Raw genomic sequence first — 55679 nt, forward strand, 5'->3', positions numbered from 1 at the left:
GTGCCGCGCACCCATCAGTTCCTCGTCACACTGACGGTGCACACGAACAAGATCAACCCCGCTACCACACCGACCGCCACCTCGGCAGCCTCAATGAAGAATGGCCAACCCGTGATCGTCATTCAGAGAGACGGTCAACAAGGGCTGTGACCCGGTCACCTGAATACTGGGGAGTGTGTTTAGAGGGCACAGCACCCTGGTACGGCGGGCCACTGCCCGCCGCCGTGGTTCGTTTGCCGGTGCCGTTGCCGCGTCGTTTGCGCTCGCCGCCTGTGGGGGTTCAGCCGTGACCTCCGGCGCTACGAGTTCGACGACCGGTGCTGCCGCCTCCGGCGCGTCCCAGCTAGTGGTAGCGATCGACGGGGATCGCCGTGTCTATCTGGAATGCCGCGGATCCGGTTCTCCAACAGTCGTGCTCGTTTCCGGGGCAGGAGGCGCCTCGGACGAGTGGACAGACGTCGTCGACCCCGCCGACTCTTCGGCCGGTCCCAAGCCAAGCGAGTCGGCGGTACTCCCCACGGTCGCCTCGTTCACGCGGGTGTGCGCTTACGATCGTCCCGGCACCACCCGCGACGATGGCAAGCTGAGCCCCTCCACCCTGGTGCCACAGCCCACCACGGCGCAGGCGGGCGTCAGGGACCTGCAAGCCGTGCTTTCCGCGGCAGGCGAACATGCCCCCTACGTGCTCGTCGGGGCGTCGTGGGGCGCCATGATCGTTGCTTTATTCGCGCGCACCGATTTTCCACAAGTGTCCGGCCTGGTTATGGTGGACGGCGCTTCGGAGTACCTCCGGGACACGCTAACACCGGACCAGTGGTTTGACTGGATGCGCAAGATCGATTCGATGGACCGGTCGAAGGGTCTGGAGGTGCCCGATTACGAGTCCAGCGTCGAGCAGATCCAAGCCGCCCCGGCGATGCCACACCCGCTACCCGCCGCCGTGCTTACCGCGGACAAGCCATGGGACCTCCAGGTGGGAAACAGCGGATCGACTTGGCCGGCGTGGCTGGCGGCCCAAGACCGCCTCGCTGGCGCACTCCACTCCCGGCACATCACCGGCACCGACAGCGGACACGGAATCAACGTCGAGCAGCCCCAACTGGTCGCGAATGCGATACGCGCGGTGGTCGACCAGGCACGGGGTTAGCGCGTGTCTGACAGATGCTCGGTCCAGGCAATGACGGCGTGTAGCACGACGGCCGCGCGGTAGACGATGGCGAGTTTGTCGTAGCGGGTGGCGAGTCCGCGCCATTGCTTTAGCATGTTGAAGCCGCGTTCAATGACGTTGCGGTGCCGGTAGTCCTCGACGTCGAATCGTGGTGGTCGTCGGCCGCGTGAGCCGCGGCGCCGCCGGTGGGCTGTCTGGTCTGCGGGTTCGGCGATGACCGCGCCGATTCCGCGGCGCCGCAGCTCGGTGCGAATGGCGCGCGAGGAGTAGGCCTTGTCGGCGCGCACGCGGTCCGGGCGGGTGCGCGGCGCGCCTGCGCCGAGGCGGCCGACCCACAGGTGGGCCATCAACTGCGCAAAGATCGGCGCGTCGTTGGCCTGCCCGGCGCTGAGCAGCGCCACCAGCGGCCGCCCGGCCCCATCAACGAGGTGATGGATCTTGGTGCTTAACCCGCCACGCGAGCGGCCCACACCGTGATCAGGCGGCTCGACCAGCAGATTCGTGTAATTCGACCCAGCCCCCCGTGTGGCGGGTGGCGTTCGTCGCGTGCTGATGGGCGCGGGCAATCGTGGAATCCACCGACACCACCCAATTGATCGCACCGGCCGCATCAGCGACGGCCAGCAACCGTGCCAGCACCCGATCCCAGGTGCCATCAGCACTCATCCGCCGATGCCAGGTCCAAATCGTCTGCCACGGCCCAAACACCGCGGGCACATCCCGCCAGGCGATCCCACACCGATACCGATACACGATGCCCTCGATCATCTGACGGGCATCACGAAACGGCCTGCCACGCTTACCCGTCCGGCACGGCAACAAATCCTCGATCAACGACCACTGACCATCAGACAACAACCGGTACCGCGACATACGCCCAGGCTCAACCATAAACCCCCGAACTCTTTGTCAGACACGCCCTAGTTGGCGTGGCCATACCGTGGGGAACCTGGTGGGGTAGGTGGTGATCATGTTAGCTGCCGCGGCACTTTGCTCGACCGGCGAGCCAACACGGGCCGGCGAGTAAAACTCGGCTCGGCCGTGCCCACATTTTGGCCACTCTTGCCCACGAAACAGTGTGCTTGAGTGTGAATCACTGTGATGTTTTTTGCATGTAGAGCCATTTTCAGGCCCACCGGATCTGCGGAAGCGTCTGCGTAGTTGAACCGCAGTTTTCATGTTTGCTCACGACCCCCGGAGGCTGCGCAGGATTGGCCACGCCGGCGACAACCGAGAGGGCCCGACATCGGGCGGCCAGGGACTTGGGCGACGTTACTTGCGGATGACAAAATATCCACCACGTACCAATGATGTGAACCCTGTTTGGCCGGGCGCACTCCGGGGAAATCAGACGTCGTCCTCGGAGGACGCGAGGTCTGGGAACTGTGTGAGGTGGTGTGTGGTCGAGATGAACGTGATGGGATCGAATCAAGCCCGGCGGGCGCGCCAGCTGCTGGATGCCGTGAGCGCACGCCGGATCGCTCGTTTGTTCGGTGCTGCGGTGGCGACGGCTTCGGCGCTGCTGATCGCACCCGTTGTCAGTCCTTCCGCGTCCGCTGCTCCTTGCCCCGACGTCGAGGTGGTGTTCGCACGCGGCACGTTCGAGCCACCCGGTGTCGGCGCGACAGGAGAGGCGTTCGCTGATTCGCTGCGCTCGAAGGTCGGCGGGAAATCGGTCGACGTGTATCCGGTGAATTACCCGGCCTCTCTGGATTTCCCAACCGCCGCCGACGGTGTCATCGACGCCAGCAATAAGGTCCGCGACATCGCCACGAGCTGTCCGAACACGAAGATGGTGCTTGGCGGATACTCCCAGGGGGCGGCCGTGATCGCTTACATCACCGCGGACGCGATCCCTGCCGGCTTCGTTCCGCCGGCGGGCATCACCGGCCCGATGTCGCCCGATGTGGCTAACCACGTCGCGGCGGTGGCCCTCTTCGGAAAGCCATCGAACGGGTTCTTGAACAGGATCGACACCAACGCGCCGCCGATCACCATCGGCCACCTGTACACGGCCAAGACCATCGACGAGTGCATTCCCCACGACCCGGTCTGCTCGCCGGACGGCAACGACAACAACGCGCACGTTCTCTATGCGGTGAACGGCATGACCGGCCAGGCCGCGGACTTCGCTGCGCACCGCCTCTCGTCGGGTGGCGTGACGGCCTAGGTTTTGAGGTGCCGGGGGAACAGACCGGCCCCCGGCACGTCAAGCGAGGGCGATTGCGGCGCAGATGGTCGCGATCCAGGCGACGCCCAGCAGTTGCGCAGTCATGAGGGAGAACCGCAAGCGTGCGGACGCGCTGGCGCACCGAAACGCGGAGATCGCGGCCCGGGCGGACCAGCAGCACAACTGGGTGATGCAGGGCGACGACCGTGGCGTCTACGGTCCCGAAGGGGCCCGACTCATGCACCACATCCGTTCGGGCGGTGGGCAAACCACCGCGCCCCCGGCCACCCGATGGCGTCTGGGCCCGTTTGGAACGCGCTTCGCGGGCTGACCGGCCCCGCGCGACACAGCCGGTTCACAGACTGCGCGATTCAGGGGATCGGTCGACGCGCCGATCGTTACCGTGAGGCGATGCAACGCGAGCCGGCGACCCGATGGTCGCGGCTGCGCAAGCAATGGGGCGAGCGACTCGATCCGACCGAGCAGTCCGCGGTGATGTCGTGGGCCGCATTCACCGCGACGTTCGGTGGGCTGCGGCTGCTCACGCACTGGATCCGGGGCGGCCATGGCCCGAAGGGCGGCGGCATCAGCTTTGGCGGCCGTCACTTCCACCATTACAACATCGGGATCGCCACGCTCTCGGCGATCGGAGCGGTCGGCCTTCGCGGCACCGAGAGGCATCGGCGCCATCCGGCCACCGCCCTGGCCTACGGGTCGGCGAATGCGCTTGTCGTCGACGAGCTGGCGCTGCTGCTCGATCTCAAGGATGTCTACTGGGCCTCGGACGGCCGCAAGAGTGTCGACGTCGCGATCACCGTGATCGCCGCCGGCGGAACGTTCTTCGCGGGGCTGCCGTTCTGGCCAGAGGCCCGCCGCGCGCTTCGGTCGGGCCGCTAGCCGCGTTGCGGCGGGGCGAAGAACTCCAGCACGATACCGTCCGGGTCGCGGAAACTCAGGCCCGAGCCGTAGCCCGCGTCCACGATGCCGCCGTGCGGGATGCCGAGCTCGTTTAGCCGGCTCACCCACTTCTGCAATTCGGCGCGGTCGGCACACCCGAGGCCGACGTGGTCGAGGCCGACCCGGAACTCACTGAATTTCTCGTCCGGTGCCGGCCGCTCGTGTTGGTGGATGCCCAGCAGGGTGCCGTTGTCCAGCAGCCACACGACGTGGTGATATCCGGCGGCGGTGTCTTCGTCGAGGACGGGGTCCGCCCCGATCAGTCGCTGATACCAGGGTTGGCTCACGGTGATGTCGCGCACGGTGAGAGCGACATGGGTGAGGCCGGGAAACGACTGCATGGGCGATTCCTCTGTCACAGCGGTGATTTCCTAGACGATCCGTCTGCCGCGGCGGGCGCGTGCACGCATGTCCCACAGGTACGCCCGGTACCCGAAGATCCACAACCGTTGCGGGATCACCCGGTCGGCCAGCCGCAGACCCGCCAACAACCACTCGAATCTGCGCTGTTGGCGCTGCGTCCACGGCAGGTTCATCAGAGCACGGAACTCGGCGGGCAAGAAGCCGGTCGTGGCGAACAGGTTCAGTGGACCGGCCAAGGCGCGCAACGGCCACGGCAAGAACGCCAGACTGGCTACCCCGTAGAGGTGTTCGCGCACCGGCGGGTCGATCCGCAGCTCGTCCAGGGAGCGTTTCCAGTATTCGTCGTATGCGAGTCGGTCGGGCGGCCACATGCTCGCGGGCACCTGCAACGTGGTGGCCAGCCGCTTGGCGTCCCGGTAGACCGCGTCCGCGGCCGCGTCATCGAGCGGGCCGTAGAGGAACTCGCGCTGGTCGACGTAGTAGCGGTACAGGCACGCGGCGACCCACAGCTGCAGCTTCGGGTCGAATGCGGTGTAGCGCAACGGGCTTTGCGCGGTTGACCGCACCTGCGCGTGGACGGTGTCGACCGCCGCGCGGATCAGTGCGCGGTCTTCGTCGGTGCCGACCGTGGCGGCCGCGAGGTAGGTGCCGGTGGTGCGGGCCCTCTTGAAAGGGTGCTTGTAGACGTTGCCGCTGTCGACGCGGCTTTCCAGCACGCCGTACCCGACGCCGGGTGAGGACAACTGCATGATCACGTTCGCCGCGGGCAGCAACGCGGCCGCCGGGTTGAGCAGGTCGGCGACTCGGTGCGGGCGGCGCGCCATGGCTGCAGTAGACCACGATGTGAGAAGCTGCCGACGTGTTTGCGCGCAGAACCCGCTCACCGGCGGCGGCCGTCGCGGCCGGCTACTGCGCCGACCTGGTGGTCGCCGACCCCCGCAGGGGGCACCCGGTCGCGGTGTTCGGGGCTGCCGCGGCGGCCCTGGAGCGGGTCACCTACCGCGATGCGCGGGGGGCCGGCGCGCTTCACACCGGTGTTCTGCTCGGGCTACTGGCCGTGGGGAGCGTCGCAACCATGGGCACGGCCGCACTGGCGGTGGCGACGTGGGCCGCGCTGGGCGGAACCTCGCTGATCCGCGCCGGCAACGCGATGGCGGGGTCGTTGAGCCGCGGCGACGTGGCCGGCGCCAGGCGATTGCTGCCGTCGCTGTGCGGGCGCGACCCCGACGTCCTCGACGCCGCCGGGCTGACCCGCGCCTCGCTGGAATCGATCGCGGAGAACACCTCCGACGCGCACGTCGCCCCGCTGCTGTGGGCGGCCCTGGGCGGGGTGCCCGCCGTGCTGGTGTACCGGGGGATCAACACACTGGACGCCATGATCGGGTACCGCTCGCCTCGGTACCGCAACTTCGGCTGGGCCGCGGCACGTTTGGACGACGCCGCGAACTTCGTGCCCGCGCGGGTCACCGCCGCGCTGGCCGCGCTGTGCGCTCCGGCCGTCGGCGGCTCACCCGCCGCGGCGATCCGCGTGTGGCTGCGCGACGCCGCACGACACCCCAGCCCGAACGCCGGCGTCGTCGAATCGGCGTTTGCCGGCGCACTCGGCGTCGGTCTGGGGGGCCCGACGCGGTACGCGCACGGCCTTCAGATGCGCCCGCTGCTGGGCGACGGGCCGCCGCCGGACGTCGGCGATCTGAGGCGGGCGGTGCGGCTGTCGCGCGCTGTCCAGGTCGCGGCGGCGGTGCTGGCGGTGGGCCTGGCGGCGCTCAGCGCCGCCGTCCGTAGCGGTCGGCCAGCTTCTCGGCGGTCGTGGCGGGCGCGGCGGCCGGCTCCGCGGCGGGTTTCTCGCGGCGGCGCTCGCGGATTTCCGCATAGATGAAGTAACCCAACAGGATCGGCGCGACGATGCCGAACGCGATCCACTGGATGCCGTACGACAGGTACGGCCCGGCGTCGAGGTGGGGCAGCGGGACGACCCCGAGCCCGCCGGGCTGGGTTTCCACCAGTTGCAGATACGGCTCGGCCAACTGTGTGCCGGTGAGCTGACCGACCTGCTGCGTGTTGATCGAGTACACCTGCTCCGAGCCGTCGAGGCGCACCGGGTCCTTGCCGACCGCGCGCGGTTCGGAGTTGCGGATTCGCGCGGTGATCGTGACGGGACCGCCCGGCGGTGGCGGGAAGGACGGCACCCGCGATCCCTCCCGCGGCCGAACGTAGCCGCGGTCGACGAGGATGGTCGGACCGCCGTCGACGGCGAACGGCGCGAGCACCTCGAACGCCGGCTGGCCGTCGACCACCCTCAGCCGCGCCAGCACCTGCTCGCCGGCCCGGTAGTGACCCCCGGCCGTCACCCGCTGCCACTCGTTGTCCGAGCCGCGCTGCGCCAGAACCGAAGTCAACGGCACCGGGTCGGCGGTCAGCGAATGGGCGATCTCGTCGTTCGCGCGCGATGTGCGGGTGTTCTTGCCCAGCTGCCATGGCGCGAGCACGGTGAAGCACAGGTAGGCGAACGCGACGACGACCAGCGCCAGCGCCAGCCAGCCCGGCCGCAGCAGGAAGGCCCAGCGTCGCATCAGCTGGCGAGGCCGCGGTCGGCGAGCTGCTCGTCGACCCAGTCGTGAAGGCCGGGCAGCGACGCCTCGATGACGTAGAACGTCTCCTCGAAGTCGGCGTGCGCACCGTAGTAGGGGTCCTCGACGTCGGGGGCGTGAGCCCCTGCGCGAGGGTCGAACGACCGCAACAGCCGGATCCGGTTGGCCGCCACGCCCATCTCGTTCAGCATGCGCGCGTGGTTGCGGCCCAGCGCGACCATCAGGTCGGCCGCCAGGTGGTCGTCGTCGAGCTGCGCCGCGCAGTGCGCGGTGGGGTAGCCGTGGGCCCGCAGCGCCCGGCCGGCACGCTCGTCGACCTCGCACCCGATGTGCCAGGGTCCGGTTCCGGCGCTGGTGACCCGGACGTGGCCGCCCAGCCCGCGTTCCCTGAGCTGATGGGCGAACATCTTCTCGGCCATCGGCGACCGGCAGATGTTGCCGGTGCACACGAAGGTGACGTGCAGCCGCTCAGACACCGAGCACCTCACGCAGTGCGGCGACGGTCGGGACGTGTTTGACCGCTTCGTCGTTCGCGGGGTCGTCGAAGTCGCGCCGGCCGTAACCCCAGTCGACGACGACGGTGTCGATGCCGTGGTGGGATGCCCCGTGTACGTCGTGCACGCGGTCGCCGACCATCAGCACATGCTCGGGCACGGGGTCGAGCTGGGCCAGGGCGTGGGCGACCACGTCGGCCTTGGTGGAGCGGACGCCGTCGGGGCTGGCGCCGGCGATCACCTCGAAGTGGCCGTCCAGCCCGAAGTGCGCGAGGATCCGCCGGGCGGTCGGCTCGGCCTTCGACGTCGCGACGGCCAGCCGCACACCGGCGGCGCGCAGATCCGCCAGCAGTTCGGGAATCTCGTCGAACACCTCGTTGAGCACCCACCCTCGGGTGGTGTAGTCGGCGCGGTAGGCGGCGATCGCGTCGTCGGCCGCCTCGCCGAGCCCCATCGCCCGCAGCGTCTGATGCATCGGCGGCCCGACCACCCGTGCGGCCAGGTCCGGATCGTCGGGTACCGGCGCGCCCACCTGGTTCAGCGCATGCCGGAAGGTGGACACGATGCCGCGGGCCGAGTCGGTCAGCGTTCCGTCCAGGTCGAAGATCACCAGCTGCGGGCGGGGAGTCACACGTCCATTGTCCCTCGCACTACTGTTTGCTTTGTGAGCTGGTCGAGTCGGCGTGCGGCGGCGCGCTATCACGGCGACCAGGCCGCTGCGCCGGGCATGCTCGACTTCGCCGTCAACGTCCGCCACGATGCGCCGCCGTCGTGGCTGGTGGAGCGGTTGTCCGGGCGGCTGTCCGAGCTGGCCCGTTACCCCGGCGAAAGCGACGACCGGGCGGCCAGGGCCGCCGTAGCGGCCAGGCACGGCCGGCGCCCCGACGAGGTGTTGCCCCTGGCCGGCGCGGCCGAAGGGTTCGCGCTGCTGCCTCATCTGCGTCCCCGGCTTGCGGCGGTGATCGCACCCGGCTTCACCGAACCGGAGGCGCTGCTGACGGTTGCCGGGATCCCGGTGCGTCACGTGGTGACCCCGCCGCCGTTCGGGATGAGAAACGTACACGTGCCCGGCGAGGCCGATCTCGTGGTCGTCGGGAACCCGACCAATCCGACGTCTGTCCTGCACGCGCGCGAGCACATCCTGCGACTGCGGCGTCCGGGCCGCATCGTGGTCGTCGACGAGGCGTTCGCGGACGCTGTCCCCGGTGAGCCGGAGTCGCTGGCGGGGGAGTCGCTGCCGGATGTGCTGGTGCTGCGGAGCCTGACCAAGACGTGGTCGCTCGCCGGGTTGCGGGTCGGGTACGCGCTTGGCGCGCCGGCGTTGTTGCGCCGGATCGCCGTGGCGCGGCCCCACTGGCCGGTGGGCACGTTGCAGCTCGAGGCGCTGACGGCGTGTTGCGCGCCGGAGGCCGTTGAGGAGGCGGCGGCCGGGGCGCGCCGGCTGGCCGCGATGCGCACCGAGATGGTGGCGGCGCTGGCCGGGCACGGCTTCCCGGTGGTCGACGGCCGGGGCCCCTTTGTGCTGTTCGCGGTCCCCGATGCGCAGCTGGCGCGAAAGCACCTCGACGCGCGCGGCATCGCGGTACGCCGGTGCGACACGTTCGTCGGGCTCGACGGGCAGTACCTGCGCGCAGCGGTGCGCCCGGAGTGGCCGATGCTCGTCGACGCGCTCAGCGAGGTGTCGGGGTGAGCGTGCGCCTGGGCGACGTCATCGACGTGCTCGACGCGGCCTATCCGCCGCGGCTTGCGCAGTCATGGGATGCGGTCGGTTTGGTGTGCGGTGATCCCGGCGACGCCGTGAGTGCGGTGACGGTGGCCGTCGACGCCACCGCGGCGGTGGCCGCCGAGGTGCCGGGGGGCGGGCTGCTTCTCGCGCATCATCCGTTGCTGCTGCGCGGCGTGACCGCGGTTGCGGCCAGCTCCCCGAAAGGGGCCCTGGTGCACGACCTTATCCGCTCCGGGCGTGCGCTGTTCACCGCGCACACCAATGCCGACTCGGCGTCGCCGGGGGTGTCGGATGCGTTGGCTGACGCGATCGGTGTTCAGGTGGACGCGGTGCTGGCGCCTGCGTCCGCGGCCGCGATGGACAAGTGGGTGGTGTTCGTGCCGCCCGTCAACGCGGACGCGGTGCGCGACGCGATGTTCGAGGCGGGCGCGGGACATGTCGGCGACTACTCCCACTGCAGCTGGAGCGTGACGGGCACCGGTCAGTTCCTTGCCCACGAGGGCGCCAACCCGGCGATCGGCGCCGTCGGCACGATGGAGCGCGTCACCGAGCACCGCGTGGAGGTCATCGCACCCGCGTCGTCGCGTGCGGCGGTTCTCGCGGCGTTGCGCGCCGCCCATCCCTACGAGGAGCCGGCTTTCGACGTGTTCGCGCTCGCAGCGCTTCCCGGCAATGTCGGGTTGGGGCGAACGGGCGCATTGGCGTCGCCGATTACGTTGCGCGCGTTCGTGTCCCGCGTCGCCCGGGCGCTCCCGGAAACGTCGTGGGGGGTGCGCGCGGCGGGTGATCCGAATGCGCCGGTGTCGCGTGTGGCGTTGTGCGGCGGTGCGGGGGACTCGCTGCTCGCCGAGGTGGCGGCCGCCGGCGTCGACGTCTATGTCACCGCGGATCTGCGCCACCACCCGGCCGACGAGCATCGCCGCGTCTCCGACGTCGCGCTCGTCGACGTCGCGCACTGGGCCAGTGAATTCCCGTGGTGCGCGCAGGCGGCCGGCGTGCTCACGCGGCATTTCGGGCCGTCGCTTCCGGTGCGGGTATCCACCATCCGCACCGACCCGTGGAACGTCGAGGACGTGGAGTAATGAAAGCTGCAGTCGATCAACAGCGTTCGCTTGCCGATCTGGTCGGGCTCGACGCCGAGCTGGGCCGCATCGCCCATCGCCGCTCGCACCTGGCCGAGCGGTCGCGCTACGAGCGGGTGCAGGCCGACCACCGCGCCGCGAACGACCGGCTGGCCGTGGTGCGGCTCGCGCTCGAGGACATCGAGGAGCAGGTTTCCCGGTTCGAGGCCGAGATCGACCCGGTGCGTCAGCGCGAGGACCGGGACCGGTCGCTGCTGAGCTCCGGTACCCCGAACGCCAAGCAGCTCTCCGAACTGCAGCATGAGCTCGAGACGCTGCAACGTCGCCAGGCGAGCCTTGAAGATTCGCTGCTGGAGGTGATGGAGCGGCGCGAGCAGCTGCAGGCGGACCAGTCCCGTGAGCTGGGCGCGATCGACGACCTCGAGAGCGATCTCGCCGCCGCCCAGCGCGGCCTCGACGAGGCGCTCGCCGACATCGACGAGGTTCAGCGCGAGCGCACCGAGCGGCGCGAGCAGCTCGTGTCCGGACTGGACGGCGACCTCGTCGCACTCTACGAGCGCCAGCGTGCCGCGGCCGGCATCGGCGCCGGGGTGCTTCAGGGGCGCCGCTGCGGCGCCTGCCGCATCGAACTCGACCGCGGGGAGCTGGCGCGCATCTCCGCGGCAGCCGAGGACGAAGTGCTGCGCTGCCCGGAGTGCAACACGATCCTGTTGCGCGTCAAGGGGTCTGACCGGTGAAGGTGATCGTCGAGGCCGACGGCGGGTCGCGCGGCAACCCGGGGCCGGCGGGATACGGGTCGGTGGTGTGGTTGGCGGACCACAGCCAGGTGCTGGCCGAGAGCAAGCAGGCGATCGGCCGGTCCACCAACAATGTCGCCGAATACCGCGGGCTGATCGCCGGTCTCGCCGAGGCGGCGAACCTCGGCGCCACCGAGGTCGACGTGGCGCTGGACTCCAAGCTGGTGGTCGAGCAGATGTCGGGCCGGTGGAGGGTCAAGCACCCCGAGATCGCCGAACTGCACCGCCAGGCGCAGTCGCTCGCCGCGACGTTCGACCGGGTGAGCTACCGCTGGATTCCGCGTAGCCAGAATGCGCACGCCGATCGGCTGGCCAACGAGGCGATGGACGCGGCCGCGGCAACCGAAGATCCGCCCGCGCCCTCGCACTCGTCGCCCGCGGGCTGGACCGGAGCCCGCGGAGCGCCGGCACGGCTTCTGCTGCTGCGGCACGGCCAGACCGAATTGTCGTTGGAGCGGCGCTATTCCGGGCGTGGCAACCCCGCGCTGACCGACCTCGGCAGGCGGCAGGCCGACGCCGCCGCCGAGTACCTCGGCCGTGGTGGTGGCATCGCGGCGGTCGTCACGTCACCGCTGCAGCGTGCCCACGACACCGCCGCCGCGGCGGCCAAGGCGCTGGGTGTGGACGTCGTGCTCGACGACGACCTGATCGAAACCGACTTCGGCGCCTGGGAGGGTCTGACCTTCGCCGAGGCCGCCGCCCGCGACCCCGACCTGCACCGGAAATGGCTGCGGGACACCAGCATCGCCCCTCCGGAGGGGGAGAGCTTCGACAGCGTGCAGAACCGGGTTCGACGCGCATGCAATCGGATCGTCGCGGAGCACGGCGGCGAGACGGTCCTGGTGGTGTCGCACGTGACCCCGATCAAGACGGTCCTGCGGCTGGCGCTCGACGCCGGACCGGGCATTTTGTATCGGCTTCACTTGGACCTGGCCTCGCTGAGCATCGCCGAGTTCTACCCGGACGGGGCGTCGTCGGTGCGGCTCGTCAACCAGACCGCCTATCTCTGATCCCGCGGTTCGAGCTGCACGGGCATGTGGCGGACGCCGGCGTGCTTGTTGCTGCGGACGTATTCGACCGGCCCCCTCAGCGTGGCGCCGGCGACGCGGTCGAGCAGCGCGTCGAACATCACGCTCATCTCCATCCGGGCCACCGCGGCGCCGAGGCAGAAGTGGCCGCCGCGTCCGAACGCCAGGTGCGGGTTCGGGTTTCGCGTGATGTTGAACGCGTATGGGTCGTTGAACACCGATTCGTCCCGGTTGGCGGACGCCCACCACAGCGTCACCTTGTCGCCGGCTTTGATCGCCTGGCCGCCGAAAACGACGTCGCGGGTCGCGGTGCGGCGGTTGTAGGGGGTCGACGACGCCCACCGCAGCATCTCCTCGACCGCGGTCGGCAGCCCCGAGCGGTCGGCGCCGAGCCGATCCCATCCGTCGGGGTGCTGCATCATCGCCAACATCCCGACCGCGATGGAATTGCGGGTCGTCTCGCTGCCGGCGGCGATGATGAGGCTGAAGAACATCCGCTGTTCGCCCTCGGTCAGCGGCTTGCCGTCGATGCGCGCATGGGTGACGACCGACAGCAGATCTTCGCCGGGATGGGTTCGCTTGTGCTGCAGCAAGTTCGAACCGTACTCGAACATCCTGGCCGACGCCTGGGCAAGGCGTTCGGTGGTTTCGCCGACCTCACGATCTTCGTAGTCGAGCGTGACGTTGGCCCAGTTCATCAACTCGTGCCTGTCCTGCTGGGGCACGCCGGCCAGTTGTGCGACCGCCTGCAGCGGCAGTTCGGCGGCCACGTCGACCAGGAAGTCGCAATCCCGCTTGGCGAGTGCGGCCTCGACGATGCCGCCCGCCCGCTGCCTGAGATCCTCTTCGATGCGTTGCAGCACTCGTGGCGCCACGCTCGGCGCCAGCAGGCGGCGGAACCGGGCGTGACGCGGGTCGTCCATCATGTTCAGCAGGACGCCGACCAGGGCGCCGGCGGGCATGTCCTCGAGGGTGGTGCCGCCACCTTCGCGCGCGCCGCCCGTTTCCGACGAGAACGTCTCCGCGTCGGCGGCCGCGTCGACGATGTCGGCGTACCTGCTGATCACCCAGAAACCTTCGCCCCCGGGCGAATGGACGGTAGGCGGGTGGAACCAGACCGGCGACTCGCGTCGCAGCGCGTCGAAGACGTGGTACGGGAAGCCCTCGGCGAAGCGGTCGAGATCGGTCAGGTCGACGTCGTGGTGCATGGTTTCTGCCTACTTGATGAAGTGAAGGACAGTCCAGCAGGGCGTCAGTCGGAGCGCAGAGTCACCACCGGCAGCAGACTGGCCAGACCGTCCTCACCGGGCCGCTCGAACGTCATCAATGTCGGAGTTCGTCATTACTATCGAAGGTATGTTCGATTTCGATGTGGCGTCGATCGACCCTCAGGCCGACGAGGCGGTGCTGATCGCCCGGATCGCGGACTTGGAGCGGCTGAAATCCGCGGCCGCCGCCGGGCAGGCCAGGGCGGCGGCCGCGCTCGACGCGCGACGCAGGACAGCCGAGGCCGAAGCCGGTGTGCCGGCCGGAAAGCGCGGCAGGAGCGTGGCCGGCGAGGTCGCGCTGGCCAGGCGCGACTCGCCGGCCCGCGGGAACCGCCACCTGGGGTTCGCCAAGGCGCTGGTGTACGAGATGCCCCACACGCTGGCCGCCTTGGCGGCGGGCCTGCTGTCGGAGTGGCGGGCGACGCTGATCGTGCGGGCGTGCCTCGGTGTCGGGGACCGGCGCGCCCTGGACGCCGAACTGTGCGGCGACCCGGCGTCGCTGGAGGGCGTGGGCGACGCCCGGCTGGCCGCCGCCGCCAAGGCCATCGCGTACCGTCTCGACCCGCAGGCGGTGGGTGGACCAGGCGGCCAACGCGGAGACCGAGCGCAGGGTGACGATCCGTCCGGCGCCCGACACCATGACGTGGTTGACCGCCCTATTGCCCGTCGTCCACGGCGTCTCGGTGTATGCGGCGCTGCGCCGCGCGGCGGACATCACCCTACGTCGTGATCGAACTGCTTGCCGTGGCCCGCAAGGCCGACCTGAAGGCGCTGACCAGCTGGTGCATCTTCGCCGGCCTGGTGCTCGGTTTCGCCACCGACGCGGTGGTCACCGCCGCGGGGGCGTAGTCGTCATCTCGATCGATGCACACGCCAGGTCAGAAAACGATGGTCTGGTTGCCGTATCGGATGACACGGTCTTCGCAGTGCCACAGCACGGCCCGTGACAACACCGCGCGCTCGACATCGGCGCCCAGGCGCGCGAGGTCGTCAACGCTGTGCCGGTGGTCGACCCGTACGACGTCCTGCTCGATGATCGGTCCGTCATCGAGATCTTCGGTCACGTAATGACCGGTTGCACCAACGAGTTTGACGCCACGCTCCTTGGCCCGACGATAGGGCGCCGCACCGACGAAGGCCGGCAGGAACGAGTGGTGGATGTTGATCAGCGGGCAGCCCACCTCGTCGAGGAAATGCGGCGTCAGGATCTGCATGTAGCGGGCCAGCACCACCAGGTCGACGTTTTCGCGCAGGAGGTCAAGCTGGCGTTGTTCGGCTTCGCCCCGGATGTCCTTGCGTGCCGGGACGTGGAGGAACGGCACACCGAAGGGGCGTACCGCATCGGCCAGGTCGGGGTGGTTGGAGATCACCATCACCACCGACATGTCCAATTCACCTCGACGGTTGCGCCACAGCAGATCGAGCAGGCAGTGGTCTTCGGTCGACGCCATTGGCAACCCGTTTCGGCTTGGCGGCCTCTGTCAGCCGGAAGTCCATGCCGAAGGGCGCGGCGACCTGCTCACCGAATTCGTGCTCTAACGCATCTCGGGCGGCGGCCAACCCGGGGAGATGAAAAATGGTGCGCTGCATGAACATCCCGCCGGTTTGCTGCGTCGAATGTTGGTCAAGCGACACGATGTTGGCGCCCGCGCGGGCCAGGAAAGTGCTGACCGCCGCCACCAGCCCGGGTCGATCGGCGCACCGAAGCAACAGCCGGCCCACGTCTTTGACCGGTAATGTCCCGCGGCCGATCGGATACTCGACATCGGCAGCGGCATCATCGACACCGACATCGGTTCGGGCAGCCATCACCTCACCTCCTTCCTCCCAGGCGAAGCTTATCCAGTCGCAGCCGATTCGAGACCGGATCGGGGCTGCTCACCCGCCAGAACGACGCGGGATTACCGGCCGGCAGTCGTCAGGTCGATCGGCTGCGTGAGCCGCACGCTGTTGCCCGACGGATCGCGAAACCCCGAGTCGATGCCGTACGGCATCTGGTGGGGCGGTTCGGTGAACTCGAGCCCGCGCGCCGACAGCTCCTCGTAGGTGGCCTGGCAGTCCTCGGTGGTCAGGAACACCGTGCCGGCGAAACCCTTGGCCACCACGTCGAGCACTTGTGTGCGGGTGGCGTCGTCCATGATCGGGGGACCCGGCACGGCCATCAGCACGATGGAAACGTCGTCCTGGCCGGGTGGTCCGAGGGTCAGCCACCGGAAGTTGCCCAACTCGGGGAGCGAAACGTCTTCGCGCACTTCCATGCCGACCTTCTCGGTCCAGAACTTCAATGCAACGTCTTGGTCGTGTACCCATACCTGGGCGCTGGCGATTTTCAACATGGCCCCGACGCTACGGGCGGTCGCCGTCGCCCGTCTTCTCCCCGTGTGCTGTCTTGCCGATTCGGCTGTCGGGCGCGGGGCGGGTGTCCCGTTGCAGGATGCAGCTCGGCACCCGGGCGTAGACGGCTGCCGGCGGCATGCTCGCGCGATACGCGGCCGGCGGTTTGCCGAACACGCGGGTGAAGCTGGTGGTGAACGAGCCGACGCTCTGCAGCCCCACCATCACACAGATGTCGGCCACCGACCGGTCGGTGTAGCGCAGCAGGGCCGCCGCCCGCTCCAGCCGCCTGGACTGCAGGTAGGCGTGGGGCGATTCGCCGAACGTGCGGGTGAACATCCGGCTGAAATGTGCCCGGGACAGCCCTGCCGCGGCCGCGAGGTCGGCCACCGTGATCGGTTCGGCGTAGCGGGCGTCGACGAAGTCCTTCGCCCGGAGCAGATAGCGGGCCGCGGGAACCTGCGCCATGGCCCAAGTATCGCCTGCTCGCGGAAGACATGCCCGGGGCAGTACGTTGATACATGCGGACGAGTTGGCCGGGCGACCGCGGATCACCGCGGGGTGATACGAGGAAAGTCCGGACTTCACAGAGCAGGGTGATTGCTAACGGCAATCCGAGGTGACTCGCGGGACAGTGCCACAGAAAACAGACCGCCACCCGTGAGGGTGGTAAGGGTGAAACGGTGCGGTAAGAGCGCACCAGCATTCCGGGTGACCGGAATGGCTCGGCAAACCCCACCCGAAGCAAGGCCAAAAGGCCGTACCTGGTGCGGCTGCGCAGGCGTTCGAGGGTTGCTCGCCCGAGCCTGCGGGTAGGCCGCTTGAGGCACCCGGCGACGGTGTGCCCAGATGGATGGTCGCCGCCGCGCCGCCGTGGCTGACCGCTGCGGCGCGGGACAGAATCCGGCTTACAGGCCAACTCGCCCGCCCGCTACCGTGCCTTGCGCACCGCCTTGTCCAGCGCCTTGAGCGCGCGGCCGAGCTGTTCCCGGCTGCGGCGGGCCAGCTCGTGCTCGCGCTCGTGCAACAGGCCGTAGGTGAACGTGTCCTCCCCGGCGGCGTGCGCAACCTCGGCCTGCCGGGTCAGGTGGGTGCGGCTGACCACGCTGTCCTGATGGTCGCCGAGCAGCGACTGGATGTTCTTCGCCGCGTCGGCGATCTTTTTCTCGCCCGTCGCGGCTGCGGTGTAACGCAATTTCTTCGCGGCCTTGCGGATTCGGTGCAGGGCCTCGTCGCGGTGCTCGGCCTCGGCCTTCGCGGTGGCCTTGGCGCGCTTGCGCACCCGCCTGTACGCGGTGTCGATGGTCGCCCCGGTCGAGTGCTCCTCGCCGGGCTCGGGTCGCGGCGGTTCCGCGGCGACGAGTCCCTCGAGTGCGTCGAGCAGTCGGAAGTAACGGACGGATCGCATGGCAGCCAACGACTTTCGCAAGCCTGACCGATAGCGGCGGCGGGCGCCCTCCACCAGGCGTTCGCGCACGGGTCCGCGCACCAGCTCGCGCGGCAGCTCGTCGAGAGCGTTCTCGTAGCGCTCGGCCAGCACCTCGGCGTCGCGGGCGAGGCCCAGCACGCTGGCCAGTTGGCGCAGCTCGTCGAGGATCCATGCGTCGTCGGACAGCCCGAACGCCGCCCCCGACGCCTGTAGTAGGCTGCGAATCTTGCGGGTGGTGACCCGCATCTGGTGCACGCTGTCGTCGACGTCGTCGCGCACCGCGCGGTCCCAGACCAGCAGGTTCTCGATCTCGTCGGCCACTGCCCGGTGCACCGGATCGGTTGACCGCGCACGGGTCGCCGGCCCCGTGGCCGCGCCGTCGAGCACCCGCGCCAGCTTGGACGCGTGCCCGGCCGGTTGCGCGCCGGCGTCGCGCAGCCGGTTGGTCAGCCGTTCCAGCAGCTCGTCGTCGGCCTGCCCGTCGGCGACCGCGTCCTCAGCGAGCTCGAGTTCCCACTCGCGCCAATGCTGTTCGTCGTCGTGGCCCTGGGCCCGCGCCGCGACATGGTCGTCGGCGAACTCGGCCAGCGCCGTGCCGTCGGCGCCGTAGAGGTGGTCGACCAAGCGGTTCGTGGTGATCCGCGCGACCGGTTCCAGCGGCCGGTCGCGCACGATGGCCAGCACCACGTCGCGCAGGTCGTCGGGCACGTCGTCGCCGTCGGTCAACGGTGCGCGGACCTCGGTGCGGGCGCTGGGGCCCGCCGGCAGCTTGAGGTGCCACCCGGCGTCCGCACCGCCGGTTCGGCGCCGGAGCGTGATCCGGTGCGCGGCCAGATCGCGGCCGGGAGTGTCGAAGTACACGGCGTCAAGGGTCTGCGACGGTGACCGTTCAACCCGCGCGACGGCGGCGAGCCCGTCGAATGACGGCGAGACAGTGGACTCGTCGACCTCGAACTTCTTCTCCACCTCCAGGTGCCTGGAGGTGCTGGAACCCCGGCCCTGGTCTGGCGATTTCCCCATGGCGGACGTCATTTTCCCTTCGGATGGCTGCGCTGATTGTGAACAATGGATGGACAGGTTGCCACACGAAGATGAACAGATTCCTGGTGGCCTGCGGTGAGGGTCAGGACGCCCGCGGCTCGGCGAACTCACCGGCCATGTCCCACGCCCGGCGTTCGGCGGTGAACGCGGCCGCCTGCCGCCGCTGGAAGGCGGCGATGCTCGCCGCGCTCGACGCCAGGAACCTCCGGTAGTCGGCGAGCGAGAACCGGCCGTGGGTGATGTCCACCTGCCCGCGGCCGGCGGCCATCTCGGCGCGCAGCTCGAGCAGCTCGGCCGCGGTGACACCGAAGAAGCTGATGCGGTCGAAATACCGCAGCAGCCACGGCGTTCCGGGCTCGAACGAGCCGGCCTGGCGTGGATGCCGATGGTTCCAGACCTGGGTGGTGCGCCCGACGAGCTGGTAGCCGCCGGGGCCCTCCATCCCGTAGACGCACAGGTAGGCACCGCCGATACCGACCGCGTTCTCGGGTGTCCAGGTGCGCGCCGGGTTGTACTTCGTCGTCACCAGCCGGTGGCGCGGATCCAGGGGAGTGGCCACCGGGGCACCCAGATACACATCGCCGAGTCCGAGCACCAGGTACTGCGCGTCGAACACGGTGTCATAGACCCGCGCGACGTCGTCGAGGCCGTTGATGCGCCGGATGAACTCGATGTTCCACGGGCACCACGGCGCGTCGGCCCGCACACCGTGCATGTAGCGCTGGACGGCCTCGTGGGTCGCGGGATCGTCCCACGACAGCGGCAGCCGCACCGACCGGCTTGACACGACGAGCTCGCGCGAGGCGGGCAGTTCGCCGTCGACGCGGGCGAGCAGGTCGGTCACCTCGGCGCACGACAGCGTTTCGGGCGCAAACTGCACCTGCAGCGAACGCACGCCGGGAGTCAGCTCGAGCACACCGGGCACGGCACGGGCACGCAGATGCTCGTAGAGCACATGCACCCGCGCCCGCATCGCCAAATCCAGTGCCATCGGACCGTATTCGACGAGCACGCCGCCGTCGCCGGCGCGCCGGAACGTCACTTCGGTGCCGTCGTCGGCGGCGTAGCGGGTCAGTAAACCGTCGTCGCCGTCGCCGGAGCGCGAGATCACCAGCGGCAACGACGCGCGTCGCCGCAGATCGAGTGAGCGCAGCGACGGGGCGCGGTCGGCCCGCACCGGCACGAACCGCACCGCGTCGCCGGGGGCCATCTGGCCCAGCTTCCAGCGGTCGCCCTCGACGACGGTGACCGGGCAGACGAACCCGCCCAGGCTCGGCCCGTCCGGGCCCAGCAGGATCGGGGTGTCCCCGGTGAAGTCGAGCGCGCCGACGCAGTATGCGGTGTCGTGAATGTTCGACGGGTGCAGGCCTGCTTCGCCGCCGTCGCTGCGCGCCCAGTGCGGCTTGGGTCCTTCCAGGCGGATGCCGGTGCGGTCGGAGTTGAAGTGCACGGTGTAGTCGGTGCCGATGAGGGTGTCGAAGTCGGAGCGGGTCAGGAACTCCGGTGCCCCGTGCGGTCCTTCGGTGACCGCGACCTCCCACCGGGTGCCGATGCTGGGTTGCTCCTCCATCGACGCGCGCGAGTTGGCTGCGCCCGGGCGGTGGCCCGAATCCCCGATTGCCAGCACGTCGCCGGCGCGCAGCGCGCGGCCGTGGTGGCCGCCGAACGCCCCGAGGGTGAACGTCGCGGCACTGCCCAGACACTCGGGTTCGGTCAGTCCGCCCGCGACCAGCACGTAGCATCGCATCCCCGGGCCGTGCAACGCGCCGACGTCGAGCACCGCGCCGGGCGCGACTTCCAGCGCCTGCCACCGCGGCACCTGCGTGCCGTCGAGGGCCACCGGCGCCGGGGCACCGGTCACACAGACGAGTGCGCCGTTCGGAAAGCGCAGCGCCGGGCCGGATTTGGTGCATTCGAGGCCGGCCGCCCCTTCGGCGTTGCCGACCACGCGGTTGCCGATCCGGAACGACAGGTCGTCCATCGGTCCCGAAGGCGGCACCCCGACGTGCCAGTAGCCGATCCGGCCCGGCCAGTCCTGCACCGTGGTGAGCAGGCCCCCCCGGAGCACCTCGATCGCTGGAGCCGCTCGGCCGCCGACGGTCGGTGTCGTCATTGTCTCGACACGACCATGCGCACCGGTGTCGGGTCGAAGCCGTTGCACGGGTTGTTGATCTGCGGGCAGTTCGACACCAGCACGAGCGTGTCGATCTCGGCCCGCAGCGTCACCGACTTGCCCGGCGCCGAGAGCCCGTCGACGATCCCGAGGGTGCCGTCGGCCTCGATCGGAACGTTCATGAACCAGTTGATGTTCGAGACCAGGTCCCGCTTGCCCAGCCCCCACCTGGCGCCCTCGGCGAGGAAGTTCTCGGCACAGGCGTGCTGGTGGGCCGTGTGGTGGCCGTAGCGCAGCGTGTTGGACTCCTGCGAGCAGGCGCCGGCGATGGTGTCGTGGTTGCCGACGTCGTCGGCGACCACGCTCATCAGCGGGCTGCCGTCGGCGGCCCGCAGCACCGAACCGGTGGTCAGGAAGATGTTGCGTTGCGCCGCGATCGTGGCTTGCGCGCTGTAACGCTGCAGGTGGTCGCCGGCGGCGTAGAGCAGGCAGTCGACGGCCTGGTTGCCGTGCAGGTCGATGATCTGCAACCGCTCGCCGGCGTGCACGACCTTCGACCAGGGCGAGCACGCGGGCACAACCTCGTCGGTGATGATTTGCGTTGTCGCGGTGGTCATTCGGCGGCCCCGCGGTTCGACGCGGCGCGCCACGCCGCCTCGGTGTGCAACAGCGCTCGCAGGTATTCCGGGTCGTCGTTGAGCGGGGTCGCGAGCTCCTCGCCGGCCCGCCAGGCCAGCACGTCGAGATCGGTGAGCCGTGCGACCGGGTCCAGCGGATGCGCGGCGTTGACCACGAGCACCACCACCGGCAGGTGGATGAGCAGGTCGACTGCCGTGCCCGGGCCCGCGGTGCCGGTGAACGCCAGCCGGCCGTCGGGCTCCACCCGCACACCGGCGAAGAACGACACCGACGGCGCGACGTCACGCACGTCGAGGCCGTGTTTGAGCGCGCCGAGCACCATCAGCGCGCGCCCCTCGTTGCCGGGGCCGCACAACGTGTCGTGCCGGCCCGAGGAGTCGCCGGCCACCGTGGCCAGCACGCGGCCCTGGTCGGAGAGCAGCGGGTGGCCCGGCCCGAGGTAGGCCTGCCACGGCACCTTCATGGTGTCAGCCACGTTCAGCCTTTCCCATGGCGCCTCGGCGCGATACAGCAGCACGTGCGCGCAGGCGCCGCCGTCCGGATCGGCCAGCCGCAGCCGGCTGCCGCGGCCGAGCACCTTCGTGGTGTAGCCGTTGGCCGGCACGGATTCCGCCCAGGTCAGCCGCGACGGGTCGACGTCCGGCGGGGTGGCCGGTACCCGCATCGTCGCGTGCCCGGCCTGCGCGCGGGCGTGTGAGCGGGCGCCGGCGGTGGATGCGGTGCTCATCTCGGTCTCCTTGTCGAGTGCGACGGACCGATGGTTCCAGGGCTGTAACGACTGGGTTGAGTCCATTTCTATCACATGATAGAAATCATGGCATTTCGGCTGGCCCGCCGCTACCGGGTGCAACAATGTGGCATGCGCACCGACGGGCGGGGGAGGCCCAGGCTGGAGCAGTCCCGGCGGCCCGGGAAGACGGCGCGCGACGAGATCCTCGACGCTGCCGCCGAGCTGTTCAGCAGCCTTGGCTACGCGGGCACGTCGACGCGGCGGATAGCGGACGCGGTCGGCATGCGCCAGGCGTCGCTGTACCACCATTTCGCCACCAAGGACGACATCCTCGATGCGCTGTTGGCGGGCACGGTCGACGACGCGCTGCGGCTGGCCGCCGATTTGCTCGCCGAGTCGGGCCCCTATGCGCCGCGGCTGCACGCGCTGGTGGTCGGGGACGCGACCCAGCTGTGCGCCGGCCCGTGGAACCTCGGCGCGCTGTATCTGCTGCCCGAGCTGCGTGTCGAGCGGTTCGAGATGTTCCGGTTGCGCCGCGAGGAACTGCGCCGGCTTTACCGGCAGCTGTCGGCCGGGGTGATCGCCCAGAGCGGCGGACCGGCCGAAGCCGACGACCTGCCGTTCCGGCTGGTCGAGTCCATCATCAACCGCCGCTCCGACGACGGCGGCTGCGCGCCCGATCAGCCGTGGGTGATCGCCGACGGAGCGTTGCGGGTGCTGGGCTGGTCCGGGGACTTCGCGCGGGTGCGCAGGTCAACCGCCGAGCGGTTGGGGGCGGCCCCGGTCGGTCCGGTCGCCGGCTAGAAGCTGTGCTCGTCGGCGGGGAACACGCCGCTGGCCACCTCGTCGGCATATTGCGTTGCAGCGCGGCGCAATTCGCCTGCCACATCACCGAAGCGCTTGACGAAACGCGCGGTCTTGCCGCCGGTGAGCCCAGCCATGTCCTGCCACACCAGCACCTGCGCGTCGCAGTTGGGCCCCGCGCCGATCCCGACGGTCGGGATCGTCAGCTTGCCGGTGATCTGGGTGGCCAGTTCGGCGGGCACCATCTCCATCACGACCGCGAACGCGCCGGCCTCGGCGACCGCGATCGCGTCGGCGATGGTCTGCTCGGCGGCGTCGCCGCGGCCCTGCACCCGGAAGCCGCCGAGAGTGTTCACGCTCTGCGGGGTGAAGCCGATGTGTGCCATGACCGGGATGCCGGCGGAGGTCAGCGCGGCGATCTGCGCGGCGACACGCTCGCCGCCCTCGAGCTTGACCGCGTGCGCGCCGGTCTCCTTCAGGAACCGCGTCGCGGTGGCCAGCGCCTGTGCGGGCCCGGCCTCGTAACTACCGAACGGCAGGTCGGCGACCACCAGCGCGTGCGGTGCGCCGCGCACGACGCCGCGCACCAGCGGGATCAGCTCGTCGATCGAGATCGGCACGGTGGTGTCGTAGCCGTACACCACGTTCGCGGCCGAATCACCGACCAGCAGAACTGGAATTCCGGCGTCGTCGAAGACCTTCGCCGTCGAGTAGTCGTAGACCGTGAGCATCGCCCACTTGTGGCCCTCGGCTTTCATCCTCTGCAGGTGATGCGTGCGGATCTTGGTGCGCGGTTTGTCCGCAGCGGTTGCAGCGCCGTAGACACTCTGCTCAGACATCGTTGTCCCTCGTGGGTCGTCGGGTCGATCCTCGTGGCCCATTGCGGGTCCCCGGGCTCGTCTGACGGGTTCAGTCTGCCATCCCCGGACAAGAGAATGAACGCGCGGTTGAAGTGGACTTCCTCACAGTGTCCGGTTGGCGGACCTACGATCGGCCACATGCAACGGCTCAGCGGACTCGACGCCAGCTTCCTGTACCTCGAAACGGCCAAGCAGCCGCTGCACGTGTGCTCGATTCTGGAGCTCGACACCTCGACGATGCCGGGCGGGTACACCTTCGACCGCTTCAAAGACGAACTGTCGTTGCGCATCAAGGGAATGCCGACGTTCCGCGAGAAGCTCGCCGACAGCCCGTTCAACCTCGACCATCCGGTGTGGGTGGACGACAACGACTTCGACGTCGACCGGCACCTGCACCGCATCGGACTGCCCGCGCCGGGCGGACGCCGGGAGCTGAGCGAGATCTGCGGGCACATCGCGTCGCTTCAGCTCGACCGCAGTCGACCGCTGTGGGAGGCGTGGGTGATCGAGGGCGTCGATGGCACCGACGCCGGCAAGGGCGGCCGGCTGGCCGTGATGACCAAGGTGCACCACGCCGGCGTCGACGGGGTCAGCGGCGCCAACCTGATGTCGGTGCTGTGCGGCACCGAGCCCGACGCCCCGCCCCCGGACCCGGTCGAGGGCGTCGGCGGCGTGAATCCGATCGAACTCGCCGCGACCGGCCTGCTGCGGTTCGCCACCCGGCCTCTGCACCTGGCCAACGTGCTGCCGGCCACCGTGGCAAGCGTGGTGGAGACCGTGCGCCGGGCCCGCACCGGTCAGGCAATGACACGCCCGTTCAAGGCGCCCCCGACGGCGTTCAACGACGCGGTCACCGGCCACCGCAACGTCGCGTACACGCAGCTGGATCTCGAAGACATCAAAACGGCCAAGAACCGGTTCGGCGTCAAGGTCAACGACGTGGTGATGGCGCTGTGCGCGGGCGTGTTGCGCCAGTTCCTGCTCGACCGCGGTGAGCTGCCCGAGGAGCCGCTCGTGGCGATGGTGCCGGTGTCGGTGCGCGAGCAGTCCGACCGGGCGGGCCGCAACCAGGTGTCGGGCATGTTCTCCCGGCTGGAAACCCACATCGCCGACCCCGCCGACCGGCTCAGATCCATAGCCGACGCGAATTCCGTTGCCAAGGAGCACAGTTCCGCGATCGCGGCGACGCTGCTGCAGGACTGGTCCCAGTTCGCCGCGCCGGCGGTGTTCGGCATCGCGATGCGGGTCTACTCGAACACCCGGCTGACGGGCAGCCGGCCCGTGCACAACGTGGTGATCTCGAACGTGCCCGGGCCGCAGCGGCCGCTGTATCTCCTGGGCTCCGAGGTCAAGGCGATGTATCCGCTCGGCCCGATCTTTCATGGTTGTGGCCTCAACATCACTGTGATGTCGCTGAACGGCAAGCTCGACGTCGGGCTCATCTCGTGCCCGGAGTTGCTGCCCGACCTGTGGGATCTCGCCGACGACTTCGCCTCCGGGCTCGACGAATTGCTGTTGGCCGAGCCCTGAGGAAAACCTGGGCCGCCGCGGCACCCGCTCGCGCGGTGACCGGCTGCAACGGCGGCTCTCAGCGCGGCCATGGCAGCATGTGGTGCCATGAGCCGAAATCGCCGCCTGCCCGTCGTCGTCCGCAAGGCGATGACTTGGACGGTCGTCGTTGCCACCGTCGCGGGCGCGACCAGCTGCGGCAGGTTGGTGGACGGGCGCGCGTTGATGGCACAGCCCAAGGTCGGCGCGCCGATCCAGTGGGGCCCGTGCAGGGTGACACCGTCCGACGACACGGTCAAGCTCCCGTCGGGCGCGCAGTGCGGCAAACTGGCCGTGCCGGTCGACTACGCCAGACCCGACGGCGACACCGCCACGATGGCGCTGATCCGGTTCCCCGCGACCGGGGCCAAGATCGGCTCGCTGGTCATCAACCCCGGCGGCCCGGGGGAATCGGGCGTGCAGGCCGCCGCGTCGATGGCCGATACGCTGCCGCCGCAGGTCCGCGACCGGTTCGATCTCGTCGGGTTCGACCCGCGCGGCGTAGCCAATTCGTCGCCGGCGGTGTGGTGCAACTCCGACGCCGACAACGACAGGCTGCGCGCCGATCCCGAGGTCGATTACTCGCCGGCCGGCGTCGCACATATCGAGCAGCTGACCAAGGAGTTCGTGCAGCGCTGCCTCAACAAGATGGGCAACCAGTTCCTCGAAAACGTCGGCACCGTCAGTGTCGTGAAGGATCTGGATGTGCTGCGCACCGCGCTGGGCGACCCCAAGCTGACATACCTGGGCTACTCGTACGGCACCCGGATCGGCTCCGCCTACGCCGAGGCCTACCCCCAGAACGTGCGCGCGATGGTGCTCGACGGGGCCGTCGATCCCAACGCCGACCCCATCGAGGCCAACATCCAGCAGGCCGCGGCGTTCCAGAAGGCGTTCAACGACTACGCGGCCGACTGCGCGAAGTCGCCGGACTGCCCGCTGGGCACCGATCCCACCAAAGCGGTCGACGTCTACAAGAGCCTCGTCGACCCGCTGGTTCAGAAACCCGCGAAAACCATCGACCCGCGCGGTTTGTCGTACAGCGACGCGATCGTCGCGACGATCCTGCCCCTGTACTCGCCCGGGCTGTGGCGCCACCTGACCGACGGCCTCAACGAACTCAGGGCCGGCCACGGCGACACGATGCTGGCGCTGGCGGACGTGTACATGGGCCGTGACGCCAAGGGCCACTACACGAACTCCACCGACGTGCGCGTCGCGGTCAACTGCGTGGACCAGCCGCCGGTCACCGACCGTGCCAAGGCGATCGAGCAGGACCGGCGCAGCCGCGAGGTCGCACCGTTCATGAGCTACGGCGACTTCACCGGAGACGCCCCCCTGGATACCTGCGCGTTCTGGCCGGTGCCACCGACCAGCACGCCGCACCAGATCTCGGCGCACGGGCTGCCGCCGGTCTTGGTGATCTCCACGACGCATGACCCCGCCACGCCGTACCAGTCGGGTGTGGACCTGGCCAAGCAACTCGGCGGTGCCCTGCTGACCTTCGACGGCACTCAGCACACCGTCGCGTTCCAGGGCAACACCTGCGTCGACGCTATCGTCACGCGGTATCTGATCGACCTGGCGCTGCCGGGTCCGGATGCGCGATGCTGAGTTACGAGATCGATGCCAGCTGGATAACGGTTCGCATCCGGCTTGAGGGCGCCACGGTGGCGCATGCGAACATGTTCGGCATGTGGCGTATGAGACCTCTGTTCTCGACGCTGCTCATTTTCGGGGTGGCCTTCTGCGTAGTCCTGCCGACAGCAGTCGCGGCACCAGACACAGGGATCACGCAATCCACTGTGCCGCAACCGAACTGGGGCAGCTGCCAGCCTTGGCTGGGGGACACCGGTGACATCCCGGCGGCGCGCTGCGCGACGGTGTCGGTGCCGGTCGACTACCGCAGTCCCGGCGGTGCCCAGGAGCAGCTGGCCGTCATCCGGGTGCCCGCGACCGGCGAGCGCACCGGTGTGCTGATGTTCAACCCGGGCGGGCCCGGCGCATCGGCGGTCGACAGCGTCGCGGGGATGGCCGCGGGGTTGCGCGACACCGACATCGCCCGCCACTTCGACCTCGTGGGCTTCGACCCGCGCGGGGTCGGGCATTCGACGCCGGTGTTGCGCTGCCGGACCGACGCCGAGTTCGACGCGTACCGGCGCGAGCCGCTGGCCGATTACAGCCCTGCCGGCGTCGCGCACGTCGAGGGCATCTACAAGCAGCTGGCCGCGCAGTGCCTCGACCGCAACGGGGTGCCCGCGCTGGCGAACATCGGCACCGCGAACGCGGCCCGCGACATGGACGTCGTGCGGCAGGCGCTGGGCGAGGACCAGATCAACTATCTCGGCTTCTCCTACGGCACCGAACTGGGCACCGCATACGCGCAGGCGTTCCCGCAGAACATCCGCGCGGTGGTGCTCGACGGCGCGGTGGACCCGACGGAGGGCGCGATCGAGGAGAACGTCCGCCAGATGGCGGCATTCCAGAGCGCATTCGACGACTACGCCCGCGACTGCGCCCAGTACGACGGCTGCCCGCTGGGCAACGACCCGACCAAGGCCGTCGACCGCTATCACGAACTGGTGGATCCGCTGGTGGCCAAGCCGGGACCGACGTCGGATCCGCGCGGGCTGTCGTATCAGGACGCGATCACCGGCACCGTCGACGCGCTCTACTCGCCGCAGTACTGGAAGCTGCTGACCAGCGGCCTGCTCGGGCTTGCACGCCACACCGACGCCGGTGATCTGCTGCTGCTCGCCGACGACTATTGGGGCCGAAACCAAGCCGGCCACTACAGCAATCTGCAGGACGCCTTCACCGCCGTGCGCTGCGTCGACACGCTGACGCCGACGGACTCGGCGGCATGGGTCGACGCCGACCGCCGCATGCGCGACGTGGCGCCGTTCATGAGCTACGGCCAGTTCACCGGGTTCGCGCCCCGCGACGTGTGCGCGTTCTGGCCGGTGCCGCCGACGACCACGCCGCACGAGGCGACGCCCCCGGGACCGGGCAAGGTGCTCGTCGTGTCGACCACGCACGACCCGGCCACCCCATACCAGGCGGGCGTCGACCTGGCCCGCCAGCTCGGTGCGCCGCTGATCAGTTTCGAGGGCACTCAGCACACCGTCGTGTTCAACGGCGTGCAGTGCGTCGACACCCCGGTGGTCAACTACCTGCTGAACCTGACGCCACCGCCGGACAATCTGCGGTGTTAGACCGCAGCAACCCTGTAACGCAGAATTAACAGCCGGTGCATACTCTCGCGGTCATGGACCGTCAGAAGGAGTTCGTACTCCGCACGCTGGAGGAACGGGACATCCGATTCGTCCGGCTGTGGTTCACCGATGTGCTCGGTTTCCTGAAGTCGGTGGCAATCGCGCCGGCCGAGTTGGAGGGGGCGTTCGAGGAGGGCATCGGTTTCGACGGGTCGTCGATCGAGGGCTTCGCCCGCGTCTCCGAATCCGACACCGTCGCCCGCCCGGACCCGTCGACGTTCCAGGTGCTGCCGTGGACGACGAGCAGCGGCAAACATCACTCGGCCCGCATGTTCTGCGACATCACGATGCCCGACGGCTCGCCGTCGTGGGCGGACTCGCGGCACGTGCTGCGCCGGCAGTTGGCCAGGGCCAGCGACCTCGGCTTCTCGTGCTACGTGCACCCCGAGATCGAGTTCTTCCTGCTGCACGCGGGCCCCGACGACGGCTCGGTGCCGGTCCCGACGGACAGCGGCGGCTACTTCGACCAGGCCGTGCACGACGCCGCGCCGAACTTCCGCAGGCACGCCATCGACGCGCTGGAGCAGATGGGCATCTCGGTGGAGTTCAGCCACCACGAGGGCGCGCCGGGACAGCAGGAGATCGACCTGCGTTACGCCGACGCGCTGTCGATGGCCGACAACGTGATGACGTTCCGATACGTTGTCAAGGAAGTCGCGCTCGGCGAAGGCGTGCGGGCGTCGTTCATGCCCAAGCCGTTCACCGAGTACCCGGGTTCGGCGATGCACACCCACATGAGCCTGTTCGAGGGCGAGGTCAACGCGTTCCACAGCGCCGACGACCCGTTGCAGCTGTCGGATATCGGCAAGTCTTTCATCGCAGGCATTCTCGAGCACGCATCGGAGATCAGCGCGGTCACCAACCAGTGGGTGAACTCCTACAAGCGGCTGGTGCAGGGCGGCGAGGCGCCGACCGCCGCGTCGTGGGGCGCGGCCAACCGGTCCGCGCTGGTGCGCGTGCCGATGTACAGCCCGCGCAAGACGTCGTCGCGCCGGATCGAGGTACGCAGCCCGGACTCCGCGTGCAACCCCTACCTGACCTTCGCGGTGCTGCTCGCCGCCGGGCTGCGCGGCGTGGAGAAGGGCTACAGCCTGGGCCCGCAGGCCGAGGACAATGTGTGGGGCCTGACCCCGGAAGAGCGCACCGCGATGGGCTACCGTGAGCTGCCATCCAGCCTCGGCATCGCGCTTGCCGCGATGGAGAATTCGGAGCTGGTCGCGGAAGCGTTGGGCGAGCACGTGTTTGACTTTTTCTTGCGTAACAAGCGCGCCGAGTGGGAGAACTACCGCCGCAACGTCACCCCGTTCGAGCTGAAGACGTACCTGTCCCTGTAGCGGCTTCGCCGCGCCGGGCGGGTGCGTTACCGTCGTGGGCGTGGCCAAACCCGCGACGCAACGCCCACGGTTACCCAGCCCTGGCAGGCTCGGGCTGATCGAAGCGCCCGCGCGCGCTGACCTGGAGCAGCTGGGCTGGACCACCGACGACTATGTGGAGTTGCTGTGGTCGCTGTCGCGGGCACCCGACGCCGACGCCGCCCTGCGGGCGATGGTGCGGCTGGCCGAGGCCGTCGGCAGCGAGTGGGAACAGCTCAACTCCGCGCTGCTCAAGGACCGGTCGCTGCGGGGCCGGCTGTTCTCGGTGCTCGGCTCGTCGCTGGCCCTGGGCGATCACTTGGTGGCCAACCCGCAGTCCTGGCATTTGCTGCTGGGCCGGATCTCGCTGGCGACGGCCGCGGAGCTGCGCCGGGAATTCCTGGCGGTGGTCGCGGCAACACCAAGCGCCGCACTGACGTCCGCGCTGCGCAAGCGCTACCGCGACCACCTGCTGTTGCTGGCCGCGCTCGACCTGGCCCCGACCGTCGAGAACGAACAGGTGCTGCCGTTCGCGACGATCGGCGCGCATCTGTCCGACCTCGCCGACGCCGCGCTCGCCGCCGCGCTCGAGGTGGCGATGGCCTCGGTGTGCGGGGACGGGCCGCGGCCGCGGCTTGCGGTCATCGCGATGGGCAAAAGCGGTGCGCGGGAACTGAACTACGTCAGCGATGTCGACGTGATCTTCGTCGCGGGGGAAGCCCCCGATACCAACCTGTCGGTCGCGACCCGGGTGGCTGGGGAGATGATGCGGCTGGCGTCGGAGGCCTTCTTCGAGGTGGACGCCGCGCTGCGGCCCGAGGGCAAGCACGGCGCGCTGGTGCGCACGCTGGAGTCCCACATCGCCTACTACCGGCGCTGGGCCAAGACATGGGAGTTCCAGGCGCTGTTGAAGGCGCGACCCGCTGTCGGGGATGCGGGGCTGGGCGAGCAGTACATGGCGGCGCTGATGCCGATGGTGTGGACGGCCAGCCAGCGCGAGGACTTCGTGCCCGAGGTCCAGGCGATGCGCCGCCGTGTCGAGGACCTGCTGCCCGCCGACGTCCGGGATCGTGAGATCAAGCTGGGCACCGGCGGATTGCGCGACGTCGAGTTCGCGGTGCAACTGCTGCAACTTGTGCACGGGCGCAACGACGAGACGCTGCATGTGTCGTCCACGGTCGACGCGCTCGCCGCGCTGGGTGCCGGCGGCTACGTCGGCCGTGACGACGCGGCCAACCTGACCGCGTCGTACGAATTCCTGCGGCTGCTGGAGCACCGGCTGCAGCTGCAGCGGCTCAAGCGCACCCACATGCTGCCCAGGCCCGACGACGACGAGGGGCTGCGGTGGCTCGCGCGCGCCGCACACATCCGGCCCGACGGGCAGCACGACGCGCTCGGCATGCTGCGCGAGGAGCTCAAGCGGCAGAACGGGCGGGTGCTGCGCCTGCACGCCAAGCTCTTCTACCAGCCGCTGCTGGAGTCTCAGGGCATCGGCTTGTCGCGCCGGATGAGTGCCGCGGCCGCCGAACGGCAGATCGCGGCGCTGGGCTATCAGGCGCCGCAGAACGCGCTGACGCACCTGGCGGCGTTGACCGCGCAGCGCGGCCGTCGAGGCCGGGTCCAGGAGGTCCTGCTGCCCACTCTGCTGGACTGGCTGTCGGACACACCGGACCCCGATGGCGGGTTGCTTGCCTACCGGCGCCTGTCTGAGGCGCTGTCCGACCAGCGCTGGTATCTGTCCACGCTGCGCGACGAGGGTGCGGTGGCCAAGCGGCTGATGCACGTGCTCGGGACGTCGGGGTACGTGCCCGAGCTGATCATGTGGGCGCCCGAAGTGATCCAGTCTTACGCAGACGGGCCCAACGGGCCCAAGCTGCTCGACGCGCGGCCCGAGGCGGTGGCGCGATCGCTGCTCAGCGCCGCCGCGCGGCACGACAACCCGTTCCGTGCGATCGCGGCCGCCCGTAGTCTGCGGCGCCGCGAGCTGGCCCGCATCGCGTCGGCTGACCTGCTCGGGTTGCTCGACGTGACCCAGGTGACCAATGCGCTGACGTCGATCTGGGTGGCGGTGCTGCAGGCCGCACTGCATGCGGTGATCCGGTTCAACACACCCGCGGGCGGCAGGGCTCCTGCGCGCATCGCGGTGATCGGGATGGGCCGCCTCGGCGGTGGCGAACTGGGCTACGGCTCCGACGCGGACGTGATGTTCGTCTGCGAACCCGATGAGGGCACCGACGATCCGGCGGCGGTGCGCTGGTCGATGACCGTCGCTGAGCAGGTGCGGGCGCTGCTGGTCACGCCGAACGCCGACCCGCCGCTGGACGTCGACACCAACTTGCGGCCGGAGGGACGCAGCGGGCCGCTGGTGCGCTCGTTGGCGTCGTATGCGGCCTATTACGCGCAATGGGCCCACCCGTGGGAGATTCAGGCGCTGCTGCGGGCCCACTGCGTCGCTGGCGACCACGACCTGGGCAGGCGCTTCCTGCTGATGGCCGACAAGACCCGGTATCCGCCCGGCGGTGTGTCGCCCGAGGCGGTGCAGGAGATCCGGCGGATCAAGGCGCGAGTGGACGCCGAGCGGTTGCCCCGCGGCGCCGACCCGAACACTCACACCAAGTTGGGTCGCGGCGGTTTGGCGGACGTGGAGTGGACCGTGCAGCTTCTGCAGTTGCGCCACGCCCACCGGGTGCCTGCGCTGCACAACACGTCGACGCTGCAGACGCTGGACGCGATTTCAGCGGCGGAGCTGATCGCGCAGGACGATGCCGATCTGTTGCGGGAGGCGTGGCTCACTGCGACGCGGGCGCGCAACGGGTTGGTGCTGGTGCGCGGCAAGCCGACCGATCAGCTGCCGGGGCCGGGACGGCAGCTCAATGCGGTGGCCGTCGCAGCGGGCTGGCCGAACAACGACGGCGGGGCTTTCCTTGACAACTACCTTCGGGTGACTCGGCGGGCGAAAGTCGTGGTGCGCAAGGTCTTCGGTACCTGAGGCCGGGCGGTCTATCCGCTCGGCGTGCCCCGCGCCGGGGTGGCTTCCTGCACCGGCATGGTCTGCGGATACGGAACCTGGTACGGGATACCGAGGTTGAAGGTGCCGAGGACTTCGTTGGGCAGGCACAGCGGAAGGCCGGGCAGCGCCCGCAGTACCGGGGTGCCCCAATCCGGGTGCGACGAATCGGGGTTGGCGGCGAAGTTGAACGCCGACGTCATGTCGCCGGTGACGCTCTCCCGCCACGCGGTGAGGTTGGGGACCGGCACGTTGAACCGCCTGCCGACCAGCCGTAGCTGCGAGGTGTGGTCGAACGTCTCGTGAGCGACCAGGCCGCCGCGGCTGTAGGGGGAGATCACGAAACATGGAACCCGGTAGCCCAGCCCGACCGGCCCCCGGATGCCACCCGAGCCGGTCACCGAGTTGATGTCGACGGAGTCGGGGATGTACTCGCCCGGGGTGCCCGGCGGTGCGGTGGGCGGGGTGACATGGTCGAAGAACCCGCCGTTTTCGTCGTAGCTGACGATCACCGCCGTCTTTTCCCATACCTGCGGGTTGGACGTCAGGATTCTCAGCAGGTTGACGATTCCGACGGCGCCGACCGCGGCGGGCAGGGCCGGATGTTCGGACTCGATGACGGGCGGCACGACCCATGACACCTGGGGCAGGTTGTTGGTGGCGACGTCGGCGGCGAACGTCGCCGGGTAAGTGGGGGCGATCCCGCGCAGGAACAGCTGCGAGCCGATGTCCGCCGCCTGTTTGAACGACCCCACCAGGCCGTCGAAGATCACCTGGTTGATCGGGCCGATGGCCTTGTTGCCGTACACCTTCCAGGTGACCCCGGCGTCCTGGAGGTTCTCCGGCATGATGCGCCAGCTGTATTTCAGCTTGGGCAGCACCGTCGGCTGCACCAGCATCGGGCCGCCCTTGTCGCCTTCGGGGTTGATCGTCGCGCTCAGCCAGTACAGCCTGTTGGGCACCGTGGGGCCGAGCAGAGAGCAGTGGTAGTGGTCGCAGATCGTGAACGCGTCGGCGAGCAGGTAGTGGATCGGGATGTCCTGGCGTTGGTAATACCCCATCAGCGCGGGGACGTTGCCCACCGAGCGGCTCTTGGCCGACATCGGCAGCCACTGGTCGTTGGCACCGCCGTTCCATGCCTCGTGGAGTCCGGTCCAGGTGTGGTCGGGGTCGTTGATGCACTCACCGGCGAGGCTCGGGCCGTTGGTGGTGTCGAGCCGGAACGGCATCGTGACCCCGTTCGGGTCGACAGCCCTGGTCTGCGGATTCCAGCCCTTCTGCAGAAATATCGGGTTCGGATTGGCAGGGTTGTGGCCGAACCCCTCGACCTCGGACAATGTGCCGAAGTAGTGGTCGAACGAGCGGTTCTCCTGCATGAACAACACGATGTGCTCGATGTCGTTGAGCGATCCCTGCCCCGGGCCCATCGCGTAGGCCTTCTCGATGACGGGCTCGGCCCATGACGCGAGGAACGCCGTTCCGCCGACCGCGGCCACTTTGGCGAGGAACTCGCGACGTGACAATCCAGCAAAGGGGCCGTCGCCCATGGTCTTCCCCTCCTGCACGCCGATCGGCACACAGTAGGGCGACGGCGACCTCGGCCCGCGGCACCGTCACCGCGTGTCGCGAAGTCGAGTCCGTAGCGTTACCGGCGCGCGGATCTTCTGATGCCGGAGCCGCGCGGGCGGCGGGTTTCGATCGCGTAGGCGCCGGGTCCGAGGAACACCAGCAGCAGGAAGGCGAAGCAGAACAACACCGCAGGCTCGCCACCGTTTTCCATCGGCCACAGCGCCTTTGGCTGGTGCATCCAGAAGTACGCCACCGCCATCGTGCCCGAAGCGAGGAAAGCCGCTGGGCGGGTGAACAATCCGACCAGCACCAACAGCCCGGTGACGAACTCGATCAGCCCGGCCCACCACCCCGGCCACGTGCCGATCGGCAGCTTCTGGGCGAGGGGCCAGCCGAACACAATCGACAGGCCGTGAACCATGAACAAGAAACCGATCACTATCCGGAAAACGCTCAGCACCGTGGGGGAGTAGGAGTTCAGGCTGGTCTGGAGGTTTCGCGTCGTCATGGGCCGACCGTACGCGCCCGTCACAATTCCAGCAGCAGGGTGACCGGGCCGTCGTTGGTCAGCTCGACTTGCATGTGCGCGCCGAAAACGCCCGCTTCGACGTGCGCACCGAGTCGGCGAAGCGCGTCGGCGAACGCGGTGACAAGGGGCGCGGCGACCGGCCCGGGGGCGGCGGCGTTCCAGGACGGCCGGCGCCCCTTCTCGGTGTTGGCGTACAGCGTGAACTGGCTGACCACCAGGATCGGCGCCCCGACGTCGGCCGCCGAGCGCTCGTCGTCGAGAATCCGCAGCCGCCAGAGCTTTTCGGCCAGCCGCTGCGCCACTTCGATGTTGTCGCTATGGGTCACCCCGACGAACGCGAGCAGCCCCTGCCCGTTCTGCGGCACCCGGCCGACCACTTGGCCGTCGACCAGCACCCGTGCCGACGAGACCCGCTGCACCACGACACGCATGCGCAGGTCAGCGCTTCTCGCGGGTTACCTGTCGAAGTGAAGCGCGAACTGCATCCTCGGCGGTTGGGCAGGTTTGTGGTGCTGACAGCGTTGGAAAATGGCACGTCAGAGCGTTGGAAACGGTCACGGGGGAAGACATTGACCGAGGCTACTGCGGACGAGAGGACTTCTGTTGGCGAACTGGTTCGTCGTTCCAGCGGAGAGAGAACCGAGGGCATTGAACCGAAATCCGTGGCCAGGATACGGGGTGGGCGGGTGATCTTCGGATCTGCTCGCTTCCGTATGAGCCACCAAGCGGTGGTCGACACTGCCGCCGCAGACCTGCGTTCCCTGATTCATGACGGCTTCGAACTGGGGATCCCCGGCACGGTGCTCACCTGATGCGCGTTCGCGTGAGGAACTCGCGCCTGGGGAAGCCCGCGCCGCTTCTTCGACTGACGTTTGCGGTTCGGGTGCGGGGGAGAACCGTTCGGATGGCCCCGGCCGCATTCGGGAGGCGAACCTTGCGACCTTGGCGGACCTCGGTGTTGGGCGGATGACTAGTGCTCTAACCAATAAGTTGTTCTACATCGGCACCCGCGCAACCGGCGGCGAGGGCGGCAATCACGCCTTTGTCGGTCCGGACTGGAAAGGCACGCTGCCGCCCGGAGTGATCGAACACCGGGTTCCCACCGACAGCATCATGTTCGCAATCCGCATCGGGGTACTGCCCGGCAGCGCCGCCGACCTCGCCGACGTCAACGCTTTGCAGGAGAAGTTCAGCCTCACCTCGCTGAGCAACTGGGCCGATCCCGCCCGGCACGGGCAAGCCGCAGCGCCTGATCTCGGCCCACGACCGCACTACGACGGCGATCTGGCGTACTTCCGGACGCTCGCCGATCTACTTACCGAAAACCCGCCACCACCGGGCAACGAGGCGGCGGTCGAGCTACTCAGTCGTGGCGGGATCACCGTCGGTAAGCCGATGGATGTCAACGCGCTCAGCGAACCCATGCGCCGCGGGTTGGCGCGCGCCCCCGCCGATGGTCCACAGATCATGAAGTGGAAGGTGAAGTATCGCGGTACGCCGTATCCGACCCGGTGGAACAACCTGCGACCCGGTACGTATGGCGTCGACTACTTCGACCGGGCGGCCGGCGCACTGGAAGGGTTGTTCGTTCACGATCGCGACGAGGCCGAGTATTTCAGCAGCTACGAAGACGGCGAAGGGGCGCTCCTCGACGGCGCAAACCACTATTTGCTGCACTTCGATGCCGACCAAATCCCGCCCACGCTGCCGAACGGATTCTGGTCGATCACCATGTACGGGTCGGACTTTCAGCTCGTGAAGAATCCGATCGACCGATTCTCCATCGGCGACCGAACCCCCGGTCTGACGCGGAATCCCGACGGTTCCCTCGACATCTACATCCAGAACCAGGCACCCAAAGGCCATGAGAGCAACTGGTTGCCCTCGCCGCCCAGCGGGCTGTTCCGCCTGAACTATCGCATCTACCTGCCCGACGCGGAAGCCAAAGCCCCGGCAACCCTTGGCAAGTACCTGCCGCCGGTCAAAATAGTTCAGTAGCAAATGCGCAGTTGCGGGTAACCAGGGGAGATCGGCCCGGCGGAATGAGCGCCGCATGGCGCCGTTCCTCGATGCGAGCGGGCTGGGTTCTGCGCCCGACAGGTCACTCTTCGCGCCCCGCCGTCCGCGAGGAATTGGCCGGCAGAGAACACCGCGTCGTCGAGGTAAGGCGACACAACCAGGCAGGCTTCAATTGGTGTTAAGGATATCCGCCGAGTTAGTCGGCTTCGTCGGCCTGCGCTGCAAGCACGCGGTAGACCGTCGCACGGCTCACACCGAGCGTCGCCGCGATCGTGCTCACCGATTCGCCGCTGGCATGCATCCGCTGGGCCAGAGCGGCTTTCGGCTTGTCGAAAGCGGCTTCCCTCGTCGGCTCGGCGGCCATGACCTACTCGATGCGAACGAGACAACATTGACGTTTGCTACGTTGCCCGCGTTCGCTGTGCCAGAAAACCGCAGTTCACAGCGTTGAAACGGTTGGGCAGTTGAGGCTGACGTCGAAACTAGTGCGGACTGACTGCGGACCGGCTTAGCAACCGTGCGCTCGACCGGGTCCAAGCCCGGCATCCCGGCCCCGTCGGGTAACGGGCACGAAGTAAGGACCTTTGCCTCTGTGCGCGGTCCACCGCGCGGGCGAGCCTTGGTTGGGCCGCCTCCCTGCGCGAGGGAGGCAGACTCAAAACCGAGAGTTCCCATACTGCACGGGCGAACAACGGCCTCCGGGACGACAGTGCGCGCACCGATGCGCTGTGCCCATGTCGTCCCAACGTCGTCGCACACGTTGCGAACGGCGCATCCGCGTCACAAAGCTTCTTAAGAGAGGTCCATCATGGCCAATCCGACCACGCCGCCCAACGGCCACAAGGCGACCGCCTCACCTAACGGCGAGGCTGCCCCACTCGTCGACGCGCCAGAGCAGGCCGCGGTACAACGCGACATCCTGCCCATCCCCGACGTCAAGCACGTCGGTCTGACGACCTATGACGCCAAGGACCCAGACACCACGTATCCGCCGATCACAATGCTGCGACCTCCAAAGGGCGCGCCGAACGTACTGATCGTCCTCATCGACGACGTGGGCTTTGGCGCGTCGTCGGCGTTCGGCGGTCCGTGCGATACACCCACGGCTGAGCGGCTGGCCGCCGGAGGGGTGAAGTTGAACCGTTTCCACACCACGGCGTTGTGCTCGCCGACCCGTCAGGCGCTGTTGACGGGACGTAATCATCACTCGGTGGGGATGGGTGCCATCACGGAGATGGCGACCTCTGCTCCGGGATATAGCAGCATCCGACCCAAGGAGAAGGCACCTCTCGCCGAAACCCTGGTGCTCAATGGCTACTCAACCGCCCAGTTCGGTAAGTGCCACGAAGTGCCGGTCTGGGAGGTCTCGCCGGCCGGGCCGTTTCACCAGTGGCCCACCGGGTCGGGCTTCGAGTACTTCTACGGCTTCATCGGCGGTGAGGCCAACCAGTACTACCCCGGCCTGTTCGAGGGGACCACCGCGGTTGAACCGCCCAAGTCGCCTGAGGAGGGCTACACCCTGACCGAGGACCTCGCCGATCACGCGATCACCTGGGTGCGCCAGCAGAAGGCGCTGATGCCCGACAAGCCGTTCTTCATGTACTTCGCGCCCGGCGCCACCCACGCGCCGCATCACGTGCCCACAGAATGGTCAGATAAGTACAAGGGAAAGTTCGACGACGGCTGGGATGCGCAGCGGGAGAAGACCATCGCTCAACAGAAGAAGCTGGGCGTGGTCCCCCAGGACGCTGAGCTGACCAGACGCCACGACGAGATGCCCGCCTGGGATGACATGCCCGCGGAACTCAAACCGGTCCTGGCCCGTCAGATGGAGCTTTACGCAGGCTTTCTGGAGCAGGCCGATCACGAGGTCGGTCGGCTGGTCGACACCCTCGACGCTCTGGACGTCCTGGACGACACGCTGGTGTACTACATCCTGGGCGATAACGGCGCGTCCGCGGAGGGCACGCTCAATGGTTGCTTCAACGAGTTGACCACCCTCAACGGCATGCCCGGCATCGAGACGACGGAGTTCTTGCTGTCCAAGATCGACGATTTCGGCACCCCGAACGCCTACAACCATTACGCGGTGGGCTGGGCACACGCCATGTGCGCGCCGTATCAGTGGACCAAGCAGGTCGCCTCGCATTGGGGTGGCACCCGCAACGGGACGGTCGTGCATTGGCCGAACGGCTTTGCCGACAAGGGTGGGCTCCGTAACCAGTTCCACCATGTGATCGACGTTGCCCCAACCATTTTGCAGGCGGCCGGACTGCCGGCGCCGGCCGTGTTGAACAGCATCGCTCAAGCGCCGATGGAGGGTGTCAGCATGCTGGCGATGTTGCGCGACGGCGCTGCTCCCGAGACACACGATGTTCAGTACTTCGAGATGTTCGGTAACCGCGGCGTCTACCACAAGGGCTGGACGGCGGTGACCAAACACCGCACGCCGTGGACGGCTGACACGCCGCCGCCGTTTGATGACGACGTCTGGGAGCTCTACGGACCCGGGGACTGGACGCAAGCCCACGACGTCGCCGCGGAGAACCCGCAGAAGCTGGCAGACATGCAGCGCCTGTGGCTGATCGAGGCGGTCAAGTACAACGTGGTTCCCCTCGACGACCGTGGTTTTGAGCGCATCAACCCCGATATCGCCGGTCGGCCACAGTTGATCCGGGGAACCAGCCAGCTCCTCTTCGCCGGGATGCGGGTCAGCGAGAGCTGTGTGCTCACATTGAAGAACAAGTCCCACACGGTGACTGCCGACATCGCGGTGCCGGAATCGGGTGCCACCGGGGTGATCATCACCCAGGGTGGCAGCGTGGGCGGCTGGTCCCTATATGCCCACGACGGCCGGCTCAAGTACTGCTACAACTTCTTCGGCATCGAGTACTACATGGTCACCGCCGAGAAACCCATCCCACCCGGAAAGCACCAGGTGCGCATGGAATTCACTTACGACGGTGGTGGTCTGGGCAAGGGTGGCGACGTCACACTGTTCTACGACGGCCAACCCGTCGGCAGCGGCCGCGTCGAGCAGACCCAGCCGATGGCGTTCTCCGCCGACGAAGCCTGCGACGTCGGTGCCGACACCGGCTCGCCGGCATCCCCGGACTACGGCCCCACCGGCAACAAGTTCTCCGGTGAGATCGAGTGGGTGCTCATCAATATCGGCGATGACAGCCACGACCACCTGATTACCGCGGAGGATCGGTTCAACATCGCAATGTCGCGGCAATAACGTTCCCCTTCTTGGGAATCAGAAGACCAAGCAAGCTCACGTCAGAAACGCGCTCATCGGCAGGAGACACGATCATGAATGAGGACTTCGAAGGCGTCATCAAGCTGGACGTGCGGGACTCCACGGCCGACTGGTCGCCGTATGAGTTGCAGCGTGCACCCGAGGGAGCGCCGAACGTTCTGGTCGTCTTGTATGACGACACAGGGTTGGCGTCGTGGTCGCCGTTTGGTGGGCGCATCAATATGCCGACGCTGCAGAGGCTGGCTGACGATGGGCTGACGTACTCGCAGTGGCACACGACGGCGCTGTGCTCGCCGACGCGGTCCTGCTTTCTTACTGGCCGAAACCATCACGTGAACCGCTGCGCGTCGATCACTGAAGGGTCGAATGGCTTCCCGGGGGCGGCGGCACGGTTACCGGCGGAGTGCGCGACGATCGGGCAGGTGCTGCAGGACAACGGCTACAGCACATTCTGGCTGGGCAAAAACCACAACGTACCCGAGGAAGATGTGTCCAGCGGCGGAAGCAAATCCGAGTGGCCGCTGCAGAAGGGATTCGATCGGTTCTACGGATTCCTCGGCGGAGAGACCAATAACTGGTATCCCGACCTGGTCGAAGACAACAGATTCATTGAACAGCCCTACGGTCCCGAGGACGGCTACCACCTGTCGAAGGACCTCGCCGACCAGGCGCTGAAGATGCTGCGCGATCAGAAGGCCACCAATCCGTCCAAGCCGTGGTTCCTGTGGTTCTGTCCCGGTGCCAACCACGCTCCACACCACAGCCCGAAAGAGTTCGCCGACAAGTACAAAGGGATGTTCGACGACGGCTACGAGGCGTATCGCGAGTGGGTGCTGGCACGCATGGTCGACAAGGGCGTGATACCGGAGGGCACCGCGCTGACTCCGCTCAATCCGCTGCCTGAAGATGTTGCCCAACCCGGTGATGCGGTGCGGCCGTGGGACACGCTCAATGACGACGAGAAGCGGTTGTTTGCGCGGATGGCCGAGGTGTTCGCAGGATTCTCGGAGTACACCGACGCTCAAGTCGGACGCATCGTCGACTATCTGGAACAGACCGGCCAGCTCGACAATACGGTCATCATGTACTGCGCCGACAACGGCGCGTCCGGCGAAGGTTCGCCGCACGGTTCGGTGAATGAGAACAAATTCTTCAACGGCTACCCCGACGAGCTGTCGGAGAACCTGAAATACCTTGACGTGCTTGGCGGGCCAGACACCTACAACCACTACCCGACCGGCTGGGCGGTCGCCTTCTCCACGCCGTTCCAGATGTTCAAGCGGTACTCGCAGTATTCCGGCGGAACCTGCGACCCGCTGGTGATCCACTGGCCCAAGGGCATCAAGGCCAAGGGGCAGGTGCGCCAGCAGTATCACCACGCCACCGACATTGCGGCGACCATCCTCGACGTCGCAGGTCTGGAGATGCCGGCCACCTATCGGGGCGTCGAGCAGCATCCGATGGACGGCGTGTCGATGCGCTACAGCTTCGACGACGCGCAGGCACCCACCACCAAGACTCGGCAGTACTATGCGATGCTGGGAACGCGGGGGATCTGGGAGAACGGTTGGAAGGCAGCCGCAATCCACGCGCCGATTAGCGGGGTCGGTCACTTCGACGAAGACAGATGGCAGCTCTACCACGTCGACGGGGACCGTTCGGAGTCCAAGGATCTCGCCGCCGAGCACCCGGAGAAGCTCCAGGCGCTCATAGACATCTGGTTCGAGGAAGCCGACAGGAACTTCGTGCTACCGCTCGATGACCGCACCGCCCCCGAGATGCTGGCAGTCGAACGGCCGCAGTTCGAGCCACCGCGGAACCGGTATGTCTACTATCCAGGAACTGCGCCCGTTCCCAGTGGCGTGGCCGTCGACGTTCGTGGCCGGTCCTACAAGATCATCGCCGACGTGGACGTCACCGACGATTCCAACGGGGTGCTCTTCGCGCACGGCTCACGCTTCGGCGGCCATGCGCTATTCATCAAGGACAAGAAACTGCACTACGTCTACAACTTCCTCGGCATCAAACCCGAACAGGAGTTCATATCCGAGGAACTCACACCCGGCAGGCATGCGCTCGGCATGGAGTTCGTCCGAGAAGCCACCGGCGAGCACGGTGAATCACTCGGCAGCACCACGCTCTACGTCGACGACCAGGCCGCGGCCAAGGCGTCAATGCGTGCGCAGGCAGGCCCGTTCACCCTGGCCGGCGACGGTTTGTGCGTCGGCTTCGACAGCGGTGACAACGTCAGCCAGCACTACCAGAACCCCGGCACCTTCACCGGCGGCACGATTCTCGGTGTTGCGGTCGACGTCAGCGACGAGGCGTACCTCGACCTGGAAAAGGAAGCAGCACGCGCCTTCTCGCTCGACTGACCGGCACGGCTCGGAGATGAAGCACTACTGCACGTACCCGCAATTCCCCGAGGTAGCCGGGCTACGGAACTTCCGGACCGGGCCGACACTTCATCGTGTTTGCCACTCTGTGACGAAGTGCCAGGCACGCGACCACGCCTCATCTTTGACGTTTTCGAGACAGCGCACAAGCGCGAAAGACGGACTGCCAGTGAGGTCTGGGACTGGGCGGCGCTGCCGCTGAATCAGTCTTGTGGCCCGACGCCGACGAGTCCACACGCTCTGCGATCGGTGCTGTGATCGCGGAACGGATGGACTCTGTCGAATCTACTGCGGACCCACAGCGGACCGAGAGGCCGCGTTCGTAGCATCGCCGCAGGTCATCAGAGGGTTAACCGGCCTACACGTCGAAGTAGAGCGCGAACTCGTAGGGGTGCGGCCGGATCTGCACCGGCAGGATCTCGACCTCCCGCTTGTAGTCGATCCACGTCTCGATCAGGTCAGGCGTGAACACGCCACCCTCGGTGAGGTATTCGTGGTCGGCCTCGAGCCGGTCGATCACGGCGGACAGCGAGGTCGGTGCCTGGGGGATGTTCGCCGCCTCGTCCGGGGGCAGCTCGTAGAGGTCCTTGTCCACCGGTGACTGCGGCTCGATCTTGTTCCTGATCCCGTCGAGACCGGCCATCAGCATCGCCGAGAACGCCAGGTAGGGGTTGCCCGACGAGTCGGGGCAGCGGAACTCGAGCCGCTTGGCCTTCGGGTTGTTGCCCGTGATCGGAATGCGCACACAGGCCGAGCGGTTGCGCTGGCTGTACACCAGGTTGATCGGCGCCTCGAAGCCCGGCACCAAGCGCTTGTAGGAGTTCACCGTCGGGTTGGTGAATGCCAGCAGCGACGGCGCGTGGTGCAGGATGCCACCGATGTAGTGACGGGCCGAGTCGGAGAGCCCTGCGTAGCCCGACTCGTCGTACATCAACGGGCTGCCTTCCTTCCACAGCGACTGGTGCACGTGCATGCCGGAACCGTTGTCGCCGAACAGCGGCTTGGGCATGAACGTGACGGTTCTGCCGTTCTGCCACGCGGTGTTCTTGATGATGTACTTGAACAGCATCAAGTCGTCGGCGGCGTGCAGCAGCGTGTTGAACTTGTAGTTGATCTCGGCCTGCCCGCCGCTGCCCACCTCGTGGTGGCCTTTTTCGAGCGTGAAGCCGGAGTTGATCAGGTTCGTGCACATCTCGTCGCGCAGGTCGACGTACTGGTCGTTGGGCGCGACCGGGAAGTAGCCGCCCTTGGTGCGCACCTTGTAGCCACGGTTGGGGCTGCCGTCGGACTCGGTCGCCGCGCCGGTGTTCCACCAGCCCGAGATCGAGTCGACCTCGTAGAACGCGCCGTTGGTGCGCGAATCGAAGGCCACCGAGTCGAAGATGTAGAACTCGGCCTCCGGACCGAAGTACGCGGTGTCGGCGATTCCGGTGCTCTTCAGGTAGTTCTCCGCCTTGCGGGCGACGTTGCGCGGGTCGCGGGAGTACGGCTCGTGGGTGAACGGGTCATGCACGAAGAAGTTGATGTTCAGGGTCTTGGCGGCTCGGAACGGGTCGATCTTGGCAGTGTCGAGGTCGGGCAGCAACGTCATGTCGGACTCGTGGATCGACTGGAAGCCGCGGATCGACGATCCGTCGAACGCCAGCCCGTCGTCGAAGACGCTGTCATCGAAGCCCGAGGCCGGGATCGTGAAGTGCTGCATGACACCTGGCAGATCACAGAACCGGACGTCGACGTATTCGACATCCTCTTCCTTGATGAGCTTGAAGATGTCTTCCGCCGTCTTTTCGGTCACTGTAGGTGGTCTCCTTCTCTTGGTAACCCGCGGTGTGACGCTATGGACCCGATGTTGCACGCCCGTCAACCGCGTGTTGCGCTGACGTTACGCAATAGCGGCTCCGACGTCGCCGCGGAGCACGCTCGTTGCATACATATCCTTAGGTCATGGCGCGCTCAACCGCATCTTGGCTGTCGGGTCCCGAACCGGTGCCCTCCGGGCCTGGATCCGGCTACCCCGGGGAGCGGCTGGGTTTGCCGCGGACCGGCCCCGGCTCGCTGGTCGGGTTCGGCCGGCGGGTCGGCGCGCTTACGGTCGACTGGCTGATCGCCTACGGGCTTGCGGCCCTCGGCGTGTCCTTCGGCCTGTACGGCGCGGCGATCCTGTCGACGGCCGTGCTGGCGGTGTGGCTGGTGCTCGGCGTGGTCGCGGTACGGCTGTTCGGCTTCACACCGGGCCAGTTCGTGCTGGGTGTGATGGTCGCGTCGGTCGACGGCAGGCGCCACGTCGGCCTCGGCCGTGCCGTCGCGCGCGGGCTGCTGATCGCGCTCGTGGTGCCGCCGCTGTTCACCGACTCCGATGGCCGTGGCCTGCACGACCGGCTCACCGGCACTGCGGTGCTGCGGCGGCGATGAGCGCTCGCGCGAAGAGCAAACGGCGGCGATGAGCGCAAAGCTCAGCGTCGGCGCACCGTCCGCTGCACCCCGCGCATCTTGGCCGCGGTCGGCATCGGTCCCTTCGGCATCGCGGCCAGGCCGGTCCGCGAGCCCAGGGCGGCCAGCCGGGACTCCAGTGAATCCATCTGCTTGACCGTGATGTTCGCGGGCAGCCGCGTCAGGTGGCGTTCCAGCTTGGCCAGCGGGACCTCGCCGTCGCCGTTTCCCACGATCACGTCGTAGATCGGCACATCGCCGACCAGCCGCGCGGTGCGCTTCTTCTCCTGCGCCAGCAGCGGTTTCACCCGCGCGGGGGAGCCTTCCGCGACGAAGATGACGCCGGGCCGCCCGATCACCCGGTGCACGGCGTCGAAGTGGCCGGTGGCGGCGACGCCCGGGGTGACCCGCCACTTGCCGCGCAGGTTGTCCAGCGCCCACGCCGCGGCACCGGCTTGCCCCTCGGCCTTGCCGTACACGGATCGCTGCGCGCGGCGGCCGAAGATGATGAACGCGACGAGCGCCCCCAGCACCACTCCCAGCGGAATCAGCATCACCATCGTGAGGCCGTGGATGAACAAACCGGCGACCACTGCGGCCGCCACGATCAGCACGAATGCGCCGATCATCAGCGGCAGCAGCCACCGGTCCTCCCTGCGCTGCATCTGGAATGCCTGCCACAGCTGGCCTCGGCGCTGCTTGGATGCCGCCTTGCGGGCTGCCTTCGCCTCGGCCTTGGCGGCCTTCGTCGCGGAGGGGTTGCTGGATTTCGCCATGCCAAAAGGATACGGCGGCCGGCTCAGCAGCCGGTCCGGGTGCGGGCGGCGATCGTCTCCGCGTAGAGCCGTCCCGCCCGGTAGGACGAGCGCACGAGCGGCCCGGCGAGAACACCCGCGAAACCCAGCTCGGTCGCGAACTGCGAATGCTCGATGAACTCCTCGGGCCGCACCCAGCGCGCCACCGGGTGATGCCGCACCGATGGGCGCAGGTACTGCGTGATCGTCACGATGTCGCAGCCGGCCCGGTGCAGGTCGGTCAGCGCCTCGCGAACCTCGTCGGGTGTTTCACCCATGCCGAGGATCAGGTTGCTCTTGGTGACCAGGCCGTAGTCGCGCGCGGCGGTCAGCACGTCGAGGCTGCGCTGATAGCGAAATGCCGGGCGAATGCTCCGGAAGATGCGGGGCACCGTTTCGATGTTGTGCGCCAACACCTCTGGCCGCGACTCGAACACCCGCTCGACAAGGTCGGGACGGCCGTTGAAGTCGGGGATCAACAGTTCGACGCCGGTCGACGGGTTGAGCTTCTTGATCTGGCGCACGGTTTCGGCGTAGAGCCAGGCGCCCCCGTCGGCCAGGTCGTCTCGCGCGACCCCGGTGACCGTCGCATACCGCAGCCCCATCGCCTGCACGCTTTCGGCGACCCGGCAGGGTTCATCGCGGTCGAGTTCGGCGGGTCGGCCGGTGGCGATCTGGCAGAAGTCGCAGCGTCGGGTGCACTGCTCGCCCCCGATCAGGAAGGTGGCCTCGCGGTCCTCCCAGCATTCGTAGATGTTGGGGCAGCCGGCTTCCTCGCACACCGTGTGCAGGCCTTCGCGACGGACCAGGTTCTTGAGCTCGGTGTACTCCGGGCCCGTGCGCAAGCGCGTCCTGATCCACGGGGGTTTGCGCTCGATCGGCGTGGCAGCGTTGCGCACCTCGAGGCGTAGGAGTTTGCGGCCGGGCCCCGGAGCCGCGGGGCCGGCGACATCGGGCCCCGGAGCCGCGGGGCCGGCGACATCACTCCGAGGATCGAGGGTCACGGTATCGATGCTAGTGCGAGCCGGCCGTCGAGGACGTCGCACACGGCCCCGGCAACCTGCTCGCGGACGTCGTCGACGCTCACGCGGCGGCCCAGCTCGGCGGTCAGCGACGTAACGCCCGCGTCACTGATCCCGCACGGGATAATCGCGCCGAACGCGCCGAGGTCGCAGTGGCAGTTCAGCGCGAAACCGTGCAGCGTGGTGGCGCGTTGCACGCGGATGCCGACGGCGGCGACCTTGCGCTCGGGCCGTGCGCCGTCGGCCGGCACCCAGACACCCGAGCGGCCGTGGATGCGCGTAGCCGACAGGCCCAGTTGCGTGCAGACGGCGATCAGCGACTCTTCGAGGCGGCGAACATAATTCACCACGTCGATCGGGTCGGCCAGGCCGATGATCGGGTAGCCGACCAGCTGGCCCGGCCCGTGCCAGGTGATCTTGCCTCCGCGGTCGGTGTCGACCACCGGGGTGCCGTCGGCTGGCCGTTCGTGCGGCTGTGTACGCCGCCCGGCGGTGTAGACGGACGGGTGTTCCAGCAGCAACAGCGTGTCGGGCCCGCCGGCCACCCGGGCGTCGACCAGGGTGCGCTGCAGGTCCCAGGCCTGCCGGTAGTCGACGCTGCCCAGCTGTCGCACCTCGATCGGGGTCATCGCCGAACGGATGGAGCGCATACCACAACCGTACTAGTGCCTGATCGGAGCAGTCGCGTATGACAGCGCCTCGCCGATGGTGTTGTGGTGGAACTGGAAACCGGTCCGTTCCAGCGCTGCGGGGATGGCCCGCTGCCCGCCGAGCAGGCCCTCCTCGGCGAACTCGCCGAGCAGCACGCGTACGGCGATACCGGGCACGAACACCGGCGTCGGCCGGTTGACCGCGCGGCCGAGCGACGTGGTGAACTCGGCGTTGGTCACCGGCGCCGGGCCGGTGAGGTTCACCGGCCCGGACAATTCGTGTGAGATCGCGAACAGCAACGCACGCACCTCGTCTTCGAGGCTGATCCACGGCATGTACTGGCGGCCGTTGCCGATCCGCGCGCCCAGCCCTAGCGAGAACAGCGGCCGGAGCCGGCTCAGCAGGCCACCGGAGGGGGACAGCACCAGCCCGGTGCGGGCCAGCACCACCCGCGCGCCCGCCTGCTGGGCAGGCAGCGTCGCGGCTTCCCAGTCCTGGCACAGCTGGGCGAGGAATCCCGTTCCGGCGGAGGCGGTTTCGTCGACCACGCGGCTGCGCGCGTTGCCGTAGAAGCCCACCGCGCTGGCGTTGACGAGCACCGGGACGCCGGCTTCGGCGATGGCGGACGACAGCACCTCGGTCGGGGTGAGGCGGCTGTCGCGCAGCACCTGCTTGAAAGCCCCCGACCAGCGCTTGCCGGCGATGTTGGCGCCGCACAGGTTGACCACGGCGTCCACGCCGCGCAGGGTGTTGGGGTCGAACTCGCCGGTCTCGGGGTTCCAGTGCACCTCGTCGGCGTTGGACGGCGCGCGGCGCACGATCCGCAGTACCCGGTTGTCGGAGGCGCGCAGCGCTGACATCAGCGCCGACCCGATCAGGCCGGATGACCCCGCGATCGCGATCAATGCGTCGGGCACGGCGTCAGAGCCCCAGGTCGGCCTCGAACGCCCCGTCTTCCAGGCGCCGCTTGATCGTGCTCAGGAACCGGCCGGCGTCGGCGCCGTCGATGAGCCGATGGTCGTAGGTCAGCGGGAGGTAGCTGATTGAGCGGATGCCGATCGACTCGTTGCCAAGCTCGTCGACGATCACCCGTGGGCGTTTGACGATCGCCCCGGTTCCCAGCATGGCCGCCTGCGGCGGCACCAGGATCGGGGTGTCGAAAAGCGCGCCCTGGCTGCCGATGTTGGTGATCGTGAACGTGCCGCCGGACAGCTCGTCGGGCTTCAGGTCACCGGAGCGGGCCCGCGCGGCGATGTCGGCGATCGCGCGGGCGAGCCCGGCCAGCGACAGGTCGCCGGCGTTGTGGATCACCGGGGACAGCAGCCCCTGGTCGGTGTCGACCGCGATGCCGAGGTGCTCGGCGTCGTAGTAGGTGATCTCCCTGGTTTCCTCGTTGTAGCTGGCGTTGATGTTCGGGTGCATCTTCAACGCGTCGATCACGGCGCGTGCGATGAACGGCAGGAACGTCAGGTTGACGCCCTCCCGTTCGGCAAATTCGTTTTTGGCGCGTGCCCGCAGGGCGACGATCCTCGTCATGTCGACCTCATGGGTCTGCGTGAGTTGCGCTGTGGCCTGGAGTGATTCGCGTGTCTTCTTCGCAGTGATCTGACGGATGCGGCTGGCCTTCTGGGTGGTGCCGCGCAGGTGCGCCAGTGCGGCAGCCGGCGCCGCGGCGGCAGCCGGCGCTGGTGCGGCCGGGACCGTCCTGGCCGGTTCCGGCTCGGCGGGGGCCTTGGCCTTCTCGGCTGCGGCGAGCACGTCTTGCTTGCGGACACGGCCGCCGACACCGGTGCCTTTCACGCTCGCCAGGTCGACGTTGTTCTCTGCGGCCAGCTTGCGCACCAGCGGCGTCACATACGGACCGCCCTCCGAGTCGGTGGAGGCCGCCGGCGCGGGCGCTGCTTGCGGTGCGGGCTCGGGCGCCGGTGCCGGCTTGGGCTCGGGGGCCGGCTGTGGCTTCGGTTCGGGCTGCGGTTCCGCCTTCGGCTCGGGAGCGCGTTCCGGCTCCGGTTCGGGCTCGGGTTCTTTCGCCGCCTCCGGCGCGCCGGGCTCGCCGATCTTGGCCAGCTCGCCGCCGACGGCCACGGTGTCGTCATCCTCGGCGGTGATGCCCAGCAGCGTGCCTGACACCGGCGACGGGATCTCGGTGTCGACCTTGTCGGTCGACACCTCCAGCAGGGGCTCGTCGACCTCGACGGTGTCGCCGACCTTCTTGAGCCAGCGCGTGACCGTGCCTTCGGTGACCGACTCACCGAGCTCGGGCATCAGCACCGGAGTGGACGTGCCGCCCGACGACGATTGGGCGGCGGGCTGCGCCCCGCGTTGCGGCGCGGGTTCGGCTTCAGGCTCCTCGGCCTGCTTCTCCTGCTCGGCTTCGGGCTCCTCGGCGTGCTTCTCCTGCTCGGGTTGCTGCGCCGGTTGCTCGGCGGGGGCTTCGGACGCCTCGCCCGAGTCGCTGATCACCGCCAGCTCTCCGCCGACCTCCACGGTGTCGTCCTCTTGGGCGACGATTTTCGAAAGCACGCCGGACGCCGGTGACGGGATTTCGGTGTCGACCTTGTCGGTGGACACCTCCAGCAACGGCTCGTCCTGCTCGACGGTGTCGCCTTCTTGCTTGAGCCAGCGTGTCACGGTCCCCTCGGTCACGCTCTCACCGAGTGCGGGCATCTGCACGGAGAAGGCCATCTCTGTTGACTCCTCGAACACATCAGTCGTACGGGTCGACCTCTGGCTTACCACAGCACAGTGTCGCCGGTGCGCCGGCCATGTGGAACGCCGGAATCATCATGGCACTATCGATGACGGGGGTAATCGAGGAGACAGCCTCATTGGGATTGTTCGACAGATTCCGGACGGGGCGCCGTGACGGCGCCGATGCCGGGCCGGCGGCCGACCAGCGCTACCTGCGCGGGTGGGCGGCGTCGCGCCACGGCGTGGAGGCCTATGTCGAGCCGCAGACGAACTTCTCCGACCTGACGGTGGTGCTCGTGGCCGGCAACGGTGAGTGGACCCGTCGCCGTGTCGGGGGTCCGTCCGGGGCCCGCCGGCTGGGGGAGCAGCTCGCCATCCCGGTCTATGACGTGCAGCGCGTCGGCTACCCGCAGCGGATGCGTGAGTACGAGGCCCGACGCCGCCGCCTGCTCGAAGAGGGCTGATACCCGCGGTCGGCCTGCCGGCGCCGGCTCCTACCATGCCGATCTATGACAATGCCCGCACCACAGCGCAGCCAGCGATACGTCACCAGCAGCGGCGATGTCCGGATCGCCGCCTACGAGCAGGGTAGTTCCGACGGCCCGACGGTGGTGCTGGTCCACGGTTGGCCCGATTCCCATGTCTTGTGGGACAACGTCGTGCCGCTGCTGACCGATCGCTTCCGCGTCATCACGTATGACAACCGCGGCGCCGGGCGGTCCACGGCGCCGGGCGACTACCGGGCCTACGCGATGGCGCATTTCGCCGAGGACTTCGCGGCGGTGATCGACGCGCTGAGCCCGGATCAGTCTGTGCACGTGCTCGCCCACGATTGGGGAGCGGTCGGGGTGTGGGAGTACCTGAAACGCCCGGACGCGGGCGAGCGGGTCATGTCGTTCACCTCGGTGTCGATTCCGAGCGCCGACCATCTCGTCGCGTACATCTTGGACAACCTCAAGCGGCCACACCGTCCGGTCGCCTTCCTGCGGGCGGTCAGGCAGGTGCTCAAGCTCGCCTACATGATCGCGTTCTCGGTGCCGGTCCTCGCGCCGGCCGTGATGCGGGGGGCACTCAAGCCGAACCGGGCGCGGCGGATTCTCGCGCTCGCCGAAGGCATTCCGGACGACCGCATCCACCACGCGGAATCCGTGAACCGCGACGCCGCCAACAGCCTGAAGATCTACCGCGCCAACTTCTTTCACTCGGTGTCGCACGGCACACGCGACCACTACGTCGGCATCCCGGTGCAGATCATCGGCCACAGCAACGATCCCGCCATCACGCTGGGCGCGCTGGACGACGAGTCCCGCTGGGTGCCGCGGCTGTGGCGCCGTGACATCAGGTCGGGTCACTGGTCGCCGTTCTCGCACCCGCAGGTGCTGGCCGCGGCGGTGGGCGAGATGGCCGACGTGATCGAGGGCAGGCCGCCGGGTCGCGCGATGCGCCGCGCACAGGTCGGCAGGAAGCGCGCGCCGTTCGGCGACATGCTGGTCTCCGTCACCGGCGCTGGCAGCGGGATCGGGCGCGCCACCGCACTGGAGTTCGCCCGCCTCGGTGCTGAGGTCGTGGTCAGCGACATCGACGAAACCACGGTGCGGGAGACCGCGGCCGAAATCGCAGTGCGCGGCGGCGCCGCGCACGCCTACACGCTCGACGTGTCCGACGCCGGCGCCGTCGAGGCGTTCGCCGGCGAGGTCTGCGGGGAGCACGGTGTGCCCGACATCGTCGTGAACAACGCCGGCATCGGGCAGGCGGGCCGGTTCATCGACACGCCCGCCGACCACTGGGAGCGCGTCCTCGACGTCAACCTCGGCGGGGTGGTCAACTGCTGCCGCGCGTTCGCACCGCGACTGATCGACCGCGGCACCGGCGGTCACATCGTGAACGTGGCGTCCTCGGCGGCGTACGCGCCGTCGCAGTCGCTGAACGCGTACTGCACCAGCAAGGCTGGGGTCTACATGTTCTCTGATTGCCTGCGTGCCGAATTAGATTCCGCTGGAATAGGTGTGACGACGATCTGTCCGGGCGTCATCGACACCGACATCGTGCACACCACGCGCTTCGACGCACCCCCGGGGAAGGGCGGTCAAGTCGCTGCGCGTCGCCGCCGGCTCGAGAAGATGTTCGCCGCCCGCGGGTACGGCCCCGACAAGGTGGCCAAGGCGATCGTGTCGGCAGTGCGGAGGAACAAGGCGATCCGCCCCGTCACGCCGGAGGCCTATCTGCTGTACGGCACCTCGCGGCTGCTGCCCCAGGCGCTGCGCAGCACGGCCCGCCGACAGATCTTGTAGTTCAGCCGTTTTCGGCGATGTCTTCCAGCACCGCGAACATCGTGCGGGTCGGCACCCCGGTACCGCCCTTGCCGGTGTAGCCCCACGCTCCGCCGGTGTTGTACGCGGGCCCCGCCACGTCGATGTGCGCCCACTGCACGCCGTCGGCGACGAACTCGCGCAAGAACGTTCCGGCGACGAGCATTCCGGCTTGCCGCGAGCCGCTGACGTTGGCCAGGTCTGCCACCGTGGACTTCAGGTCGTCCCGGAGCTCTTCGGGAAGTGGCATCGGCCACGCGTTTTCGCCGACACTCTGCGAAATCGCCGCCACCCGGTCGCGAAACTCGTCGCTGCCCATCACTCCCGGTGTGCGCGCGCCGAGCGCGACGGTCTGTGCGCCGGTCAGCGTCGACGTCTCGATCAGATAATCCGGGCCGTCCTCGCCTGCTCGCGCGATCGCGTCGGCCAGGATCAGCCGGCCCTCGGCGTCGGTGTTGAGCACCTCGACCGTCGTGCCGCCGTATTGCGTCAGCACGTCTCCGGGCCGCTGTGCGGTCGCCGACGGCATGTTCTCGGCCATCGGCACCGTCGCGATCACGTCGATCGGCAGTTCCTGTTGCGCCGCAAGCACGACGGTGGCGATGACGGCGGCGGCGCCGCCCATGTCGGAGGTCATGTGGTGCATGTTCTGGGCCGGTTTGATGGAGATTCCGCCGGTGTCGAACGTGATGCCCTTGCCGATCAGCGCGACCGTCTTGGCGGCGTTCGGGTTCCCGGCCAGCCGTGAACCTCGGTGGATCAGCCGCACCAGCCGCGGCGGACGCGACGAGCCCTTGCCTACCCCGATCACGCCGCCGTATCCGCCTCGCGCCAAAGCCTTTTGGTCGAGGATTTCGACTTCCAGCCCGGCCGCCTCACCCAGAGCCCTCGCCCTGCTGGCGAATTCGGCGGGGAAGAGATGGCTTGGCGGTGTGTTGACCAGATCGCGGGTTGTCGCCACCGCGGTCGCCACCGCCGCGGCTCGCTGCGCCTCGGCCTTGGTGTGTGCCTTGGTGTCTGCGGTGAGCATGGTGATCTTGCGCAGCCCGGGTTCTTTCGGGGCGGTCTTGTCGCTTCGGAATTCGGAGAACCGGTAGGCGCCCAGGAGCAGACCTTCAACCGTGGCGGCCAGGTCCAGCGCCGAGAGCGTGGTCACCACGGCTCCCACCCTGTCCAGTGAGCGCGCTGCGACACCGGCCGCGCGACGGATCGTGTCGGCCGGCCACTTGTCGCGCCGTGCGCCCAGCCCGACGGTCAGGACGCTGGCCACCGGCAGCGATCCGACGACGAGGCGGTTCAGCTGCTCGGCGCCGCCGGTTGCGCCGAGCGCGCGCAGCCCGGCCTCGATCTCGGCGACCGCGTCGCCGGCCAGGTACGGTTCGGCGTCGAGCACCTTCGGCCCGTCGTCGTTGCTCACCACCGGCACGATCAGGACCGCGTCGCCGGCACCGCGGCGAGGCAGCGACGAACTCACGGACACCGAGGGCGCCTGATAGCCACGCTTGAAGGCAGTCACGAGCGTCCACCCTAATCACCCGGCCTGATCACCTGGGTCCCAACGCGGATTAGGGTGGACCGCCGTGAGCGAAATCCAGCACGGGCCCCTCGAGAGCCGCCACCGCGAGCTCGGGGCCGGCTTCGCCGAGTTCGGTGGTTGGCTGATGCCGGTTTCCTACGCCGGCACGGTGGCCGAGCACAACGCCACCCGCACCGCCGTCGGCCTGTTCGACGTCAGCCACCTCGGCAAGGCGCTGGTCCACGGCCCCGGTACGGCGGCGTTCGTCAACGCCGCCCTCTCCAACGACCTGCGGCGCATCGGACCGGGAAAGGCGCAGTACACCTTGTGCTGCACCGAAACCGGCGGTGTCGTCGACGACCTGATCGCCTACTACGTGTCCGACGACGAGATTTTCCTGGTGCCCAACGCCGCCAACACGGCCGCCGTTGTCGCGGCCCTGCAGGAGGCCGCGCCGCGGGGCATTTCAGTGACGGACGAGCACCGGTCATACGCGGTGCTCGCCGTGCAGGGGCCGCGCTCGGCGCAGGTGCTGAGCCGGCTGGCTCTGCCGACCGACATGGACTACATGGGCTACGTCGACGCGTCGTTCGGCGACGCTCCGGTGCGCGTCTGCCGGACCGGTTACACCGGCGAGCACGGCTATGAGCTGCTTCCGCCGTGGGACAGCGCCGGCGGTGTGTTCGACGCGCTCCTCGACGCGGTGTCGGCGGCGGGCGGCGAGCCGGCCGGGCTCGGGGCACGCGACACGCTGCGCACCGAAATGGGCTACCCGCTGCATGGGCACGAGTTGTCGCTGGACATCTCGCCGCTGCAGGCGCGCTGCGGCTGGGCGGTCGGCTGGCGCAAAGACGCGTTCTGGGGCCGCGACGCGTTGCTGGCCGAGAGGCAGGCCGGCCCGCGACGGTTGCTGCGCGGGCTTCGCGCCACGGGCCGCGGCGTGCTGCGGCCGGAGTTGACGGTACTCGACGGCGATGCCGTAGTTGGGGTCACCACGTCGGGAACCTTTTCTCCGACATTGAAAGTCGGCATCGCGCTGGCGTTGATCGACACCGCTGCCGGCATCGAGAACGGCAGCCGCGTCACCGTGGACGTGCGGGGGCGGCCGCTGGAGTGTCAGGTGGTCGACCCGCCGTTCGTCGAGGCCAAAACTCGATAGCGGGCGGGGATACAATCGCTCGCATGAGCACCGGTCCCCTCGACTTCACCGTTCAGCGCAGCGCGCACCCGGCGACCGAAGAGCAGCGGACCGTGATCATGACCAATCCGCCGTTCGGGCGGTACCACACGGACCACATGGTGTCGATCACCTACACCGACGAGCAGGGCTGGCACGACGCACGGGTGGTCCCGTACGGGCCGATCGAGCTCGACCCGTCGGCCATCGTGTTGCACTACGCCCAGGAGGTGTTTGAAGGGCTCAAGGCGTATCGGTGGGCGGACGGATCGATCGTGTCGTTCCGGCCCGAGGCGAACGCCACCCGGCTGAGGTCCTCGGCACGGCGGCTGGCGATCCCGGAGCTGCCCGACGATGTGTTCATCGAGTCGCTTCGCCAGCTGATCGCGGTCGACGGTACGTGGGTGCCGCCGTCGCGCGGCGAGGAGTCGCTGTACCTGCGACCCTTCATCTTCGCCACCGAGCCGGGTCTGGGCGTGCGCCCGGCCAACCAGTACCGCTACCTGGTGATCGCCTCACCGGCGGGGGCGTACTTCCC

General features: G+C 68.4%; 47 protein-coding genes, 1 other RNA gene and 5 pseudogenes. 27 read left to right on the forward strand and 26 right to left on the reverse strand.

Annotated elements, in window-relative coordinates:
• Positions 1-412 precede the first annotated feature (412 nt).
• A complete protein-coding gene (locus VKG81_RS13355) occupies positions 413-1147 on the forward strand; it encodes an alpha/beta hydrolase (RefSeq protein ID WP_324396633.1) in 735 nt (244 codons plus the stop codon).
• Here the strand turns inward: VKG81_RS13355 and VKG81_RS13360 are convergent.
• Positions 1144-2059, reverse strand: a pseudogene (locus tag VKG81_RS13360) (IS5 family transposase). The gene VKG81_RS13355 and the pseudogene VKG81_RS13360 overlap by 4 nt on opposite strands.
• Before the next feature lie 526 nt (positions 2060-2585).
• Here VKG81_RS13360 and VKG81_RS13365 point away from each other — a divergent pair.
• The 3 genes from VKG81_RS13365 to VKG81_RS13375 all read left to right on the forward strand — a co-directional run bounded on the left by VKG81_RS13365 (position 2586) and on the right by VKG81_RS13375 (position 4235).
• Positions 2586-3338: a cutinase family protein gene (locus VKG81_RS13365; protein ID WP_324396635.1), complete on the forward strand. Its 753-nt coding sequence runs from the start codon at positions 2586-2588 to the stop codon at positions 3336-3338.
• A 103-nt stretch (positions 3339-3441) separates the two neighbouring features.
• Positions 3442-3669 (forward strand): hypothetical protein, encoded by a 228-nt coding sequence (locus VKG81_RS13370; RefSeq protein ID WP_324396637.1) that lies wholly within the window; start codon positions 3442-3444, stop codon positions 3667-3669.
• Positions 3670-3749: 80 nt separating this feature from the next.
• Positions 3750-4235: a hypothetical protein gene (locus VKG81_RS13375; protein ID WP_324396639.1), complete on the forward strand. Its 486-nt coding sequence runs from the start codon at positions 3750-3752 to the stop codon at positions 4233-4235.
• On the opposite strand, the gene VKG81_RS13380 is transcribed toward VKG81_RS13375, so the two are convergent.
• Both VKG81_RS13380 and VKG81_RS13385 read right to left on the reverse strand, forming a co-directional pair.
• Positions 4232-4636, reverse strand: coding sequence for a VOC family protein (locus VKG81_RS13380; RefSeq protein WP_324396641.1), 405 nt, complete (start codon positions 4634-4636; stop codon positions 4232-4234). The two genes, VKG81_RS13375 and VKG81_RS13380, sit on opposite strands and share 4 nt — an antisense overlap.
• A 30-nt stretch (positions 4637-4666) precedes the next feature.
• Positions 4667-5482: an oxygenase MpaB family protein gene (locus VKG81_RS13385; protein WP_324396643.1), complete on the reverse strand. Its 816-nt coding sequence runs from the start codon at positions 5480-5482 to the stop codon at positions 4667-4669.
• A gap of 35 nt (positions 5483-5517) precedes the next feature.
• Here VKG81_RS13385 and VKG81_RS13390 point away from each other — a divergent pair, with 35 nt between their 5' ends.
• Positions 5518-6537, forward strand: coding sequence for a cobalamin biosynthesis protein (locus VKG81_RS13390; protein WP_324396645.1), 1020 nt, complete (start codon positions 5518-5520; stop codon positions 6535-6537).
• On the opposite strand, the gene VKG81_RS13395 is transcribed toward VKG81_RS13390, so the two are convergent.
• The 3 genes from VKG81_RS13395 to VKG81_RS13405 are packed head-to-tail and all read right to left on the reverse strand — an operon-like array spanning position 6425 to position 8374.
• A complete protein-coding gene (locus tag VKG81_RS13395; protein WP_324396647.1) occupies positions 6425-7231 on the reverse strand; it encodes an SURF1 family protein in 807 nt (268 codons plus the stop codon). The two genes, VKG81_RS13390 and VKG81_RS13395, sit on opposite strands and share 113 nt — an antisense overlap.
• Positions 7231-7725, reverse strand: a complete 495-nt coding sequence (locus VKG81_RS13400; RefSeq protein ID WP_324396649.1) for a low molecular weight protein-tyrosine-phosphatase — start codon at positions 7723-7725, stop codon at positions 7231-7233. The genes VKG81_RS13395 and VKG81_RS13400 overlap by 1 nt, the downstream gene beginning before the upstream one ends.
• Positions 7718-8374: an HAD-IA family hydrolase gene (locus VKG81_RS13405; RefSeq protein WP_324396651.1), complete on the reverse strand. Its 657-nt coding sequence runs from the start codon at positions 8372-8374 to the stop codon at positions 7718-7720. The genes VKG81_RS13400 and VKG81_RS13405 overlap by 8 nt, the downstream gene beginning before the upstream one ends.
• 96 nt (positions 8375-8470) lie before the next feature.
• Between VKG81_RS13405 and cobC the strand changes: the two genes are divergently transcribed.
• The 4 genes from cobC to VKG81_RS13425 are packed head-to-tail and all read left to right on the forward strand — an operon-like array spanning position 8471 to position 12358.
• Positions 8471-9433 carry an Rv2231c family pyridoxal phosphate-dependent protein CobC gene (gene cobC, locus VKG81_RS13410; RefSeq protein WP_414685270.1) on the forward strand — a complete coding sequence of 321 codons (963 nt, stop codon included), beginning with the start codon at positions 8471-8473 and terminating at the stop codon, positions 9431-9433.
• Entirely contained in the window at positions 9430-10551 is a 1122-nt protein-coding gene (locus tag VKG81_RS13415; protein WP_324396655.1) for a Nif3-like dinuclear metal center hexameric protein, read from the forward strand. The genes cobC and VKG81_RS13415 overlap by 4 nt, the downstream gene beginning before the upstream one ends.
• Positions 10551-11288, forward strand: coding sequence for a zinc ribbon domain-containing protein (locus VKG81_RS13420; RefSeq protein ID WP_324396657.1), 738 nt, complete (start codon positions 10551-10553; stop codon positions 11286-11288). Before VKG81_RS13415 ends, VKG81_RS13420 begins: the two co-directional genes overlap by 1 nt.
• The gene (locus VKG81_RS13425; RefSeq protein WP_324396659.1) at positions 11285-12358 is read left to right on the forward strand and encodes a bifunctional RNase H/acid phosphatase; all 1074 of its coding nucleotides are present in this window, start codon (positions 11285-11287) and stop codon (positions 12356-12358) included. The genes VKG81_RS13420 and VKG81_RS13425 overlap by 4 nt, the downstream gene beginning before the upstream one ends.
• On the opposite strand, the gene VKG81_RS13430 is transcribed toward VKG81_RS13425, so the two are convergent.
• Entirely contained in the window at positions 12349-13584 is a 1236-nt protein-coding gene (locus VKG81_RS13430) for a cytochrome P450 (RefSeq protein ID WP_324396661.1), read from the reverse strand. The two genes, VKG81_RS13425 and VKG81_RS13430, sit on opposite strands and share 10 nt — an antisense overlap.
• Before the next feature lie 148 nt (positions 13585-13732).
• Here VKG81_RS13430 and VKG81_RS13435 point away from each other — a divergent pair.
• Together VKG81_RS13435 and VKG81_RS13440 are read left to right on the forward strand one after the other, a co-directional pair.
• Positions 13733-14429 (forward strand): annotated as a pseudogene (locus VKG81_RS13435) (DUF222 domain-containing protein); the annotation flags it as partial.
• The gene (locus VKG81_RS13440; protein WP_324396722.1) at positions 14371-14493 is read left to right on the forward strand and encodes a hypothetical protein; all 123 of its coding nucleotides are present in this window, start codon (positions 14371-14373) and stop codon (positions 14491-14493) included. The pseudogene VKG81_RS13435 and the gene VKG81_RS13440, both read left to right, overlap by 59 nt.
• Before the next feature lie 29 nt (positions 14494-14522).
• Here VKG81_RS13440 and purU read toward each other — a convergent pair.
• From purU to VKG81_RS13455, 3 genes and pseudogenes are all read right to left on the reverse strand, one after another.
• Positions 14523-15453, reverse strand: a pseudogene (purU, locus tag VKG81_RS13445) (formyltetrahydrofolate deformylase).
• 92 nt (positions 15454-15545) lie between these two features.
• Positions 15546-15980 (reverse strand): VOC family protein, encoded by a 435-nt coding sequence (locus VKG81_RS13450; RefSeq protein ID WP_324396663.1) that lies wholly within the window; start codon positions 15978-15980, stop codon positions 15546-15548.
• Positions 15981-15990: 10 nt separating this feature from the next.
• The gene (locus tag VKG81_RS13455) at positions 15991-16446 is read right to left on the reverse strand and encodes an AraC family transcriptional regulator (RefSeq protein ID WP_324396664.1); all 456 of its coding nucleotides are present in this window, start codon (positions 16444-16446) and stop codon (positions 15991-15993) included.
• A gap of 60 nt (positions 16447-16506) precedes the next feature.
• Here VKG81_RS13455 and rnpB point away from each other — a divergent pair.
• An RNA gene (rnpB, locus tag VKG81_RS13460) (RNase P RNA component class A) lies at positions 16507-16905 on the forward strand.
• A 4-nt stretch (positions 16906-16909) separates the two neighbouring features.
• Here the strand turns inward: rnpB and VKG81_RS13465 are convergent.
• From VKG81_RS13465 to VKG81_RS13480, 4 genes are all read right to left on the reverse strand, one after another.
• On the reverse strand, positions 16910-18427 hold the full coding sequence (locus VKG81_RS13465) for a CYTH and CHAD domain-containing protein (RefSeq protein ID WP_324396666.1): 1518 nt from the start codon (positions 18425-18427) through the stop codon (positions 16910-16912).
• 103 nt (positions 18428-18530) lie between these two features.
• Positions 18531-20561: a 5-oxoprolinase/urea amidolyase family protein gene (locus VKG81_RS13470; RefSeq protein WP_324396668.1), complete on the reverse strand. Its 2031-nt coding sequence runs from the start codon at positions 20559-20561 to the stop codon at positions 18531-18533.
• Positions 20558-21178, reverse strand: a complete 621-nt coding sequence (locus VKG81_RS13475) for an urea amidolyase associated protein UAAP2 (RefSeq protein ID WP_324396669.1) — start codon at positions 21176-21178, stop codon at positions 20558-20560. The genes VKG81_RS13470 and VKG81_RS13475 overlap by 4 nt, the downstream gene beginning before the upstream one ends.
• Positions 21175-21927: a DUF1989 domain-containing protein gene (locus VKG81_RS13480; protein WP_324396671.1), complete on the reverse strand. Its 753-nt coding sequence runs from the start codon at positions 21925-21927 to the stop codon at positions 21175-21177. Before VKG81_RS13480 ends, VKG81_RS13475 begins: the two co-directional genes overlap by 4 nt.
• 132 nt (positions 21928-22059) lie before the next feature.
• Here VKG81_RS13480 and VKG81_RS13485 point away from each other — a divergent pair, with 132 nt between their 5' ends.
• Complete coding sequence (locus VKG81_RS13485) at positions 22060-22734, forward strand: helix-turn-helix domain-containing protein (RefSeq protein WP_324396709.1); 675 nt, start codon at positions 22060-22062, stop codon at positions 22732-22734.
• Here VKG81_RS13485 and panB read toward each other — a convergent pair.
• Positions 22731-23573, reverse strand: a complete 843-nt coding sequence (panB, locus tag VKG81_RS13490) for a 3-methyl-2-oxobutanoate hydroxymethyltransferase (RefSeq protein WP_324396673.1) — start codon at positions 23571-23573, stop codon at positions 22731-22733. The two genes, VKG81_RS13485 and panB, sit on opposite strands and share 4 nt — an antisense overlap.
• Positions 23574-23732: 159 nt before the next feature.
• On the opposite strand from panB, the gene VKG81_RS13495 reads away from it, so the two are divergent.
• From VKG81_RS13495 to VKG81_RS13515, 5 genes are all read left to right on the forward strand, one after another.
• Positions 23733-25124 carry a wax ester/triacylglycerol synthase family O-acyltransferase gene (locus VKG81_RS13495; RefSeq protein ID WP_324396675.1) on the forward strand — a complete coding sequence of 464 codons (1392 nt, stop codon included), beginning with the start codon at positions 23733-23735 and terminating at the stop codon, positions 25122-25124.
• Positions 25125-25211: 87 nt separating this feature from the next.
• Positions 25212-26756, forward strand: coding sequence for an alpha/beta hydrolase (locus VKG81_RS13500; protein ID WP_414685267.1), 1545 nt, complete (start codon positions 25212-25214; stop codon positions 26754-26756).
• 71 nt (positions 26757-26827) lie between these two features.
• Positions 26828-28357: an alpha/beta hydrolase gene (locus VKG81_RS13505; RefSeq protein WP_324396712.1), complete on the forward strand. Its 1530-nt coding sequence runs from the start codon at positions 26828-26830 to the stop codon at positions 28355-28357.
• Positions 28358-28410: 53 nt separating this feature from the next.
• Positions 28411-29751, forward strand: coding sequence for a type I glutamate--ammonia ligase (gene glnA / locus VKG81_RS13510; RefSeq protein WP_324396676.1), 1341 nt, complete (start codon positions 28411-28413; stop codon positions 29749-29751).
• 40 nt (positions 29752-29791) lie between these two features.
• Positions 29792-32758: a bifunctional [glutamine synthetase] adenylyltransferase/[glutamine synthetase]-adenylyl-L-tyrosine phosphorylase gene (locus VKG81_RS13515; RefSeq protein ID WP_414685268.1), complete on the forward strand. Its 2967-nt coding sequence runs from the start codon at positions 29792-29794 to the stop codon at positions 32756-32758.
• Between the two features lie 11 nt (positions 32759-32769).
• Here the strand turns inward: VKG81_RS13515 and VKG81_RS13520 are convergent, their stop codons facing one another.
• The 3 genes from VKG81_RS13520 to dtd form a co-directional block, all read right to left on the reverse strand.
• Positions 32770-34323, reverse strand: a complete 1554-nt coding sequence (locus VKG81_RS13520) for a phospholipase C (protein WP_324396680.1) — start codon at positions 34321-34323, stop codon at positions 32770-32772.
• A gap of 98 nt (positions 34324-34421) precedes the next feature.
• The gene (locus tag VKG81_RS13525) at positions 34422-34853 is read right to left on the reverse strand and encodes a DoxX family protein (protein ID WP_324396682.1); all 432 of its coding nucleotides are present in this window, start codon (positions 34851-34853) and stop codon (positions 34422-34424) included.
• Positions 34854-34873: 20 nt separating this feature from the next.
• Entirely contained in the window at positions 34874-35305 is a 432-nt protein-coding gene (dtd, locus tag VKG81_RS13530; protein WP_324396684.1) for a D-aminoacyl-tRNA deacylase, read from the reverse strand.
• Positions 35306-35341: 36 nt separating this feature from the next.
• On the opposite strand from dtd, the gene VKG81_RS13535 reads away from it, so the two are divergent.
• Positions 35342-35686 (forward strand): hypothetical protein, encoded by a 345-nt coding sequence (locus VKG81_RS13535; protein ID WP_324396686.1) that lies wholly within the window; start codon positions 35342-35344, stop codon positions 35684-35686.
• Positions 35687-35840: 154 nt separating this feature from the next.
• Complete coding sequence (locus VKG81_RS13540) at positions 35841-36872, forward strand: DUF1254 domain-containing protein (protein WP_324396688.1); 1032 nt, start codon at positions 35841-35843, stop codon at positions 36870-36872.
• 217 nt (positions 36873-37089) lie between these two features.
• On the opposite strand, the pseudogene VKG81_RS13545 reads toward VKG81_RS13540, so the two are convergent.
• Positions 37090-37224 (reverse strand): annotated as a pseudogene (locus VKG81_RS13545) (helix-turn-helix domain-containing protein); the annotation flags it as partial.
• 477 nt (positions 37225-37701) lie between these two features.
• Here VKG81_RS13545 and VKG81_RS13550 point away from each other — a divergent pair.
• Entirely contained in the window at positions 37702-40134 is a 2433-nt protein-coding gene (locus tag VKG81_RS13550) for an arylsulfatase (protein WP_324396690.1), read from the forward strand.
• 74 nt (positions 40135-40208) lie between these two features.
• A complete protein-coding gene (locus VKG81_RS13555) occupies positions 40209-42530 on the forward strand; it encodes an arylsulfatase (protein ID WP_324396692.1) in 2322 nt (773 codons plus the stop codon).
• Between the two features lie 379 nt (positions 42531-42909).
• Here the strand turns inward: VKG81_RS13555 and glnA (VKG81_RS13560) are convergent, their stop codons facing one another.
• Positions 42910-44346, reverse strand: coding sequence for a type I glutamate--ammonia ligase (gene glnA, locus VKG81_RS13560; protein WP_324396694.1), 1437 nt, complete (start codon positions 44344-44346; stop codon positions 42910-42912).
• A gap of 149 nt (positions 44347-44495) precedes the next feature.
• Between glnA (VKG81_RS13560) and VKG81_RS13565 the strand changes: the two genes are divergently transcribed.
• On the forward strand, positions 44496-44963 hold the full coding sequence (locus VKG81_RS13565) for an RDD family protein (RefSeq protein WP_324396695.1): 468 nt from the start codon (positions 44496-44498) through the stop codon (positions 44961-44963).
• A gap of 41 nt (positions 44964-45004) precedes the next feature.
• Here the strand turns inward: VKG81_RS13565 and VKG81_RS13570 are convergent, their stop codons facing one another.
• Genes VKG81_RS13570 through sucB form a run of 5 tightly spaced genes read right to left on the reverse strand, consistent with a single transcriptional unit; the run spans position 45005 to position 50133 of the window.
• Complete coding sequence (locus VKG81_RS13570) at positions 45005-45757, reverse strand: DUF4191 domain-containing protein (RefSeq protein ID WP_324396697.1); 753 nt, start codon at positions 45755-45757, stop codon at positions 45005-45007.
• A 23-nt stretch (positions 45758-45780) separates the two neighbouring features.
• Positions 45781-46779, reverse strand: a complete 999-nt coding sequence (gene lipA / locus VKG81_RS13575; RefSeq protein ID WP_414685269.1) for a lipoyl synthase — start codon at positions 46777-46779, stop codon at positions 45781-45783.
• The gene (lipB, locus tag VKG81_RS13580; protein ID WP_324396699.1) at positions 46776-47447 is read right to left on the reverse strand and encodes a lipoyl(octanoyl) transferase LipB; all 672 of its coding nucleotides are present in this window, start codon (positions 47445-47447) and stop codon (positions 46776-46778) included. Before lipB ends, lipA begins: the two co-directional genes overlap by 4 nt.
• Before the next feature lie 12 nt (positions 47448-47459).
• On the reverse strand, positions 47460-48365 hold the full coding sequence (locus VKG81_RS13585) for a TIGR01777 family oxidoreductase (RefSeq protein ID WP_324396701.1): 906 nt from the start codon (positions 48363-48365) through the stop codon (positions 47460-47462).
• 4 nt (positions 48366-48369) lie between these two features.
• Positions 48370-50133, reverse strand: a complete 1764-nt coding sequence (gene sucB, locus VKG81_RS13590) for a 2-oxoglutarate dehydrogenase, E2 component, dihydrolipoamide succinyltransferase (RefSeq protein WP_324396702.1) — start codon at positions 50131-50133, stop codon at positions 48370-48372.
• 143 nt (positions 50134-50276) lie between these two features.
• On the opposite strand from sucB, the gene VKG81_RS13595 reads away from it, so the two are divergent.
• Positions 50277-50603 (forward strand): oxidoreductase, encoded by a 327-nt coding sequence (locus VKG81_RS13595; RefSeq protein WP_324396717.1) that lies wholly within the window; start codon positions 50277-50279, stop codon positions 50601-50603.
• A 51-nt stretch (positions 50604-50654) separates the two neighbouring features.
• Complete coding sequence (locus VKG81_RS13600; protein WP_324396719.1) at positions 50655-52430, forward strand: SDR family oxidoreductase; 1776 nt, start codon at positions 50655-50657, stop codon at positions 52428-52430.
• A 1-nt stretch (position 52431) separates the two neighbouring features.
• On the opposite strand, the gene VKG81_RS13605 is transcribed toward VKG81_RS13600, so the two are convergent.
• Positions 52432-53964, reverse strand: a complete 1533-nt coding sequence (locus VKG81_RS13605; RefSeq protein ID WP_324396704.1) for a leucyl aminopeptidase — start codon at positions 53962-53964, stop codon at positions 52432-52434.
• 64 nt (positions 53965-54028) lie between these two features.
• Between VKG81_RS13605 and gcvT the strand changes: the two genes are divergently transcribed.
• Complete coding sequence (gcvT, locus tag VKG81_RS13610) at positions 54029-55123, forward strand: glycine cleavage system aminomethyltransferase GcvT (protein ID WP_324396707.1); 1095 nt, start codon at positions 54029-54031, stop codon at positions 55121-55123.
• A gap of 23 nt (positions 55124-55146) precedes the next feature.
• Positions 55147-55679 (forward strand): annotated as a pseudogene (locus VKG81_RS13615) (branched chain amino acid aminotransferase); the annotation flags it as partial.

Source organism: Mycobacterium sp., from assembly GCF_035314905.1.
Lineage (GTDB): Bacteria > Actinomycetota > Actinomycetes > Mycobacteriales > Mycobacteriaceae > Mycobacterium.

Coding starts and splice junctions, on each gene's coding strand:
- VKG81_RS13375 (WP_324396639.1), top strand. CDS start 3,750: ATGCAACGCGAGCCGGCGACCCGATGGTCGCGGCTGCGCAAGCAATGG.
- lipB (WP_324396699.1), bottom strand. CDS start 47,447: ATGCGCTCCATCCGTTCGGCGATGACCCCGATCGAGGTGCGACAGCTG.
- VKG81_RS13485 (WP_324396709.1), top strand. CDS start 22,060: ATGCGCACCGACGGGCGGGGGAGGCCCAGGCTGGAGCAGTCCCGGCGG.
- sucB (WP_324396702.1), bottom strand. CDS start 50,133: ATGGCCTTCTCCGTGCAGATGCCCGCACTCGGTGAGAGCGTGACCGAG.
- VKG81_RS13395 (WP_324396647.1), bottom strand. CDS start 7,231: ATGCGACGCTGGGCCTTCCTGCTGCGGCCGGGCTGGCTGGCGCTGGCG.
- VKG81_RS13600 (WP_324396719.1), top strand. CDS start 50,655: ATGCCCGCACCACAGCGCAGCCAGCGATACGTCACCAGCAGCGGCGAT.
- panB (WP_324396673.1), bottom strand. CDS start 23,573: ATGTCTGAGCAGAGTGTCTACGGCGCTGCAACCGCTGCGGACAAACCG.
- glnA (WP_324396676.1), top strand. CDS start 28,411: ATGGACCGTCAGAAGGAGTTCGTACTCCGCACGCTGGAGGAACGGGAC.
- VKG81_RS13370 (WP_324396637.1), top strand. CDS start 3,442: ATGAGGGAGAACCGCAAGCGTGCGGACGCGCTGGCGCACCGAAACGCG.
- VKG81_RS13500 (WP_414685267.1), top strand. CDS start 25,212: ATGAGCCGAAATCGCCGCCTGCCCGTCGTCGTCCGCAAGGCGATGACT.
- VKG81_RS13450 (WP_324396663.1), bottom strand. CDS start 15,980: ATGTTGAAAATCGCCAGCGCCCAGGTATGGGTACACGACCAAGACGTT.
- VKG81_RS13455 (WP_324396664.1), bottom strand. CDS start 16,446: ATGGCGCAGGTTCCCGCGGCCCGCTATCTGCTCCGGGCGAAGGACTTC.
- dtd (WP_324396684.1), bottom strand. CDS start 35,305: ATGCGTGTCGTGGTGCAGCGGGTCTCGTCGGCACGGGTGCTGGTCGAC.
- VKG81_RS13570 (WP_324396697.1), bottom strand. CDS start 45,757: ATGGCGAAATCCAGCAACCCCTCCGCGACGAAGGCCGCCAAGGCCGAG.
- VKG81_RS13540 (WP_324396688.1), top strand. CDS start 35,841: ATGACTAGTGCTCTAACCAATAAGTTGTTCTACATCGGCACCCGCGCA.
- VKG81_RS13525 (WP_324396682.1), bottom strand. CDS start 34,853: ATGACGACGCGAAACCTCCAGACCAGCCTGAACTCCTACTCCCCCACG.
- VKG81_RS13520 (WP_324396680.1), bottom strand. CDS start 34,323: ATGGGCGACGGCCCCTTTGCTGGATTGTCACGTCGCGAGTTCCTCGCC.
- VKG81_RS13470 (WP_324396668.1), bottom strand. CDS start 20,561: ATGACGACACCGACCGTCGGCGGCCGAGCGGCTCCAGCGATCGAGGTG.
- VKG81_RS13565 (WP_324396695.1), top strand. CDS start 44,496: ATGGCGCGCTCAACCGCATCTTGGCTGTCGGGTCCCGAACCGGTGCCC.
- VKG81_RS13385 (WP_324396643.1), bottom strand. CDS start 5,482: ATGGCGCGCCGCCCGCACCGAGTCGCCGACCTGCTCAACCCGGCGGCC.
- VKG81_RS13495 (WP_324396675.1), top strand. CDS start 23,733: ATGCAACGGCTCAGCGGACTCGACGCCAGCTTCCTGTACCTCGAAACG.
- VKG81_RS13465 (WP_324396666.1), bottom strand. CDS start 18,427: ATGGGGAAATCGCCAGACCAGGGCCGGGGTTCCAGCACCTCCAGGCAC.
- VKG81_RS13420 (WP_324396657.1), top strand. CDS start 10,551: ATGAAAGCTGCAGTCGATCAACAGCGTTCGCTTGCCGATCTGGTCGGG.
- VKG81_RS13550 (WP_324396690.1), top strand. CDS start 37,702: ATGGCCAATCCGACCACGCCGCCCAACGGCCACAAGGCGACCGCCTCA.
- VKG81_RS13505 (WP_324396712.1), top strand. CDS start 26,828: ATGTTCGGCATGTGGCGTATGAGACCTCTGTTCTCGACGCTGCTCATT.
- VKG81_RS13430 (WP_324396661.1), bottom strand. CDS start 13,584: ATGCACCACGACGTCGACCTGACCGATCTCGACCGCTTCGCCGAGGGC.
- VKG81_RS13480 (WP_324396671.1), bottom strand. CDS start 21,927: ATGAGCACCGCATCCACCGCCGGCGCCCGCTCACACGCCCGCGCGCAG.
- VKG81_RS13475 (WP_324396669.1), bottom strand. CDS start 21,178: ATGACCACCGCGACAACGCAAATCATCACCGACGAGGTTGTGCCCGCG.
- VKG81_RS13380 (WP_324396641.1), bottom strand. CDS start 4,636: ATGCAGTCGTTTCCCGGCCTCACCCATGTCGCTCTCACCGTGCGCGAC.
- cobC (WP_414685270.1), top strand. CDS start 8,471: ATGCTCGACTTCGCCGTCAACGTCCGCCACGATGCGCCGCCGTCGTGG.
- VKG81_RS13555 (WP_324396692.1), top strand. CDS start 40,209: ATGAATGAGGACTTCGAAGGCGTCATCAAGCTGGACGTGCGGGACTCC.
- VKG81_RS13365 (WP_324396635.1), top strand. CDS start 2,586: ATGGGATCGAATCAAGCCCGGCGGGCGCGCCAGCTGCTGGATGCCGTG.